The organism is uncultured Nocardioides sp., from assembly GCF_947488025.1.
GTDB lineage: Bacteria > Actinomycetota > Actinomycetes > Propionibacteriales > Nocardioidaceae > Nocardioides.
Map to the genome: position 1 here is coordinate 1 of NZ_CANKYS010000010.1, position 54,809 is coordinate 54,809.

The following is a 54,809-nucleotide window of genomic DNA, read 5'->3' on the forward strand; positions in this document are numbered from 1 at the left end:
CGCCACGCCCGCACCGCGTAGTGTCACCGATGTCCTGAGACATATGTGTCACCGATGTCCTGAGACATCACACGCACGCATCGATGTCGGTTCGTATGACGCAGACCAGTCGGGCGCAGGGGGAAATGCAGCGACCCGCAGGCCTGCTGCCCCTCCTGGGAGGGGCCCCGGCGGATGACACCGGGAGCCTGCGGGTCGGGTGGCTGCAGTGGATTCGCCGGCAGCTGTCGGCGGACCGGGCTGCCTTAGCGGGCAGCCACCTCACTCATCCGAAAAAAACTCATTCCTCGGATCACCTCCCTTCTGTGTGTGACCACCGTACGTCGGGGGGTGGAGTCGCTCAACGGGTTAAGCCACGACGTCCTCGACCGCCGCCTCGAACTGCGAGCGGTAGAGCCGGGCGTATGCGCCGTCCGCCGCGAGCAGCTGCTCGTGCGACCCCTGCTCGACGATCGAGCCGTCCTCCATGACGAGGATCAAGTCGGCGTCGCGGATCGTGGAGAGCCGGTGCGCGATCACGAACGACGTACGGTCCGAGCGCAGCGCCGCCATCGCGTGCTGCAGCAGCAGCTCGGTGCGGGTGTCGACCGAGGAGGTGGCCTCGTCGAGGATCAGCAGCGCCGGGTCGGACAGGAAGGCCCGCGCGATGGTCACCAGCTGGCGCTCGCCGGCGGACAGGTTGGAGCCGTCCTCGTCGATGACGGTGTCGTAGCCGTCGGGCAGGGAGTGCACGAACCGGTCGACGAACGTCGCGCGGGCGGCCTCGAGGATCTGCTCCTCGGTGGCGTCGGGCCGGCCGTAGGCGATGTTGTCGCGGATGGTGCCGGCGAAGAGCCAGGTGTCCTGCAGCACCATCCCGATCCGCCCGCGGAGCACCCCGCGCGGGATCGAGGTGATGTCGACCCCGTCGATGAGGATCCGGCCGGACTGCGGGTCGTAGAAGCGCATCACCAGGTTGACCATCGTCGTCTTGCCGGCGCCCGTGGGCCCGACGATCGCGACGGTGTGGCCGGGCTCGGCGACGAGCGACAGGTGCTCGATGAGCGGCCGCTCGGGGTCGTAGGAGAACGACACGTCCTCGAAGCGCACCTCGCCGTGCGCATCGTCGGCACCAGCCGGCCGCCCGGTCGCGTCGATCGACTCCTCCTCGGCGTCGAGCAGCTCGAAGACCCGCTCCGCCGACGCGACGCCCGACTGCAGCAGGTTGAGCATCGAGGCGACCTGGGTGAGCGGCTGGGTGAACTGGCGCGAGTACTGGATGAACGCCTGCACGTCACCGAGCGACATCGTGCCGCTCGCGACCCGCAGGCCGCCGAGCACGGCGATGACGACGTAGTTCAGGTTCCCGACGAACATCATGATCGGCATGATCAGTCCGCTGACGAACTGGGCGCCGTACGACGCCTCGTAGAGCTCCTCGTTCTGCTCGGCGAACACCCGCTCGGCCTCGTGCTGGCGGCCGAAGACCTTGACGATCGCGTGGCCGGAGAAGGTCTCCTCGATGTGGGAGTTCAGCGTCCCGGTGCGGCGCCACTGCTGGATGAACATGCCCTGCGAGCGCTTCATCACCGCGCCCGTGATGCCCATCGCGATCGGCACCGACACCAGCGCGACGAGCGCCAGCAGCGGCGAGATCCAGAACATCATGGCCAGCACCGCGAAGACGGTGAGCAGCGAGTTGAGCATCTGGCTCATCGTCTGCTGGAGCGTCTGGCTGACGTTGTCGATGTCGTTGGTGACCCGGCTCAGCAGCTCGCCGCGCGGCTGCTTGTCGAAGTAGCCCAGCGGCAGCCGGTGCACCTTGTCCTCCACCTCGGAGCGCATCCGCAGCACGGTGCCCTGCACGACGTCGTTGAGGAGGTAGCCGCCGAGCCAGGCCAGCACCGACGCGGCGACGTAGACGGCCAGCACGACGAGCAGCACGTCGGCGACCGCCGAGAAGTCCACCCCGTCGGTGAGGTCCATCGAGGCGAGCATGTCGGCCCGGTCGTCCTCGCCCTGCGCGCGCAGCGACTCGACCGCCTGCTCCTGCGTCGCCCCGGTGGCGAGCACGTCCTTGCCGATGAGTCCGGCGAAGACGAGGTCGGTCGCCCGGCCCAGGATCCACGGCCCGATCGCCATGGCGATCACGCTGAGGACCGTCAGCACCAGGACGGCGTACGCCTTGTGGCGCTCGGGGTGCAGCCGGGCGAGCAGCCGCTTGAGCGAGGGCCAGAACGTGTCGGCCTTCTGGCCGATCATGCCGCCGCCCATCGGGCCGCGGCCGGGTCCGCCCGGTCCGGTCTGGACCCGCTCGGTCTCCTTGAGCTGCCCGTCCTTGGCAGGCGCCTCCTTCGTACTCATCAGGCCACCTCCTCGGCAGTCAGCTGGGACTCGACGATCTCCCGGTAGGTCGTGCAGGTGTCGAGCAGCTCGTCGTGGGTGCCGCTGCCGACGACGGCGCCGTCCTCCATCACCACGATCCGGTCGGCGTGGCGGATGGTCGCGACGCGTTGCGCGACGATCACGACCGTCGCCTCCCGCGTCACCGGCCTGAGCGCCGCGCGCAGGCGGGCGTCGGTCGTGAGGTCGAGCGCGGAGAACGAGTCGTCGAACAGGTAGATCTCCGGGCGGCGGATCACCGCCCGGGCGATGGCCATCCGCTGCCGCTGGCCGCCGCTGAGGCTGCTGCCGCCCTGGGCCACCTCGGACTGCAGGCCGTCGGGCATCGCCTCGACGAACTCCTTCGCCTGGGCGATCTCGAGCGCCGCCCACATCTCGTCCTCGGTGGCGTCGGGCTTGCCGTAGCGCAGGTTGTCGGCGATCGTCCCGCGGAAGAGGAACGCCTTCTGCTGCACCAGCCCGAGCCGGGACCACAGCGCCTCGGGATCGAGGTGGCGTACGTCGATCCCGCCGACGCGCACCGCTCCCCCGGTCGCGTCGAACAGGCGCGGCACGAGGTTGACCAGGGTCGACTTGCCGGCGCCGGTCGAGCCGACGATCGCCACCGTCTCCCCGGGACGCGCGGTCATCGTGACCTCGCGCAGCACGGGCTCGTCGGCGCCGGGGTAGGCGAAGGTCACCGCGTCGAGCTCGAGGGTGAGCGACGGGGGCAGCTCGGTGACGGGGTCGCTCGGGGGGACGACCGACGACTCGGTGTCGAGGACCTCGGTGATCCGGTCGGCGCACACAGCGGCGCGCGGCACCATCATCAGCATGAACATCGCCATCATCACCGACATCACGATCTGCATCAGGTAGGAGATGTAGGCGGTGAGGGCGCCGACCTCCATGTAGCCCGCCTCGACGCGGTGCCCGCCGAACCACAGCACGCCGACGGTCGCGACGTTGGCCACGATCATCACGGTCGGGAACATCGCGGCCTGCCAGCGCCCGGCGCGGATCGCGACCTCGGTGAGCTGGACGTTGGCGTCGGCGAAGCGGGTGGTCTCGTGCTCCTCGCGCACGAACGCCCGCACGACGCGCACGCCGGTGATCTGCTCGCGCAGCAGCCGGTTGACCTCGTCGATGCGCTCCTGCATCAATCGGAAGCTCGGCACCATCTGGCGGATGATCAGGCCGATGGAGACGCCGAGGACGGGCACGACCGCGAGGACCAGCCAGGACAGGCCGACGTCCTCGCGGGCGGCCATGATGATGCCGCCGACCATCATGATCGGCGCCGCCACCATCAGCGTGCCGCCCATCAGCACGAGCATCTGCACCTGCTGCACGTCGTTGGTCTCACGGGTGATCAGCGACGGCGCCCCGAAGTGCTGCACCTCGCGTGCCGAGAACGACCCGACCCGACGGAAGATCGCGGCCCGCAGGTCGCGACCGAAGCCCATCGCGTTGCGCGCGGAGAACCAGACGGCCGCGATCGCGCAGACCACCTGCACCAACGAGACGGCGAGCATCAGCCCGCCGTGGCGCACGATGTAGCCGGTGTCACCGGTGACCACGCCGTTGTCGATGATGTCGGCGTTGAGGCTCGGCAGGTAGAGCGCGGCCATCGTGCCGACGAACTGCAGCGCGACCACGGCGGCCAGCGGGGCGGCGTACGGCCGGAGGTAGGTGCGGACCAGTCGGAGGAGCATCAGGAGTCCTTCCGGTGCAGACCGTCGAGGACGGTGGTGACGATCTCCTCGGCCGTGAGGGTGCGGCCGGCGCAGACATGGGGATGACTGCCGGAGAACGTCAGCAGCCGGGTGATGTGGACGAACTCCTCGACGGGTACGGCGAGCTCTGCCGCATGCGGCGCGATGAGGTCCGTCATGATCCGGACGGCCTCCTCGAGACCGGGCCTCAGGTTCTGGCGATCACGGGGAGGCGCGGCCATGCCGACGGCCGTCATCAGGCCGAAGATCCCGCGATAGCGGTCCTGGAAGAGCTCGACGATCGCGCGGACGATGTCGCGCAGCGACTGGTCGGGGTCGATGTCGCGCAGGCCGGCGAGGAAGGGGGTGTCGTCGAACGCGTGGTCCAGTGCCGCGTCGACGAGCTCGTCCTTGGACTCGAAGACCCGGAAGATCGTGCCCTCCGCGACCCCGGCGGCGTCGGCGATGAGCTTGGTGGTGACGCCGCGCCCGTGCTGGTGCAGCAGCGGGATCGTCGCGTCGACCAACGCCTCGCGCCGGTCCTCGGGGGTCATCGGGCGGGCACGTGGGGTCACCCGGCGATGGTAGGTGAGTGAGCACTCACTCACAACGGCTTTGCCGGGGTCAGGGGGCGAGCCGCTCCGTCGTCCACCCGTCGTCGCCGCGCCGGTAGACCAGCCGGTCGTGCATCCGGCTCGGGCGCCCCTGCCAGAACTCGACGACCTCCGGGCTCACCCGGTAGCCGCCCCACTCCGGCGGCACCGGGAGCGGGCTGTCGTCTCCGAAGCGTTCCTGCACCCGGGCGTACGACGCCGCCAGCGCGGACCGCGACGCCACCGGCCGCGACTGGTCGGAGGCCCAGGCCCCGAGCTGGGCGCCGCGCGGGCGGGAGCGGAAGTAGGCCTCGACCTCGTCGTCGGGCAGCACCGACGCCACGCCCTCGACGCGCACCTGCCGCTCGAGCGGGTGCCAGGGGAACAGCAGCGCGCACCGCGCGTCGACGGCGAGGTCGGCGCCCTTGCGCGAGGCGTGGTTGGTGTAGAAGACGAAGCCGTCCGGCCCGACGCCCTTGAGCAGCACCATCCGGCTCGACGGCCCACCCTCCACGGTCGCCGTGGAGAGCACCATCGCGTTGGGCTCGTGCACCCCGGCGTCGGCGGCCTGGCGCAGCCAGCGCCCGAACATCTCGATCGGGTCGGCGGCCAGGTCGGGCAGGTCCAGCCCGCCGCGGCCGTACTCCTCGCGCAGTCCGGACAGGTCCATGTCCCGACCCTAGTCGGGCGGCGGTGCACAATGAGCCGTCCCTACGAAGGAGTGGCATGACCGAGATCCAGCACGGCCTCGAAGGTGTCGTCGCGTTCGAGACGCAGATCGCCGAGCCCGACAAGGAAGGGTCCGCGCTGCGCTACCGCGGCGTCGACATCGAGGAGCTGGTCGGCCGCGTCCCGTTCGAGAACGTCTGGGGCCTCCTCGTCGACGGCTCCTACACGCCCGGCCTGCCCCCGGCCGAGCCCTACAACATCTCGATCCACACCGGCGACGTCCGCGCCGACGTGCAGGCCGCGGTGGCGATGCTCGCGCCGATGCTCGGCATGGGCCAGACCTACGACATCTCCGACGAGCAGGCCCGCCTCGACCTCTCCCGCGTTGCCGTGATGGTGCTGTCGTACGCCGCCCAGTCGGCGCGCGGCCTCGGCAAGCCGGTCGTCACCCAGGCCGACGTCGACCAGGGCCGGACCCTCGCCGAGCGGTTCCTCATCCGGTGGCGCGGCGAGGCGGACCCCCGGCACGCGCACGCGATCGACGCCTACTGGTCGTCCGCGGCCGAGCACGGGATGAACGCCTCGACCTTCACCGCACGCGTCATCACCTCCACCGGCGCCGACGTGGCCGCCGCCTTCTCCGGGGCCATCGGCGCGATGTCGGGCCCGCTGCACGGTGGTGCGCCCTCGCGCGTGCTCGGGATGATCGAGGAGGTCGAGAAGCGCGACGGCGACGCGACGTCGTACGTCAAGGAGCTGCTCGACGACGGCGAGCGGCTGATGGGCTTCGGGCACCGCGTCTACCGCGCCGAGGACCCGCGGGCCCGGGTGCTGCGGCGCACGGCCCGCGAGCTCGACGCGCCCCGCTACGAGGTCGCCGAGGCGCTCGAGAAGGCCGCGCTCGCCGAGCTGCGCGAGCGACGACCCGACCGCGTGCTGGAGACCAACGTGGAGTTCTGGGCGGCCATCGTCCTCGACTTCGCCGAGGTCCCGGCCCACATGTTCACCTCGATGTTCACCTGCGCCCGCACGGGCGGGTGGTCGGCGCACATCCTCGAGCAGAAGACCACCGGCCGGCTGATCCGGCCGTCCGCGGTCTACGCCGGGCCGGCCACGCGTCCCGCCGACGAGGTCGAGGGCTGGGACGCCGGCTGGGCGTAGTACCAGGACGTCCTGCCCCTCGCGCCCTGGCGCGTCAGCGAGACGTGCAGGTGGTCGCGGTGGCGCAGCGTGGGCGAGCAGGCGCGCCGGGTGCGGCAGCCCGAGCTGAGGTAGCGCTTGGCCACGAAGCCGTCGTAGGAGGCGTACATCGTGTCGTTCCAGATGATGTACATGACCCCCATCCGACGGGCGAGCGCGTGCGGCTGCCCCGTGTCGTCGGGAGCGAGGAGCTCGTCGAGCAGGGCTGCGGCGAGGGCGGCCTCCGCGGGGTCGGTCGCGTCGAGGAGCCAGTCGAACGCACGCGACTCCTTGTGCTCGCTGCGGCTCGACCCGGCGCACGAGCGACTGATCGGGCCGTAGCCGCCGCCGCGGGCCACGAGCCAGTCGGCGAGCATCAGCACGCCCGGCTTGGGCGTGCGCTTGCAGGTGGTCTGCGGCTGGTAGCCGGCGTAGGGCTCCATCGGCATGAGGAACGGGGCCGAGGCCGTCACGGTCCCCCGCCTGCTGGTCTCCCCGGCCGAGGCCGCGGTGGGGCCGCCCGCAAGCATGCCGAGCAGCAGGACGCAGGTCGCCGCGACCACCCCTGCAGCACGAGATGACACGTGCATCGATGTCCCCACCTTCCCCTGAGATCACACCTGGCACAGGGACCGTAAGCGGCCCCACGCGCAGGCGTCCGGGGATCGTCAGAACATCAACGCTGTAGTTCGCAGGCGGCCGTCCCGCCCGGCAGGCGGTGCCGGTTCGCGGCCACCCAGGCGTAGGTCCGTCGGGCGATCGGGTCGACCGGACGGGACTCGATCACCCGCCCGACCAGGCGCCAGGGCCGCGGCCCCGTGCGCAGGATCGAGGCGAAGGCCCGGTGGCCGTAGTCGACCCGGCCGTCGGGGTGGACGTAGGGCATCTCGACGACCGCCCGTACCGGGTCGACGCCGAGCGCCTCGAGGTCGGCGTCCTGGACGGTCGAGCTGTCGACGTCGACGCCGAGCCTCGGCACGAGGCGCGCCGTGCGCATGCAGAAGCCGCAGTCGGCGTCGTTCAGCATCAGTCCGCGTTCCACGACTGAAGGCTACGTCGGGAGCTGGTCGACCGGCTGTCAGTTCCCGACGCCGGGCCCTACCCGTTGCGACACACGACGTGTCACGACGCGTGGGTCACTGCCTCGGGTGACGGCAGCACGTGTGTCAGATCCGGCGGGCGAAGCAGCGGCTGAGGTCGGAGCCGCAGTAGTAGCCGAAGCCGGGGATCGGCTCGTAGCCCGACGACTGGTAGAGCTCGATCGCCTCCGGCTGCTTCATCCCGGTCTCGAGCACGAGGGCCTGGATCCCGGCCTCCGCCGCGGTGGTCTCGAGGTGAGCGAGCATCCGCCGGGCCAGGCCACGACGCTGCGCAGCGGGGACGACGTACATCCGCTTCACCTCGGCGGTGACCTCCGCGCCGAGCGCCGTGACCGACGACCGCCGCCACGCGCCCGTCGCGACCGGCGCGCCGTCGAGGTAGCCGACGAAGAACTGGCCGAGGGGGTCCTCGAAGTCGCGCGGGTCGACCGGCGACTCGTCGCGCCCGCCGTAGCGGGCGACGTACTCCTCCTGCACGGCCTCGACCAGCAACCGGGAGTCGGGATGCGTGATGGGGAGGCGCTCGATGCGCAGGTCGGTGTTCATCGTTCGTCCCCCGTCTCGGACCCTGGCCAGGCGGATGTCAGACTAGGCGGCGCTGACAGCGTCGTCAGGACCACCCTTCCGCTTCCACGTGAGGTTCCTCCATGACCGACGCCCTCAAGATCCCCGCCGAGCTCCTGCCGGCCGACGGCCGCTTCGGCGCGGGCCCGTCCAAGATCCAGACCAGCCACCTCGACGCGCTCGCCGCGACGGGCTCGTCGTTGATGGGCACCTCCCACCGGCAGGCCCCGGTCAAGAAGACCGTCGGCCGGGTCCGCGAGGGGCTGGCCGCGCTGTTCGACCTGCCCGAGGGCTACGAGGTCGTGCTCGGCAACGGCGGCGCGACCGCGTTCTGGGACATCGCCTGCTTCGGCCTCATCCGGGAGAAGAGCCAGCACCTGTCGTTCGGCGAGTTCTCGTCGAAGTTCGCCACCTCGGCCAAGAAGGCGCCGTGGCTCGCGGACCCGTCGGTCATCACCAGCGAGCCGGGATCGAGGCCCGACGCGGTCGCCGAGGACGGCGTCGACGTCTACGCCTGGGCGCACAACGAGACCTCGACCGCCGTGATGGCGCCCGTGCTCCGCCCCACGGGCGTGGCCGACGACGCGATCGTGCTGGTCGACGCCACCTCCGGCGCCGGCGGCCTGCCCGTCGACCTCGACCAGGTCGACACCTACTACTTCGCCCCCCAGAAGTGCTTCGCCTCCGACGGCGGCCTCTGGATCGCCCTCATGTCGCCGCGGGCGCTGGCGCGCGCCGAGGAGATCGCGGCGAGCGACCGCTACGTCCCGCCCTTCTTCGACCTGCCGACCGCGATCGACAACTCCTCGAAGAACCAGACCTACAACACCCCGTCGGTGGCCACGCTCTTCCTGATGGCCGAGCAGCTCGACTGGATGAACAGCCAGGGCGGGCTCTCGGGCATGGTCGAGCGCACGACGGCGTCCTCGGACGCGCTCTACGGCTGGGCGGAGCGCACCTCCTACACCACGCCGTACGTCGCCGAGCCGGGCGACCGGTCGCTCGTCATCGGCACCATCGACTTCGACGACTCGATCGACGCCGCCGCCATCGCCGCCACCCTGCGGGCCAACGGCATCGTCGACACCGAGCCCTACCGCAAGCTCGGCCGCAACCAGCTCCGCATCGCGATGTACCCCGCGATCGACCCGTCCGACGTCGAGAAGCTCACCGCCGCGATCGACCACGTCGTCGCCCACAGCTGACCGGTCGGGGTCAGGCAGACAGCAGCTTGAGCACGGCGCGCTCGAGAGCCGCCTGCCGGGCGTCGTCGGTGTCGTAGGAGCCGCGGACCTTGATCGTCCGGCCCCGCTCGTAGGCCTCGACGACGCGCGGGTCGACGTACGACGTGCGCGCCAGGGTCGGCGTGTTGCCGAGGAAGTCCGAGACCTCCTTCATCGCCGAGGAGACCGCCCGCTTGCGCGAGGCCTTCGTCTTCCCCGGCTCGTCGGTCTCGGCGAGCGCGGACGCGGCGATCACGGTGGCGTGCCAGGTGCGGAAGTCCTTCGCGGTCGCCTCGATGCCGAAGCAGCCACGGATGTAGTCGTTGACGTCGGAGGACGACAGGTCGCGCCACGTGCGGCCGTCCTTCCAGGCCAGCAGCCGGTCGCCGCCGCCACGACGGCGACGCATCCCGTCGAGGGCACCCACGGCCGCCGGGTCGTCGATGTCGATGCAGTGCTCGACGCCCGACTTGCCGGTGAAGCAGAACCGCAGACCACCCTGGTACTTCGACACGTGCTCCCGGAGCATCGTGGTGAGGCCGAAGGAGCCGTTGGTGTCGGTGTAGACGTCGTTGCCGATGCGGAAGTAGCCGAGGTCGAGCAGGCGAACGGCGACGGCGCACGCGCGCTCCTGCGACATGCCCTCCGCGCCGATGTCGGCCAGCACCCGCTCACGCGCCTTCGACAGCGCCTTGCCGAAGCCGAGGATCCGGTCGAACTTGGCGGCGTCTCGGCTGGTGCGCCAGTGCGGGTGGTAGAGGTACTGGCGGCGGCCGGCGTCGTCGGTGCCGACGGCCTGCAGGTGCCCGTTGGCGTAGGGCGTGATCCACACGTCCTTCCACGCCGGCGGGATGACGAGGTCCTTGCAGCGCTGGACCTGGTCGGGGTCGAGGCGGTTGCCGTGCTCGTCGAGGTAGGTGAAGCCCTTGCCGGAACGGCGACGGGTCCAGCCCGGCTGGTCGGGGAAGGTGCGCCTCAGTCGCGGCATGCGGTGAACCTAGCGAACGGCCCCCCGGCATGCCGTCACCCTGAGGGAGGTCTGCGGGAGCTCAGGACTCCGTGCCAGGGCGCAGGATCCGCCGCGCCAGCTCGGCCTGGCTGGCCGTCAACAGGTGCTCGGGCACGCGCACCGGATCATGGTCGTCGACGGTGAACGTGTAGACGAACATGTCCGGGCGGGGCGGCCCGTCGGTGGTCGCGGACGCGAGCACGGCCTCCGACACCAGCTGCCCGAGGTCGGGGTCGTCGGACCGGTCGATCTCGACCTCGGCGGTCTCGGTGCGGCCGGTAAACCCGCCGCTGCGCTCGACGCGCAGGCGGCCGCCCGCCGGTGACTGGGGTGGCGCCGACTGGGGGCCGGGGTCGACCATCGGTCCGGCGCCGACCTCGACGTCCACGCCGACCTGCGCCCACGCCTGCCGTACGGCGTCGGCGTGCGCGCCGGCAGCCGCGACGGTCGCCGCGGCGAAGGTGGTGAAGGTCGCGCCCGAGGGCACGTCGCCGCCGACGAGGGCGTCGTACCAGATCCGGCCGGCGCCAGCGATCGACGTGCCGCCGATGGCGACCGCCGCCAGCTGGAACGCCTTGTTGGGGATGCCGGAGTTGAGGTGGACGCCGCCGTTGTCGGCGGTCGTGTCGATGTAGTCGTCCATGTGGCCGACCTGGGGATCCGCGCCGATGTCGGGGTCGTCGTAGGCGGTGCCGGGGGCTGCCATGTCACGCAGGGCGCGGGCCTGGACGGACGGCATGAAGATGCCCTGCCCGATCAGCCAGTCGCCCGCGCCGGCGTCCTGGCCCAGGAGGCGCTGCTTGAGGCACGAGGCGAACGCGTCGGCGACCGACTCGTTGAGCGCGCCCGACTGACCGCGGTAGGTGAGGTCGGCGGTGTGCTCGATGACGGCGTGGGAGAACTCGTGGGCCAGGACGTCGACGGGCTTGGTGAACCGCTCGAACACCCGGCCGTCGCCGTCGCCGAAGACCAGCTGGGTGCCGTCCCAGAACGCGTTGTTGTAGCGGGAGCCGTAGTGGACGGTCAGGCTGACCGGGGCGCCCGCGCCGTCGTGGGAGTCGCGCGAGAGGTCCTCGAGGAACATCCGCAGGGTCGCCTCGATGCCGGTGGCGGCCTCGTCCACGGCGACGTCACCGGTCTCCGGCTCCCCCGCGCTCCGCGCGGGCGTGCCGGGCAACGACGTGCTCGACCCTGCGTCGTGCACCGTCCACGCCGGCCCCGCGACCACACCCTCGGCAGTCGTGTCGCCCGCCGGACGCGGCTCGCGCGCCCGGGCCGCGCGCTCGCGACGCAGCTCGTCGTCCTGCGACGCCTGCTCCGGCCCGTCCACCCGCTCCACGAGCCACGGTGGGATGAAGGTGCAGCGGGGTCCCCGAGATGTCGTCATGCCACCTGTCTACTCCCCACCGCCGACAGCGGGAAGAGGACAGCTCAGGCGCAGGACGATGCGGTGAACGAGAAGTCCGTCAGGTTGATCAGCTGAGTGCCGCCGGTGACGGTGGTCCAGAACTTCAGCACGATGTTGGAGACGGGCTCGGTGTACGTGACCCTGACGTTTCCCGCACCGCTCGTGGCGCCGACAGCACTGTCGTCCCTTCTCTGGCGCCAGGGGTCGTCATCGGTGCCCGAGCCGCGGACTCCGGAGGCGCGCTGGCCGCGTCGTGCGCCCGACAACGACACCTGGTCCCACCAACCGCGCTCCTGGCTGTCGATGTCGGTGATCGTGAACGACAGGCCACTCACCTGTCGAGCAAAGTTGATGGTGACGACCTGTCCGGCGTTGCGCCCCGTCGTCAGGGCAGCGGCGTGGTGGAGCTGCAGCGCCCGGGCGCTGGCGCCGAGACCACCGACGTTGGTCTGCGCCGGCACGGTGAGATTGGCGTCGGCGAGCTTCAGGCTCTGCGGTCCGCTGCTGACGAAGGTGACCGGAACGGCCGCAGCCCCCGCAGTGAGTGAGGCGACGGTCGCCACACCAGTCCTGCTGGACGTCTGGCTCCACGGGGTCACGCCCCAGTCGAGCAGGTAGGAGGCCGTCACGGCTTGGGCCGGCGAGCACGCGGCGTACGCCGGGACTGCGACGGCGACGGAGACCGCGGGCGCGGTCCAGGCGGCGGCGCGGAGCACGGTGCGCCGGCTCGGGACGTACGACGTGGGTGTGGCGGGCTCGACAGAGGTGGTCGACATGGCAGCTCATCCCTCCCGGATGACGGTTCTCGCACCGGGCGCAGCGCATCCCCACGCGCTTCCCCCGGCCTGTGGCAACGACAGTAGGGAGGGGTGGTTGAAGACCGGACCGCTTTTACCGCCCCGTGGAGCAACCGTGCGCGACCCGGTCACCGCGCGTCACCGATTGAGGTCGACACGCTCAGCGCCGGTAACCTAGTCAGGCGATCAACGCGTCATGCGTGCGGCCCGCGGCCGCCTGTCGCCACCCGATCTCCGCCCGGAAGGCCCTTGCATGCCCACCCAGTCCCGCTCCGACCTGCGCAACGTCGCGATCGTCGCCCACGTCGACCACGGCAAGACCACGCTGGTCGACGCGATGCTCCGCCAGGCAGGCGCCTTCACCGCGCACCAGGCCGAGAGCGTCGCCGACCGTGTCATGGACTCCGGCGACCTCGAGCGCGAGAAGGGCATCACGATCCTCGCGAAGAACACCGCCGTCCACTACGCCGGTCCGGCCGGCGGCGGCCAGCCGATGGTCATCAACATCATCGACACCCCGGGTCACGCCGACTTCGGTGGCGAGGTCGAGCGCGGCCTGTCCATGGTCGACGGCATCGTGCTCCTGGTCGACGCCTCCGAGGGCCCGCTCCCCCAGACGCGCTTCGTGCTGCGCAAGGCGCTCAACGCCGACATGCCGGTGATCCTGGTCGTCAACAAGACCGACCGCAGCGACGCCCGCATCAGCGAGGTCGTCGACGAGTCGTACGAGCTCTTCATGGACCTCCTCGACGACACCCACAGCCAGGACGCCCTCGACTTCCCGGTCGTCTACGCCTCCGGCAAGGCCGGCATCGCGTCGCTGGAGAAGCCCGAGGACGGCACGATGCCCGAGGGCACCGACCTCGAGCCGCTCTTCAAGACGATCCTCGAGACGATCCCCGCCCCGCAGTACGACGAGGGCGCGCCGCTCCAGGCCCACGTGACCAACCTCGACTCGTCGCCGTTCCTCGGCCGGCTCGCGCTGCTGCGCATCCACCAGGGCACGCTCAAGAAGGGCCAGACCGTGGCCTGGATGCGCCGCGACGGCGAGGTCAAGAACGTCCGCATCACCGAGCTCCTCGTCACCGAGGGCCTCGAGCGCAAGCCGGGCGAGTCCGCCGGCCCCGGCGACATCGTCGCCATCGCCGGCATCCCGGAGATCACGATCGGCGAGACCCTCGCCGACGCCGACAACCCGGTCGCGCTGCCGCTCATCCACGTCGACGACCCGGCCATCTCGATGACCATCGGCACCAACACCTCGCCCATGGTCGGCAAGGTCAAGGGCGCCAAGGTCACCGCCCGCCTCGTCAAGGACCGCCTCGACTCCGAGCTCATCGGCAACGTGTCGCTGCGCGTCCTGCCGACCGAGCGCCCCGACGCGTGGGAGGTCCAGGGCCGCGGCGAGCTCGCGCTGGCGATCCTCGTCGAGCAGATGCGCCGCGAGGGCTTCGAGCTCACCGTCGGCAAGCCCCAGGTCGTCACCCGGGAGGTCGACGGCAAGGTGCACGAGCCGTTCGAGCGGCTCACCATCGACGCCCCGGAGGAGTACCTCGGCACCATCACCGAGCTCCTCGCGACCCGCAAGGGCCGCATGGAGGGCATGACCAACCACGGCACCGGCTGGGTCCGCATGGACTTCGTCGTCCCCTCGCGCGGCCTGATCGGCTTCCGCACCGAGTTCCTCACCGAGACCCGCGGCACGGGCATCGCCCACCACATCTCCGAGGGCTACCACCCGTGGGCAGGCGAGATCCGCTCGCGCAACAACGGCTCGCTGGTGGCCGACCGCTCCGGTGCGGCGACGGCGTACGCCATGACGTCGCTGCAGGAGCGCGGCGTGCTCTTCGTCGAGCCCACCACCGAGGTCTACGAGGGCATGATCGTCGGCGAGAACTCCCGCGCCGACGACATGGACGTCAACATCACCAAGGAGAAGCAGCAGACCAACATCCGGTCCGCCACCTCCGACAACTTCGAGAAGCTGATCCCGCCGAAGCGGCTCTCGCTCGAGCAGTGCCTGGAGTTCTGCCGCGAGGACGAGTGCGTCGAGGTCACGCCCGAGATGGTGCGCATCCGCAAGGTCGTGCTCGACGCCAACGCGCGCGCCAAGACCGCCTCGCGGGCGCGCAAGGCCAACAAGTAGGTCGCGCGTGACCGGCGGCGTGCCCGGCCTCGCCGAGGAGCTGGCGGACTGGTTGGAGGGCCTCGGGCTCGCCGACCAGCTCGCCGCGGCCGGCTTGCCGACGTACGCCCGCGACGGTGACGCGGTGCGCTGGACCGAGCCCGCGACCGGCGAACCGCTCGACGACGAGCGGCTGGTCGAGCTCGACCGGCTGCTGCGCTCCCAGGGCGAGGACCCCGCGTACGCCGTGCCCCTCGCGCTCGTCCGGCTCCGCCGGGAGTCCCGGGTGCGGCAGGAGCTGCTCGACGGCGGGTGGCTCGACTACGCCGGCGTCGCGCAGCTGCGCGGCGTCTCGACCAACGCGGCCCGCTTCGCCGTCCACAAGGCAGCCGAGCGCCGCACCCTCCTGGTCGTCGGGCACGAGGGCGCGGTGCTGGTGCCGTCGTTCCAGCTCGACGAGGCGGGCGAGGTGCGCACCGAGCTGCTGACCGTCCTCGAGCCCCTGCTCGTCTCGGTCGACCCGTGGCGGGCCTGGATCTGGCTCACCACGCCGGCCGCGCTGCTCGGCGGCGCGGTGCCCCACGAGGCCGCGCGCGACCCCGAGGAGCTCCCGGTCGTGCAGCGCGCCGCGGTCGCCCTGGCCGAGCGGTCTCGCTCGGCGCAGGGCTGACCCGGCGGCTGCCCGGAGGCGCTGCGGTCAGTCGGTCGGCGTCTCGGTGACGACCGCGACGCCCTCGATCCGGACCGGCTTGTTCTTCGCCACCACGACGCGCAGCTTGCCCTTGCGCGCCTTCGGCAGGTTGAACGTGCGGAGCTTGCTGAAGGACTGCTTGCCCTTGAACTTCACGACGCCCAGCTTGCGCTTGCCGAGGAAGACGCGCGCCTTGCCGCCCTTCTTGACCTTGCCGATGACGAGCACGATCCGCTCGGTGGCCGGCACGCGGGTGACGAGCTCGGAGCCCTTGCGGCGCGAGGTGATGTAGTCGCCGAACATGGCCCGCTTGTCCTTCTTGCGGTTCCACTTCCCCTTGCGGGAGAAGGTGCTGTCGTCACGCGGCACCGTGAAGGTCACCGTGGCCGGCGTCGGGTCGACGACGCCCGCGGCGTTGACCGCGGCGACGGTGACGATGTGCGTGCCGGAGCGGAAACGGTCCTCCAACCCGGTGGCGTCGCACGGAACCGTCTCCGCGTCGACCGTGCACACGAAGGTCGCCGGCGCGACGCTCGAGGAATAGCTGAGCTCCTGCTTGCGCTCGAGCACGATCGAGCCGTTGGCAGGACCGGAGGTGATCGTGGTCTCCGGAGCGGGCGTCGCCTTCAGCACGAAGGAGGCGTCGTTGACGTCGAAGAAGTAGTTGCCCACCGCCTCGATCTTGATGCGTACGTCGCTCGCGTCGACGTTGGGCATCGCCAGGGTCTCCGAGCCGTCGTTGGGCGTGCTCGCCGCGAGCACCGTGCCGAAGGTCGCGCCGCCGTCGGTGGACAGCGAGATCTTGACGTTCTCGGCCAGGGGTCGCGTGCCGTTGACGGCCCAGGTGACCGGGACGGACGAGCCGCCGGCCACGGTGGCACCCGCGGTGGTCTGCGAGGTCACGAGGAACGGTCCGGCGCCCGGGTCGACCGTGAGTGCGACGTCGTCGAAGGCGAGACCGCCGCCGCGCACAGCGAGGTCACGAGCCGTGATGCGGAAGCTCATCGTGCGGTCGTCCGCGCCCAGGCTGCCGAGGTAGTCGGCCGTCGGCAGGAACTCCGAGTAGCAGTCGAGCAGTGTGTCGGGCAGCTGCCGGTTCGTGGGCGTGGTCGGCGTCGGGCAGGTGCCGGAAGCGGCGTTGGTGTTGCCCTTCAGGACCTGGGCCATGTCCGGGAAGACCCGGGTGGTGCTGCCGTCGGCGAGGTTGATGCCCGGCGAGGGGCTCTTGAGCGTGTCCTCGTCGCTGACGACGGCGTCGTCACCGAAGACCCGGAAGAGCGGGCCGTAGGCCTTGGTGTTGTCGGACAGTCGGGTTCCCTCGCCGAAGTTGGTCTGCTCCCAGAGGAAGACGAGCGGGTCGCCGTCGGCGTCACTGGAGGACATGGCGGTCAGGGCGAACGGCGTGCGGATCGGCAGCGTCTTGGCGGCAGGAGCCTCGACGGCCGGGTTGGTGTTGTCGCTGTCCAGCGGGAAGCCCTCCGTCTGCGACGGCCCGCCGCGAGCGGTCTCACCGGCGAAGCCGGAGACCCCGGCCGACCCGTTGGTCACGGTCAGCACGTCGGCGACCTCGTAGCCGTCGGCCTCGATGCTCGGCTGCGCGTTGAAGATCACCTGGAAGCCGGTCTCGTCGGGCTCGACCGGCGGCACGTAGTTGACCTCGTAGGAGTTGTACTGGTCGTAGCCCCACTGGGCGATGGACACCGGCTGGTCAACGATCTCCTCGATGGCCGCCTTGATGCCGGCCGCGGTGTAGTTGGTGCCGGCCACGATCGGGTCGGTCGTCTCGCCGTTGAGCTCCAGGGTGAACGAGTCACCCGCGTCGCCGAAGCCGCGAAGCGACACGGTCTGCACCTCGACGTTGCCGTAGGGCTCCTGGTCCATCGTCGCGTAGGCCTCGTCCACGGTGAGGAACGAGAAGTAGGGGTCGGTGTGCGGCTGCAGGTTGTCCTGGCCGCAGATGCCGGCGTACGCCATCACCGAGGAGCCCGAGCCGGGCTCGACCGAGGCATCGGAGATGTTGCCACCGCAGGCGCCGAGGGCGCCGTTGAAGGTGTGGTTGCCGCCGAACTGGTGGCCGATCTCGTGGGCAACGTAGTCGATGGCGAAGAAGTCACCGGTGGGCTCGGGCAGGCCGGTGCAGCCGCCGCCCTTGTAGTCCCCGCCGATGACGCCGAGGTAGGCGATGCCGCCGCCGTTGACGCCGAGGGCGATGTGGCCGACGTCGTAGTTGGAGGCCCCGATCAGCTGACCCAGGACCGTGCGGTTCTTGCCGAGGGTCGAGACGTCGCAGTAGCTGATGTCACCGTAGGAGTCGTCGCTGTCGTCGTCGGGCGTCCCGTTGTCGTCGAAGGGCTCGAAGCACGGCGCGCTGCCGCACGGGCCGTCGGGGCCGGTGGCCTCGGCGTATGTGTCGAGGTTGAGCTTCTCGGTCTCGTTGACGAGGCGCAGCTCGACGCCGAGGTCGTCGTTGTAGACCTCGTTGACGCGGTTGATCAGGGTGACCTTCTCGGCCAGGACGTTGTCGGTGCCGAACGCCGCGGCGTAGGACGGGTCGGAGGTCAGCGCCAGGCGGTAGTAGCGCCGGTTGACCGCGGCGTTGGCGACGCGCGGGGCCTGCTTGGCCTCGGCGACGGTCTCGCGCAGGGCCTGGACCTCACCCTCGACGCGGCGCCGTTCCGGCGCCGGGAGGTCCGCGGAGCGGTAGCTGAGGTGGGCGGTGGTGCCGCGACGGTTGTAGGCCGGGTCGACGTACCAGTCAGCCTGGGCGCCGGGCTCACGCACGAAGGCGTGGAACCCCATCGGCGTGATGTCGAGCGCGATCGAGACCCGCGGGTCGTCCACGCTGCGGCCCGACCACGTCGCGATCTCGGGGTGGGCGGCGGCGAGGTCGGACTCCATGGCCTGGGTCCGCTCGACGCGGAAGGCCTGCAGGCGACCGTCGGGGTCGAGGACCTCGACGACCGAGGAGCCGCCGGCCTGCGGCAGCTCGCCGCGGAGCGCGCCGAGGTCGACGCGCGAGGCGGCGTACTGCTTGGGCTCGACGCGGACCTGCGAGCCGGACGGCTCGAAGCCGCGGAGGGGAGCGAACGCCTGGTCGTCGGGCGCGGCCGCGACCGGGGCGATGGAGCTCATCACCCCCGCTCCCAGGACCAGGGCCAGACCTGCGGCAAGACTGCGGGGGCGAGACAACGACACACGAGCTCCTTCGAAGACGGAACTCGCAGCCTAGGTAGGCCCACCGACACGCGCCATACCTCTTTGGTACCGGTTGGCCCCGGTCAGCGGCCGAGCCCGGCCGACCGGGCCAGCGAGATCGCGTCCTCGCGCGAGCCGACGTCGAGCTTGGTGAGCATCTCCGAGACCCGGTTGCGGATCGTCTTCGGTGCGAGGAACAGCCGACCCGAGATCTGCTGCGTGGTGAGGCCACGGGCGAGCAGGTCGAGGATCTCCCGGTCGCGGGCGTCGAGCCGACCGAGGACGTCGGTGTCGGGGACGGCCGACGCGGCGACCCGCACCGAGGCGCTGGCGCCGGCGCTGAGCACGACCGAGCCCGCTGCGGTCGCGCGGATGGCTCCGAGCAGCTCCTCCGGTGGCGCGTCCTTGAGCAGGTAGCTGTCCACGCCGTCGGCGAGGCTGCGCAGCACCGTGACCGGCTCGCGCGCCATCGTCAGGATGACCAGCCGGGTCGAGACCCAGCGCTCGCGGAGCCGCAGGCCTAGTGCGACGCCGTCGCCGTCGGGCAGGTGCAGGTCGAGCACGCACACGTCGGGCGGCTGGTCGCCGGGCAGGTCGTCCGCGAGGGCGAGGGCTGCCGCGACGGTCCCGGCCGCGCCCGCCACCTCCATGCCCGGGTCGGCACCGACGAGCGCGGACAGGCCGGCGAGCACCACGGGATGGTCGTCGACCAGCAGCACGCGGATCACGCGGTCGGCTCCGGCACCACGAGGCGTACGACAAGCCCGCCGCCGTCGCCCGGGGTGACGTCGAGCCGACCGCCGGCCTCCCGGGCGCGTGCGGCGAGGGAGGTGAGCCCGACACCGGGCACCACGGGTCCGCCGCGCCCGTCGTCGGTGACGGTCGCCTCCAGGACGCCGTCGAAATGCGTGACGCGTACGTCGACCCGGCGGGCGTCGGCGTGCCTCGTCGCGTTGGTCACCGCCTCGGCGACGAAGCGGTAGGCGACGATCGCACGCGGGCCATCCACGTCGCCGGCATCCTGGGCGTCGAGGGTCAGCGCGGGGCCGGCGGCGTCGAAGGACCCGACGAGGGTGGTGAGCGCCCCGGCGAGGTCGGCGCCGACCAGCGGCTCCGGCGTCAGCGCGGAGACGATGCGCCGCAGGTCGGCGCGGCAGGCAGCCAGGTCGCCGGCGAGCGCCGCGAGGTCGAGACCGGTGCCGGTCGCACGCGCCGCCTCGACCCGCATCCCCATGCCCGCCAGGGCCGGCCCGAGGTCGTCGTGGAGGTCGGACAGGATCCGGGCCCGCTCGACCTGGCGCTGCTGGACCACCTCGTTGCGGGCGTGCTGCGCCTCGACCGCGAGGTCGACGGCGCGGGCGGCCAGCGCCACGGTGGGGGCGAGCTGGCGCACGACCGCGTGCTGGCGGGCCTCGAGACCCTCGGGGTGCCGACCCCGGACCGACATCGTCCCGACGCGCTCCTCCCCCACGACCAGCGGCACGGTGGTCCAGCCGGGCCGGTCGTCGACCTCGTCCAGCACGATCTCGACGGCGTCGGTGCCGCTCGCCACCGCGACGAGGTCGCCCGCGGTGGCCAGCAGCAGCCGCGGGTCGCCCTCGCGGCGAAGGTCTCCGGAGAGGGTGACGAGGTCGTCGGGCGAGAGGATCCCGGTGCCGTAGCGGCGCGCCATCCACCCGCGGCGCAGGCTCACCGCGGCCGGCGTGGCCATCATGATCGTGACGGCCGCAGCGAGAGCGCCGACGACCTCGGCGCCGAAGATCCGCTCGTGCTCGGCGAAGGTCCACATCAGCCCGCCCGCCGCCACCCCGGCCGCGAGCACCCCCACCAGCAGCCCGACGTCGACCAGCGGCTCGACGACCGGACGCGGCTCCCGGGCCAGCGCCGCCCCGGCAACCGCCCCGGCGACAGCCAGCAGGCCGATCGTCGCGACGACCCCGAAGTCGGTCGCCGAGGCCCACGTCCACGCGACGGCGCCCGCAGCAACGGCCACGACCGCCCACAGCACGATCCACGTGCGCCAGCGGCGGGCGGCACGCCCGGTGGCGGGCAGCGCCGCGGCCGCCACGGCCAGGACCGGCAGCATCCAGAGCGGTCCGGCGGCGGCTCCGGGCGCGGCGCTCGGCAGGATCGCGAGCACCATCGCCGGCGGCGTCAGCGCGGCGACCACGACGGCCGCCCAGCCGACCGGCGATCGCGGCGAGCGGTCGAGCAGCACGACGCCGGCGATCCCGAGCGGCAGCCAGCCGAGCAGCGGCAGGCTCGCGTCCGCGACGAGCCGGTCGTGCGGCAGCACCAGGATCGGCGGCAGCACGCCGAGCGACAGCAGCGCGACGGCCGCGAGCACGTGGCCGGACACTCCGCCCGGCGCGGGCGCCGGGGCAGACAGGTCCGCGACCGGGGCCGACACTGTGGTCATGACGTCAGTATCCGCGCCGACGACCGGGCCCGGAAGGCTCCGGGAACGGCCCGGGACGACCGCGGGACGACGCGGGACGGCAGGGCCTCGCCCCCGGGCCACGCACCGCTCCACAGTTGCATCGACCGCCTGGTCCCGCAGCCCCGAGGAGACACCATGACCACCAGCCCCACCGCGGCCGTCGTCGACCGCCGCACCCGCGTCCCCGCCTACCCGGTGCTCGTCGGCGCGATCTACGCGATCTGCGTGCTGGGGATGTCGACCAGCATCCTCGCCGAGATGGCCTTCGGCTACACCGGCAGCGGCGACGCGCCGCGCTCGCTCGGCGAGCAGCTGGCCGGCGTGCTCGGCTTCGGCACGCTCGCCCTCGTCGTGTCCGTGCTGTCCGTGCGGCTGCTGCGCTCGGAGCGCCAGCGTCAGGTCGGCGCCATCGTGCTCGGCATCGCCGCGGTGCCGGCCCTCGCGTTCTTCTGGTGCGGCATGCCGGCCCTGCTCGGCGCCGCGGCGGCCGCGCTCGCCGGCCTGACGCGCGGTCGTACGCCGGTGGCCGGGGCCGCACGCGTGTTCGGCCTCATCGGGCTGGCCTTCGCCATCATCAACCCGATCGTCAACTTCCTCGGCGTGACGATCTCCTGGCTGACGACCTCCTGACGGAGGTCAGTCCGCGACGGGGTCCACGACGGGCCCGGCGACGGGCGCGGCGCGCAGCGTCGGGGCCAGCACGACGAGGCCCAGCAGCGGCAGCACGGCGAGGACGAGCAGCGCGACAGGCATGCCGAGCGGTCCGCTGATCCCGGCGACGATGGCCGAGCCGATGCTGCCACCGATGAGGAAGAGCAGCGTCGAGACCCCCATCGCCACACCGCGTACGTCGTCGTGCACCGCGTCGCCGACGACCGCGCTGAGGGCCGGCTGACCGAGGCCGAAGGCGAAGGTGACCAGGATGATGCCGACCACCAGCACGGTCGCGCTCGACCACAGGGCGCCCGCGGTGGCGACCAGCAGCGCGGCGGACGCGACGAGTCCGGCGACCGCCAGCGACCGCCCGGGGCCGATGCGGGTGAGCATCGGCCCGGTCACCTGCGGGACGAGCAGGGCGACCGCGGCGCTCGGCACCATCGCCAGGCCGACCTGCCACGCCTCCCAGCCCTCGGCGAGCAGCACGGCAGGCAGCGCGATCAGCATGGCGAACCACGCCGCCGGGACGGCCGAGGCGGCGACGGCGCTGCGCACGACGGTGGCGTTGCGGATGACCTCGACGGGCAGGAAGCCGTCGGGGCGACGACGTACGTTGGCGCGCACCGCCGGCACGCCGAGCACGAGCAGGGTCGCACCGATCGCGGCCACCAGCAGCCCGGCCGACGGGGACTGCACGAGGAGCACCATCCCCGCGGCGGTGAGGGCGACGACGATCGCGCCGACCACGTCGAGGCGCGCGCCGCTGCCACCGGTGGGCAGCGCGCGCCACAGCAGCGGCACGACGAGGGCGCCGAGGATGGGCAGCGCCATGACGGCGCGCCACCCCCATGCGGCCTCGACCAGTCCGCCGATCAGCGGGCCGAGGCAGCTCACCGCGGCCGCGACGCCGGCGAGGCGACCGAACGCGAGGCCGCGGACCTCGCCGGAGTACTTGGCGGACAGGATGGTGACGCCCAGGGTCGGTACGGCCGCTGCACCCGCGCCCTGCAGCATGCGGGCGCCGAGCAGCACCTCGAACGTCGGCGCGAGAGCCGCGACCAGCGCGCCGACCGACATCAGCACGAGGCCGGCGAGCAGCGGGGCGCGCACACCGATGAGGTCGGAGATCCGGCCGTAGAGCGCGGTGGTGACGGCCAGCATCAGGACGTAGAGGCTGATCGCCCACGCGGCCAGGCCGGCGCTCACCCCGAGGTCCTCGCCGAGCAGGGCCAGCGCGACGGCGGCGCTCGAGGAGCCCATGCCGGCCAGGCCGAAGAGGAGGCCGAGCAGCATCGAGACCCGTCGCGAGTCGTCCGGGGCGTCGGTGCGGCCGGTGGCCGGGCTCGGTGTGGTCATCGACGTGCGACAACAGCGCCCGCCCGTGCTGCATTCCCCCACAGATGCGCCGAAGACGGCCGCGCGGCCCCGGACTCCGCCGTACGCTGGGGCCCATGAGCACGCCGTACGACGGGCCCTCGGGACCGGGCGACCCGGGACCGAGCGAGGCCTACCTGCGGTGGCGGCACCTGCAGGAGCGGGCCGACGCCCAGCACGACGCGCTGCTCGTCTCCGACGCCGAGCGCGACCAGGTCTGCCGGCGTCTGTCCGCGGCCTTCAGCGAGGGGCGGATCACCTCCCCCGAGCTCGACGAACGCACCTCACGCGCCCTCGCCGCTCGCACCTACGGCGACCTGGAGGACGTGATGGTCGGGCTGGAGCCGCCCGCCGCGGCGTCGTACCGACCCGTGGTGCCGGGCCACCCGCTGCCCCAGCGGAGCGTCCTTCCGCGGCTCGTCTTCTGGCTGGTCGGGCTCCTCACCGCTCCCTTCATCCTCGTCGGCAGCGTGCTGGTGCTCTCCGGCGAGTCGATCTTCGGCCTGGTCCTGGTCCTGCTGTTCCTGCCCGGGCTGATCGCCCTCTACCGCTGGTCCCATCCCCGCACCTGACCGATCGGTCGGTCACCGCCCTCCGCGGGTAGCCTGCGCAACATGACCGCTCGCCGCCAGCTGCCCACCGACGAGGCCCGCGACCTGCTCGCCCTCACCCGCGAGATCTGCACCAAGGAGCTCGCGCCGCGGTCGGCGGAGGCGGAGGCCACCGAGACGTTCCCGCGCGACGTCTTCCGGATGCTCGGCCAGGCCGGCCTGCTGTCGCTGCCCTACCCGGAGGAGCACGGCGGCGGCGAGCAGCCCTACGAGGTCTACCTCCAGGTGCTCGAGGAGATCGGCGCCGTCTGGTCCTCCGTCGGCGTGGGCGTCTCCGTGCACGCGCTGTCGTGCTTCGGGCTGGCCTACTTCGGCACCGACGAGCAGCGCGCCGAGTGGCTGCCCGACATGCTCAGCGGTGACCTTCTCGGGGCCTACTGCCTCTCCGAGCCGCACGCCGGCTCCGACCCCGCCGCGATGCGTACGACGGCCCGCCGCGACGGCGACTCCTACGTCCTCAACGGCGCCAAGGCCTGGACCACCCACGGCGGCCACGCCGACTTCTACAAGGTGATGGCCCGCACCTCCGACGACCGCAATGGCATCTCCTGCTTCCTGGTCCCGGCCTCTGCTGAGGGGCTCTCCGCCGACCCGCCGGAGCGCAAGATGGGCCTCACCGGCTCGGCGACGGCGACCATGCGCTTCGACGACGTCCGCGTCGACGCCTCGCGCCGGCTGGGCGCTGAGGGCGAGGGCCTGAAGATCGCGCTCGCCGGGCTCGACTCCGGCCGTCTCGGCATCGCCGCCGTCGCCGTCGGCCTCGCCCAGGGCGCCCTCGACTCCGCCGTGGCCTACGCCCGCGAGCGCGAGACCTTCGGCTCGAAGATCATCGACCACCAGGGCCTGGCCTTCGTCCTCGCCGACATGGAGGCCGCGATCGTCTCGGCCCGCGCGACGATGCTGCACGCCGCGCGCCTGCGCGACGCCGGGCTGCCGTTCTCCCGCGAGGCGTCGGTCGCCAAGCTCGTCGCCACCGACAACGCCATGAAAGTCACCACCGACGCCGTCCAGGTCCTCGGCGGATACGGCTACACCCGCGACTTCCCCGTCGAGCGCTACATGCGCGAGGCCAAGGTCATGCAGATCTTCGAGGGCACCAACCAGATCCAGCGCATGGTCATCTCCCGCTCGCTCGCCAAGGACAACGCCGGCGTCATCGGCTGAGGAACGCTCCCACCCCTGCGTGTGTTGTCCACCCCCGGAGCGCGAGCAACCGTGGGAAGCATGTCCAAGCGCATCGCATTCCTGACCGCATCCGAAGGCGTCGAGGAGGTCGAGCTCACCAAGCCGTGGCAGGCAGCGCTCGACGCCGGCCACACCGCCGAGCTCCTGTCCGCCGACGAGGGCGAGGTGCAGCTCTTCCAGCACCTCGACAAGTCCTCCACCCAGCGCGTCGACCGTCGCGTCTCCGACGTGTCCGTGGCCGACTACGACGCCCTGGTCCTGCCCGGCGGCGTCGCCAACCCCGACGCCCTCCGCATGGACGAGGAGGCCGTCGCCTTCATCCGCGACTTCATCGACACCGGCAAGCCCGTCGCCGCCATCTGCCACGCCCCCTGGACCCTCGTCGAGGCCGACCGCGTGAAGGGCAAGCGCCTCGCGAGCTGGCCGAGCCTGCAGACCGACATCCGCAACGGCGGCGGCGAGTGGGTCGACGAGGAGGTCGTCGTCGACGGCAACCTCATCACCAGCCGCAACCCCGACGACATCCCGGCCTTCAACAAGGCCCTGCTCGACGCGCTGGGCTGAGCCCGGACTTCCCGGGGTGTGGCGCCCGTCACGGCGATGGTGCACAGTGGATTGGAAGCGCTCTCACACCCCGGGAAGGTCCCCCATGCCCCCACGCCTGCCACCCCGTCGTACGCCGCTGCGCGCGGCGCTCACCGCCCTCGCACTCGCCCTCGCCGGCCTGTCCCCGCTCGCCCTCGCCCCCAGCACCGGTGCCACCCCACCGCCACCGGCACCGACCTCGCAATCGCCTGACCTCGGCGAGCGGGTCGTCGTCTTCGACCCGTCGATGCCCGTCGCGGAGATCCGCGACCGGGCCGACGCCATCTGGGAGCAGCAGGTCGACGCCGAGATGTCGGAGGAGCGGTGGAGCCTGCTGTTCCGACCCGGCACCTACGGCACCGCCGCCGAGCCGCTGCAGATCAAGGTCGGCTACTACACCGAGGTCGCCGGCCTCGGCGCCTCACCGTCCGACACCGTCATCAACGGCAAGGTCGAGGTCTACAACCGCTGCCTGACCGACGGGCCGACCCAGCCCTACTGCGTGGCGCTCAACAACTTCTGGCGCTCGATGTCCAACCTGACGATCGACGTCAACGGCACCGGCCAGGACGGCTGCCGCGCGAGCGCCAACTTCTGGGCCACCTCGCAGGCCTCCTCGCTGCGCCGCGTCGACATCCGGGGCGGCAACCTCTCCCTGATGGACTACTGCACCGCCGGACCGCAGTTCGCCAGCGGCGGCTACCTCGCCGACTCCCGTGCCGGCACGGTGATCAACGGCTCGCAGCAGCAGTGGCTCACGCGCAACAGCGAGGTCGGCGAGTGGTCCAACGGTGTGTGGAACCAGGTCTTCGCCGGCACCATCGGCGCCCCCTCCGAGGCCGGCTTCCCCACCCCGCCCTACACCACCCTCGACACCACCCCGGTCAGCCGCGAGAAGCCGTTCCTGCACATCGGTGACGACGGCTCCTGGCGGGTCCGGGTGCCCGACGCGCAGACCGACTCGCGCGGCACCACCTGGGCCGACGGCCCGACCGCGGGTCGCGACCTGCCGCTGTCGTCGTTCCACGTGGCGACCCCCGCACAGCCCGCGAGCGTGCTGGCCAAGGCCCTCGACCGCGGCAAGAACCTGCTGCTCACACCCGGCGTGTACGACGTCGACCGCAGCCTGGTGATCCGCCGTGACGACACCGTCGTGCTCGGCCTGGGCCAGGCGACGCTGACGGCCGTCGGCGGCGCCACCCCGGTCGTCGTACGCCACCAGGCCGAGGGCGTCGTCCTCGCCGGCCTCACCGTCGACGCCGGCACCGAGCTCTCGCGCAACCTGGTCCACATCCAGGGCCAGCCCGGCAACAAGCAGAAGCCGCGCACCAGCACGCCCAGCACGACCCTCAACGACGTCTACATCCGCGTCGGCGGTCCCCATGTCGGCCGCGCCGACACCTCGTTGCGCATCGACGCCGACGACGTGCTGATCGACCACGCGTGGGTGTGGCGCGCCGACCACGGGATCGAGGGCTTCACGGCCGGCGCGAGCGGAGACACCGACCGGTGGAACACCAACATCGGCCGCCAGGGCGTGGTCGTCGACGGCGACCGCGTCAGCGCGACCGGCCTGTTCGTCGAGCACTACCAGGAGTTCAACACCGTCTGGAACGGCGAGGACGGGCACGTCGTGCTCTATCAGAACGAGCTGCCCTACGACCCGCCGAGCCAGGCCGACTGGACCCGTCCCGACGGCACCCTCGGCTGGGCCGGCTACAAGGTGTCCGACCAGGTGCGGCGCCACCAGCTCTTCGGAGGCGGGGTGTACGTCTTCAACCGCAACGACCCCACCATCACGACCGAGAGCGGCTTCGAGGTGCCCGAACGCGCCGGCGTACGCCTGCACCACGTGCTGACCGTCAACCTCGAGGCGGGCAGCATCGAGCACGTCGTCAATGACGTCGGTGCCCGCGTCGACAGCTCGGCGCCGGGCGTGCCCAGCTACGTCGTGGACTACCCGGCCGGCTGAGCCTCCACCAGCCAGCGCCCCAGCAGCGTCCCGTCCTGCTCGAGCAGCAGGGCGGGACGCAGCGCGACGTCCACCTCGGCGCCGGTGGCGATGCGTACGGCGTCACCGCCCGTCAGGGTCGGCACGATCGTCCAGCAGAGCTCGTCGACGACGCCCGCGGCCAGCATGTCGGCGAAGAGCGACGGGCCGCCCTCGCACAACATCTCCGTCCAGCCCCGCTCGGCCAGCGCGGCCTTGAGCGCGACGAGGTCGATCTCCTCATCGCCGAGCACCAGGACGTGGTCCTCGCCCAGCGCATCGCGAGCGGCCGCCAGCCCGTCGGAGCTCCCGACGGTCGCCATCAGCACCCGGCCGGGCGGTGCCTCGGCCAGCGTCGGCGGGACGTCGGCGGAGCGGCTGACCACGACGATCGGCACCCGCGGGACGTCGTACTCCTCCTCGCGGATCGTGCCCGCGCCGACCACCAGGCAGTGCGCGCGCCGCCTCAGCGCGTCGAACACCCGCTTGTCGGCGTCGTTGTTGATGGTGCCGCTCAGCCCGTCCGACCCGGTCGCCGCACCGTCGATGGTGCTGACGAAGTTGACCCGCAGCCACGGCTCGCGCTCCGGGGTGTAGGCCGCCGCGAGGTCGTCGTCGGAGAGGTCGGCGAGGTGCTGCAGCACGAGGGGTTCGCTCACGGCCTTCATCCTGCCGCCTACGCTTTCGAGCGTGATCACCCTTGCGGATCTGACGACCCTGCACGCCGAGCACGGCGAGTCGTGGGGCCGCCCCGTCACCCCGGTCGTCCTCGACGGACCCCGCGGGCCGGTGTCGATCGGCGACGGCTCGGTGACCCTGATGGGCTGCATCAACCTCTCCCGCGACTCGACCTACCGCGAGAGCGTCGCCACCAGCCCCGCCGACGCCGTCCGGATGGGCCGCATCCAGGCCGCCCAGGGGGCCGCGCTCATCGACCTCGGCGCCGAGTCGAGCAACGCCCGGGCGGCGCGCGTGACGGTCGCCGACCAGGTCGCCACCCTCGTGCCCGCCGTGAAGGAGCTCGCCGCCGAGGCCGTCGTCTCGGTCGAGACCTACGAGCCGGAGGTCGTGCGCGCCTGCCTCGACGCCGGCGCCCGCGTGCTCAACATGACCGGGCGACAGCACGAGGACGAGATGCTCACGCTCGCCGCCGAGTACGACGCCGCTGTCGTGATGTGCTTCGGCACCACCGCCAACGTCCGCGAGATCGCCGACGTACCTCCCGACGCCGACCCGATGCCGGTGCTGCTCGACCACTTCTCGCCGCGGCTCGAGCACGCCCGCTCGCTCGGCGTCGACAAGGTGGTCGTCGACCCCGGGATGGGCTTCTACTACGGCAACCTCGTCGACCCGATGACCCGCGCCCGCCACCAGTCCCGCGTGCTGGCCCAGGCCTTCCGCCTGCGGCCGCTCGGCGCGCCGGTGTGCAACGCGCTGCCGCACACCTACGACCTCTTCGGCGACGAGTTCCGCAAGGCCGAGGGCTTCTACGGCGTCCTCGCCGCCCTCGGTGGCTCCCACCTCCTCCGGATCCACGAGGTCGCCCACCTCCGCGTCGTGCTCCGGGCGATGGGTGAGCTCGACGTCCGCTGACGCCGACACCTTGAAGGCAGTTCGCGGCTCAGGCGGCATCAGCCACGCACAGCCGGGCGCTGCCGCGGCCGAACTGCCTGCATGGTGTCAGCCCAGGAAGCGGCGCACCCCGGAGACGAGCCCCGCGGGCATAGCGGGCGCGCCCGGCGGGCGAGGTCATCACCCGCGCCTCAGCGGCGCTGCGCATGTTGCCGAGCTCGACCATCACGGTGGGTACGTCGGAGAGGTTGAGGGTGGCGAGGTCGGAGCGTACGTCGATCCCGTCCCCGCCGGCGGTGTAGGTCGCGACGCCGAAGCGCTGCGCCAGGAGGCCGGCCTTCACCGAGGTGGCCAGCCGGCGCGAGGGCCGGTGGATGTCGGCGGTCCACGGTGCCCGGTCGGGCGGGGTGATGACGTGGAAGCCGCGCGCGCCGGCGGCGTACGACCCGTCGGCGTGGACCGACAGCTTGAGATCGGCGCCAAGGGCATTGCCCGCCCGGCCGCGTGCGTCGACGCACGGACCCCAGCGGTCCTGGCGGTTGCCGTGCCGGGTCAGGCGCACCGTCGCGCGCAGCTCGCGCAGCCGGGCCGCGACCAGGCGGGCGACCTGCCAGACGAAGGTGGCCTCCGGGTAGCCGCCGTTCGTCGCGGTGCCGGTGGTGTTGCACGGCTTCGTGAAGCCACCGGCGGGCACCGGGCGGTTGATGCGGCGCGGGAAGTGGCGGTTGCCGAGCTGGTGGCCGGGGTCGATGACGATGACCCGCCCGGCCAGCGGAGACGCCGCGCGCCGGGGTAGTTCGGGACGATCTGGTTGGCCCAGGGCCGGCTTGCCGACCAGATCGTCCCTAGATACCGCGGTGGCGGCCGAGGCGCCGAGGAGGGCGACGACGAGGGCGACGACCGTGGCAACCGCGCCCCGGTGGAGCATCAGCCCACGAAGCCGTGCGGGTTCTGCGACTGCCAGCGCCAGGTGTCGGCGGCCATCTCGTCGATCGACTTGGTGGTGCTCCAGCCGAGCTCGCGGTTGGCCTTGGACGGGTCGGCGTAGGACGTGGCGATGTCACCGGGTCGCCGGGCCACCACCTCGTAGGGCAGCTCGCGGCCGACGGCCTTCTCGAACGCGCGGAGCATCTCCAGGACGCTGGTGCCGTGGCCGGAGCCGAGGTTCCAGGTGTGGACCGCCTCGTCGGTGTCCTCGAGCGCCTTCAGCGCAGCGATGTGACCGGCGGCGAGGTCCTCGACGTGGATGTAGTCACGGACGCCGGTGCCGTCGACCGTGTCGTAGTCGTCGCCGAAGACCATCAGCTTGTCGCGCTTGCCGACGGCGACCTGGGCGATGTAGGGCACCAGGTTGTTGGGGATGCCGGAGGGGTCCTCGCCGATCGTGCCGGAGGGGTGCGCGCCGACCGGGTTGAAGTAGCGCAACAGCGCGAAGCGCATCTCGGGCGCGGCCACGGCGACGTCGCGCAGGATCTGCTCCTGCATCACCTTGGTCCAGCCGTAGGGGTTGGTCGCATAGGTGCGGCGGTCCTCGGTCGCGGCGGCCTGGTCCTCGCCGTAGACCGTGGCGCTCGAGGAGAAGACGAGCTTGTCGACGTCGTACTTCTGCATCGCCCGCACGAGCGAGAAGGTGGAGACGAGGTTGTTCTCGTAGTACGTCAGCGGCTTCTCGACGCTCTCGCCGACCGCCTTGTGGCCGGCGAAGTGGATGACGCCGTCGAAGTGCTCGGCCGCGAAGAGGTGCTCGGTCTTGTCGTAGTCGCACAGGTCGAAGGAGTGCAGCGTGATCTGCTCCCCGGTCAGCGCCTCGAGCCGGCCCATCACGGTCGGGTTGGAGTTGCTGAAGTTGTCGACGATGACGACGTCGTAGCCTGCGGCGACGAGCTGGATGACGGTGTGCGAGCCGATGTAGCCGGCACCGCCGCTGACGAGGATCTTCATGCGGCCCACCCTAACGAGGATCCTGCTGACAGAATGCCCCGCATGCCGAGCGCCCTCATCACCGGGATCACGGGGCAGGACGGCCTCTACCTCGCCGAGCTGCTCCTCGAGAAGGGGTACGACGTCCACGGCCTGCTGCGCGGCCAGAACAACCCGCGCCGCGCCCTGGTCGAGGACCTCGTGCCCGACGTCCGCCTCCACAACGGCGACCTGACGGACCTGTCGAGCCTGATGCGGGCGATGCGCGACTCGCAGCCCGACGAGGTCTACAACCTCGGCGCCATCTCGTTCGTGGCCTACTCCTGGGAGAACGCCTTCGTCACCAGCGACGTGACCGGCATGGGTGTGCTCAACATGCTCGAGGCCGTACGCCTCCACGCCGGGGACGACCCGTCGTCGATCCGCTTTTACCAGGCCTCGAGCTCGGAGATGTTCGGCAAGGTGCAGGAGGTGCCGCAGTCGGAGAGCACCCTGCTCTGGCCCCGCTCGCCCTACGGCGTGAGCAAGGTCTACGGCCACTACATGACGATCAACTACCGCGAGTCCTACGGCATGCACGCCTCCTCGGGCATCCTGTTCAACCACGAGTCGCCGCGCCGCGGGCCGGAGTTCGTGACCCGCAAGATCAGCCAGGCCGTCGCCAAGATCCACCTCGGCCAGCAGGACTCGATGGCGCTCGGCAACCTCGACGCCCGCCGCGACTGGGGCTACGCCGGCGACTACGTCGAGGCGATGTGGCGGATGCTGCAGCAGGACGAGGCCGACGACTACGTCATCGCCACCGGCGAGACCTGGTCGATCCGCGACTTCCTCGACCTCGCCTTCGCTCACGTCGGCATCGACGACTGGAGCAAGCACGTCACCCAGGACCCACGCTTCATGCGCCCGGCCGAGGTGGAACTGCTCATCGGCGACGCGTCCAAGGCCAAGGACAAGCTCGGCTGGACGCCCACCGTCTCCTTCGCCGAGCTCGTCGCGATGATGGTCGACGCGGACATCGCAGCCGCCAAGGCGGGCTGGTGACCGCAGCCGCCTTCATCACCGGCATCGGCGGCCAGGACGGCACCTACCTCGCCGAGCGGCTGGTCGCCGACGGCATGGAGGTCCACGCGCTGGTCCTCGAGGCCGACGGCCACCCGGCCCACTGCCCGGCGGAGGTCGTGCTCCACACCGGCGACCTCGGCGACGTCGAGGCCACCCGCCGGCTGGTGCGCGAGATCGCACCCCGCGAGGTCTACAACCTCGCCGCGATCAGCTCGGTCGCCCAGTCGTGGGACGAGCCCGACCGCACCGCCCACGTCAACGGCCTGGCCGCGGTCGCGCTGATGGAGTCCGCGCGCGCGGTCGACGGCGTACGCCTCGTGCAGGCCTCGAGCGCCGAGATCTTCGGCGAGGCGTCGGAGTCGCCACAGGACGAGGAGACCCCGATCGCGCCGGTCAACCCGTACGGCGCCGCGAAGGCCTTCGCGCACCTGTCCGCCCGCGTCTTCCGCCAGCGCGACCTGCACGTGTCGAGCGCGATCCTCTACAACCACGAGTCGCCGCGCCGGCACCCGCGCTTCGTCACCCGCAAGATCACCTCGACGGTCGCCGCCATCGCGCGCGGCGAGGCCGACGAGCTGGTCCTCGGCAACATCGACGTACGCCGCGACTGGGGCTGGGCCCCCGACTACGTCGACGCGATGGTGCGGGCCGCCCGCGCCGACGAGCCGGGCGACTACGTCGTCGCCACCGGCACCGCCCACTCCGTGCGCGACTTCGTGGCCGCCGCCTTCGCGGCCGCCGGGATCCACGAGTGGGAGCACCTGGTGCGGCAGGACGCGGCGTTCTTCCGCCCGGCCGACCCGACCGAGCTCGTCGGTGACGCGACCCGCGCGCGCGAGGAGCTGGGCTGGGCGCCGACCGTCGACTTCGCCGAGATCGTGCGGCGGATGGTCGCCGCCGACCTGGCCTGACCCCGCTGGTCAGTCGAGCGGGATGTCCTCGGAGTTGTCCCGCTCGACCGGCTCGGTGTCGGTGGGCACCTCGACCTCGCCCTCCTGGTCGAGGGTGAGCACCAGCTCGCGCTCGCCGACCTTGGTCCAGCCGATGGTGGTGCGGAAGTCGTCGCGCTCGAGCTGCGCCCAGGGCTCGGAGGCGTCGAGGCCGTCGGACGTCCGCGTCCAGCCGGCCTCCTCGAGCGCCGCGGCGGCCTGGTCGACCTGCTCGCCCTCGGCACCCTCGCCGACCACGACCGCGGAGGCCTTGTAGTCCTCGGCGCGGTAGGTCGACATGCCCTCGCTCTCGACGCGCCCCTTCGCGCGCTCGACGGCGAGCCCGCCGCCGGTCAGGGCGGCGGCCATGTCGCGGAGCTCGGCGTTGACCGCCTGCTTCATCGACGCCAGGTCGTCGGCGGCCTGCTCGGGGTCGGGGTCGCCGCACGACCCGAGTCCCATGGCCAGCCCGAGGGCGAGCGCGATCGCCAGCAGCATCCGCAGCGGGAGCAGTCTCATGCCACCCATCCTCACCGGTCGGGGCTCGTGTCGGAGCGCCCGGGCTGGTTCGCCGTCGGGTCGCGGTCCCACTCGGGGTCGCGCGGGGCGTCGTACCAGGGGTCGTAGCTCTGCTCCGCGGTGTTGATGTCGTCGCCGTGGCCGTCGACGATGCGGCCGATGTTGTAGAGCGACTCGGTGTCCTGGTCGAGGTAGGAGCTGTGCGCGTCGCCGGTGTTGCGGTGCCAGCTGCGGTCGACGTCCTCGGCCTCGAAACGGTTCGCGTCGAAGTCCTCCGACGACGGGTCGGTGCCCAGCCCGATGCCGAACTTCCCGACCCACCCCTCGTCACCCAGCACGGCCACGAAGTCGCGGCTGTCGCGGCCGACGTAGACGTGGTCGGCGCCGGGCCCGAGGTCGCTGGCGTGGTCGGCCGGACCCGCGCCGGGGCTGCCGATGAGGACCACCTCGTCGACGTCCGACGCGTCCCCGTGTGTGGCGTACGACGTCGTGGTGGAGCCGTAGCTGTGGCCGACCGCCGTGAGGTGCGCGGGGTCGTCGGGCCGGGAGGCGCGCAGCCCGTCGATGGCGTCGGCGAGGTTGCGCCCGCCCTCCTCCGCACGCCCCTCGCTGAGGGTGGCGAGGTCGGTCGGGCCGTGGGGCGCGTCGTAGCCGAGCCAGAACATGGAGGCCACGCTGGAGCCGTCGCCGTTGTAGCGCGTCGACTCGTAGAGGTTCATCATCCGGTCGGTGTAGTAGGTCGTGTCGCCCATGTCCGTGTTGATGCCCGGCGTGAAGACCGCGACGTCGGTGGCGTGGTCGAGGTCGCCGACCGCGACGGCCACCCGCCCGTCGCCGTCGTACGCGGCAGGGTCGTAGAGCCACAGCGTGCCGCCGGGGCGCAGCGTCGGGTCGAGCGGGTCGGTGTAGGCGTCGGCGTTGGCGAGCGCGTCGCGCGCCTGCCCGGCGTTCTCGAGCACCCGCCGCTCGAGCGGGGAGATGGTGCCGTCCTCCTCCTTGGCCGCGAGCCGGGCGAGGTCGTCGTCGAGCAGCACCCGGTTGGCCTGGTCGCGGGCCCCGGCGGGCAGTCCGTCGCCCTGGCCGACGCGCTCGGGGTAGGCGGCGATGACCGCCTCGCGCTCGGCCTCGGAGAGGCCCTCCCACCACTGCTGCACCTCCTCGGGCGTCGCGCCGCTGCCGGGCGCGCCGGGGCGGTTCATCGCGGACTCCGCCATCGGCGGGATGCCGCCGTCGCCGGACAGCGACTCCGGCAGGGTGTCGGCGGCCTGGAAGACCTGGCGCAGCAGCGTCTCGTTGTCGCGCACCCGCCGCTGCAGGTCGTCGTCGGCGGTGACCAGCTCGGAGTAGTCGGCGCGCAGGTCGACCGACCGCTCACGGAAGGCGGCGATCTCGTCGTCGGTGACGTCGGTCGCGGCGTTGATGTCCGCGATCAGGGCGGTGCGCCGGTCGTCGAGGCCGCGCTTGCGCTCGACGAGGTCCTCGTGGTCGCGCAGCAGGTCGCGCAGGGTGTCGGCGAAGGCGGTCACGCCCCGGCCCACCCGGCGTACGGTCGTGGCCATCGCCGAGTGCTCGGTCGAGGCCGTGCCGGAGGCCTCCTTGTAGGAGGCGTAGGCGATGCCCGTCCAGCTGCCGAGCTCCTGCAGCTCGCGGGACCGGTCGGCGAACTCCTCGTAGCGTCCGGCCGCGGCGTAGATCGTCGTCGCGAGCGTGTCCGCCCCGCCCGCGTCGCCCTCGGGCTTCCTCAGCTGCGCCGGGACCGACGCCGGCACCTCGATCGTGACGGTCACCGCGCCGGCCCCAATCGCCCGTCGAGGTCGCTGAACTGCCGGTCGGTCGCGTCGTCGGTGGTCGAGTAGTCGTCGGACGTCGCGTGCAGCGCGCCGACGAAGCCCTGCGCGATCGCGGCGCTCTCAGCGGCGTATCCGGCCCACCGGGTCAGGAAGGTCGTCGCCGCGCCCTGCACGCTCGGCGGCAGCGCCGAGGCGGACGCGCTGCGCAGCTCGCGGGCCGAGGTGTCCATCAGCGTCTCCTGCGACTCCCACCCCTGGGTGCCGCGGCGCAGGGTCTCCATCTGCCAGACCAGCGGGTCGCTCATCGCTGCCCCCCGATCGCCTCGGCCGCCGCAGCCTCGCCGACGACGACCAGGGCGGAGCGGATCCGCAGCACCACGCGGCCGGCAGTCGGCGCCAGCACCTGCACGTCCTCACGGCCCACGCGGCCGGGTCTCCCGGCGAGGACACGGGGTACGCCGTCGGGCGGGGCCAGCACGTGCCAGCCGTCGGCCTCGGTCAGGAGGTCGCGAGCGCGCTGGAGGGCGTCGGAGGCGACGACCGGGTCCAGGTCGTCGAAGGTCGCCGTGCCCTGCCAGCGCAGGGTGCCGGGCGCGGCACCGGCGAACCACACGTCGTCGGGGTGGGTCGGCTCACCCTCCAGACCGAGGGCCGCCCAGAGCGCAGCCATCCGCGCACGCAGCTCCACCCGGGCCGCGTCGGGCTCGACCGTCGGCTCGTCGGCCGGGACCTCGGCGCGGTCGGGTGCCTCGGGTGGCAGCACCACGAGGTCGACGTCGTCGTGGCGACGCAGCACCGTCGCCCAGAACGGGTCCTGCAGCACCTGCCGCGCCGCGGGCGCACCCGTGACGAGGTCGAGCGAGTTCGGGTCGGGCAACGGGTCCTCCTCCAGGATGCGACTGAGCTGCGCTTCGCTACCCCAGTCCTCCCCCGTCGGGGGCCCGCCCAAACGCGGTCAGCCGTGCTGGAGGAGGCTCCGCAGGTACTCGCCGTAGCCGCTCTTGCGCAGCGGCTCGGCGCGCGCGACGAGCTCGTCGTCGGAGAGCCAGCCCATCCGCCAGGCGACCTCCTCCGGAGCACCGACCTTGAAGCCCTGCCGGCCCTCGATGGTGCGCACGAAGTTCGACGCGTCGTTGAGCGAGTCGAAGGTGCCGGTGTCGAGCCACGCAGTGCCGCGGGGCAGCACCTCGACGTGGAGGCGGCCCTCCTCGAGGTAGCGGCGGTTGAGGTCGGTGATCTCGAGCTCACCGCGCGCCGACGGCTCCAGCTCGGCGGCGTACTGCACCACGTCGTTGTCGTAGAAGTAGAGCCCCGGCACGGCGAAGTCGCTCTTGGGGTTCTCCGGCTTCTCCTCCAGCGACAGCGCGCGGCCCTGGTCGTCGAACTCGACGACGCCGTAGGCCCGCGGGTCGGCGACGTGGTAGCCGAAGACCGCCGCACCGTCGAGCTCGGAGAAGCGCAGCAGCTGGTGGCCGAGGCCGGAGCCGTAGAAGATGTTGTCGCCCAGGACGAGCGCGGACCGCTGGTCGCCGATGTGGTCGGCGCCGATGATGAAGGCCTGCGCCAGCCCGTCCGGCGAGGGCTGCACCGCGAAGGTCAGGTTGATGCCGAACTGCGAGCCGTCGCCCAGCAGCCGGTGGAAGCCGTCGGCCTCGTGGGGCGTGGTGATGATCAGGACGTCCCGGATCCCCGCGAGCATGAGCGTGGAGAGCGGGTAGTAGATCATCGGCTTGTCGTAGACCGGCACCAGCTGCTTGCTGATCCCCTGGGTGATCGGGTGCAGTCGCGAGCCGGTGCCACCGGCCAGGATGATTCCGCGCATGGCTGCACCCTAGGGTGCAGCCGCGATTCTCGTGGCCTCCCGCCCCTTTGGCACCATGGCCGCATGTCGTCCTCCCGTCGCGCCACGCCGCGACGGCTGGTCCGGCCGGCGACGGTGGTCGGCGGCCTGTTCCTGCTGCTGGTGGTCCTGGCCCTGCTGGCGATCCCCTTCCTCTCGGCCCCCGGGCACGCCGAGGCCGCGCGCACCGAGCTGACCGCCGCGAAGGACGCCCTGGACGCCGGTGACACCGACGAAGCGGTCGCGGCCGTCGAGCGGGCGCGCGAGGAGACCGACGACCTGCAGGGGTCCGTCCAGGGCATCGGCGGCGACGTGTGGAGCTGGGTGCCGGTCGCCGGCGGCCCGGTGCGCGACGTACGCCGCCTCGGCAACGCGCTCGACGAGCTGGTCGCCGTGGCGGAGACCGGCGTACGCATCCTCCCGCAGGTGCGCGGCGAGGAGTCGACGCTCGTGAACGACGGCAACGTCGACATCGAGGTGCTGGAGTCGGTGATCGACGACCTGCGCGAGGTGTCGACGCGGCTCGACGACGCCCAGGCCGAGCTCGCGGACGTCGCCGACTCGCGCCCCGTCGTGGGCGAGCGTCTCGCCGAGGCGCGCGACCAGGCGCAGGGGGAGGTGGGCCCGCTGGCCGACGGGTTGGCGTCGATCGACCCGCTGCTCGACCACCTGCCGAAGATCCTGGGCCGCGACGCGAGCCGGCAGTACCTCGTCGCGCTGCTCAACCCCGCCGAGATGCTCTTCTCCGGCGGCACACCGCAGACCTTCGTCACCGTCGACCTCGACCGCGGCCGGCTGTCGATGGGCGAGACGGTCGACCTGTCGACCGCGCCCGGTGCGGCGCAGCCGCGCTACTGGCGCAAGGTCAGCGGCAACCCGCTCCACCGCGGCAAGATGAAGCCGGCGCTGGCCACGATGGCCCCCGACTGGCGGGTCTCGGGCAACGAGCTGGCCAACGCCTGGCGCAGCCTGCGCGGGCGCCGGCTCGCGGGCGTGGTCGTCATCGACGTGGTCGCCATCTCGCGGCTGCTGGACGTGTCCGGCCCCCTCGAGGTGCCGACCCTCGGCACGCTGACCGGTGACAACCTCGTCGAGAAGCTCATCGGCAGCTACGACGACTACCCCGAGCCCGCGCAGCGCAAGGCCGTGAACCGGGCCCTCGCTCCCGTCTTCGTCGACCGACTCCTCTCCGGCAACGACCCCGTCGGCACCGGCCGCTCGCTCGCACAGGCGGCCGACGAGCGCCGCTTCGCCCTCTTCTTCCGCAGCCCCGAGGAGCAGGCCGTCTTCGACGACCTCGGGCTCACCGGCCGCCTGTCCGACACCGAGCACGACTACATCGGCGTCTTCACGCAGAACAAGGTGCCCAGCAAGTCCGACTACTGGCAGCGCCGGACCGTCAGCACCGACGTCGCCGTGCGCGAGGACGGCAGCGCCCGCGTCCGGATGGAGGTGGAGGTCCACAACGACTCCCCGCCCTACGTCCAGCCGGTCCCCGACCCGGGCGAGGGCTACTTCACCCGCTGGAACACCCTCAGCATCGCGCCGTTCCTGCCCACCGGCGCCACCTTCGACTCGGTCGCGGTCGACGGCGAGCCGCTGCAGACCTCGCCGCGCAACTTCTTCGGCCGCTACTTCATCCGCCCCGAGGTGGTGTTCGCGCCGCAGGCCCGCCACACCCTCGCGGTGACGTACGACGTCCCTGCCGCCGCGGTGCGCGACGGCGACGGGCTCGCCTACCGGCTGGCGATCGACCCGCAGGGCATGGTCGACCCGCAGGGCGTCCGGGTCCGGGTCAGCTTCCCGCGCGGTTACGCCGTCGACGAGGGCGTGCCCGACGGGTGGTCGACACGCGGCGGCCGGGTGGCGACGTACACGACCGACGCGCTCGAGACCGTCGAGTCGTTCGAGGTCCTCGCCCACCCCTAGACTCCGCGCCATGGAACGCCTTCTCGTGACCGGGGGCGCGGGGTTCATCGGGTCGAACTTCGTGCACCACCTCGTCGACCACACCGACCTGAGGATCACCGTCCTCGACAAGCTGACCTACGCCGCATCGAAGGAGTCGCTGGCGGGGCTGCCCGAGGACCGGGTGCAGCTGGTGGTCGGCGACATCGCCGACGAGGACGTCGTCGACCCGCTGGTGGCGGCGCACGACGCGGTCGTGCACTACGCGGCCGAGTCGCACAACGACAACTCGCTCCACGACCCGAGCCCGTTCATCAGGACCAACATCCTCGGGACCTACACGATCCTCGAGGCGGTGCGGAAGCACGACAAGCGCCTGCACCACGTCTCGACCGACGAGGTCTACGGCGACCTCGAGCTCGACGACCCCAAGCGCTTCACCGAGGACACGCCCTACAACCCGTCCTCCCCCTACTCCGCGTCCAAGGCCGGCTCCGACCACCTGGTCCGTGCCTGGGTGCGCAGCTTCGGCGTCCGCGCGACGGTCTCGAACTGCTCGAACAACTACGGGCCCTGGCAGCACATCGAGAAGTTCATCCCGCGCCAGATCACCAACGTCATCGACGGCGTGCGCCCCAAGCTCTACGGCTCCGGCGAGAACGTCCGCGACTGGATCCACGCCGACGACCACTCCTCGGCCGTGCTGACGATCCTGGAGAAGGGCGAGATCGGCGAGACCTACCTGATCGGCGCCGACGGCGAGAAGAACAACCTCGAGGTCGTCCGGCTGATCCTCACGCTCATGGGCAAGAGCGCCGACGACTTCGACCACGTCAACGACCGCGCCGGCCACGACATGCGCTACGCCATCGAGTCGGGCAAGCTGCGCCAGGAGCTCGGCTGGCAGCCGCAGTTCCAGGACTTCGAGGCCGGCCTGGCCAACACCATCGAGTGGTACCAGGCGCACGAGGACTGGTGGCGCCCCCACAAGGACGCGACCGAGGCGAAGTACGCCGAGAAGGGCCAGTAGCCTCCGCTGGTTGAGCAGCGAGCGCAGCGAGCGTGTCGAGACCAAGGAACCCCATGACCCAGCTTTCAGTCGAGACCACCCCGATCCCCGGTCTCCTCGTCGTCCGCATGCCCGTCCACGGCGACGCCCGCGGGTGGTTCAAGGAGAACTGGCAGCGGGAGAAGATGGTCGCCCTCGGGCTGCCCGACTTCGGCCCGGTCCAGAACAACATCTCCTTCAACGCCTCGCGCGGCGCCACCCGCGGCATCCACACCGAGCCGTGGGACAAGTTCGTCTCCCTCGCGACCGGCCGCATCTTCGGTGCGTGGGTCGACATGCGCGAGGGCGACTCGTTCGGGACGACCTTCTCGATCGAGCTCGACCCCTCGGTCGCGGTCTTCGTGCCGCGGGGCGTCGGCAACTCCTACCAGGCGCTCGAGGACGGCACGGCCTACACCTACCTCGTCAACGACCACTGGCGCCCGGGCGTGAGCTACCCCGCCCTCCACCTCGGCGACGAGTCCGCCGCCATCCCGTGGCCGATCCCGCTCGACGAGGCCGAGATCTCCGAGAAGGACCACAACAACCCGCGCCTGGCCGACGTCGTGCCGATGGCGCCCAAGAAGACGCTCGTGGTCGGCGCCCTCGGCCAGCTCGGCCGCGCGCTCCACGCGGCATACCCCGATGCCGACCGCGTGGACCTGTTCGCCGGCGAGGGTGTCACCGCCCTCGACCTGACCGACGCCGACGCGGTCGCCGCCTGGCCGTGGCACGAGTACGCCGTGGTGCTCAACGCCGCCGCCTACACCGCCGTCGACGCGGCCGAGACTCCCGAGGGCCGCGTCGCCGCCTGGGGCGCCAACGCCTCCGGCCCGGCGACCCTGGCCCGGCTGGCCCGCGAGCACGGCTTCACCCTCGTGCACGTCTCGTCCGAGTACGTCTTCGACGGCACCGCGCCCCTCGATCCCGGGCACACCGAGGACGAGCCGCTCTCCCCGCTCGGCGTCTACGCCCAGAGCAAGGCAGCAGGCGACATCGCCGTCGGCCTCGCGCCGCGCCACTACCTGCTCCGCACCAGCTGGGTGATCGGCGAGGGCAAGAACTTCGTCCGCACCATGCGGACGCTGGCCGAGAAGGGCGTCTCCCCCAGCGTGGTCGACGACCAGGTCGGCCGGCTGACGTTCACCGACGAGCTGGTCCGGGCGATCCGCCACCTGCTCGACACCGGGGCCGAGTTCGGCACCTACAACATCTCCAACGGTGGCCCCGCGATGTCGTGGCGCGAGATCGCGCAGGCGGTCTTCGAGCGCTCCGGCCGCAGCGCGGACGACGTGTCGGGCACGACCACGGCGGCGTACGCCGAGGGGGTCCTGGCCCAGGGCAACCCGTTCGCCCCCCGCCCGCTCAACTCCGCGATGTCGCTCGACAAGCTGCGCGCCACCGGCTTCGAGCCCGAGGACGCGATGACCGCTCTCGACCGCTACCTCGCCTGACGTCCCGGGCGACCGCCCCGGCCCAATCCGCCCTCATGGCGAGAGTTGAATTGACGTCAATTCAACCTTCCCGGACGCCCGCCTCCCGGTGCCGGCGGAAGGTGAACAGGCGTCAGTCGGGTCGCGCGACTGCCCCTGTGGATGAGCACCGCGCGGGCGCCCGGCCTTCTGTTCTGCTGGGACCATGGACCTCGACGAGCGCTACATCCCCCGGTCCGGCCCGATGTTCAACGCGAGGAGCTTGGCGAAGGCGGAGATGGCCACCGACCTCGCCATCCCGCTGCTGGCTGACGGTGGCTGGTCGGCGGTCACGCTACGCACGGTCGCAGCGGCCGCCAACGTGACGCCGCAGGCCATCGCCGCCTGGTTCCCGTCCGTCACGGCGATGCGCAGGGCGATCGCCGAGCGTTACGGGAACAGGTGGGTCGATGAGCGTCGTGCGGTGGCGAGCCGAAGGCTGGTCCGCACCGCCAGACCTGCATCCGTCGACAGCGCGCGGTCCCAGGTCGCACTCGCGCTCCTGCCGGGAACCTGGCCGGAGGAGGTCTTCGACGGCATCTGGCTCACTGTGGCTGAAGCCGGCCGGTGGGACGAGGTGACCGGCTTGGTCGTGGCTGCGGTCCAGGAGCGCGAGCGAGATGTGGTCGCCGAGCTCCTCGAGGAGCAGCTGTGGGACTTCCCGTCCTTCCCGGAGGGCATGGGTGAGCAGCGGTTCGAGCAGCACGTCGACCTCGTGCTCGCGCTCGTGCGGGGCCTGCGGGTGGCTCGCACCGCGTCTCACGCCCGCATGGACGCCGATCGCGCCGCCGTCGTCCTGGACGGCGGACTCAGCGCCGCGACGTGACCTCGGCAAGCGCGGGGCGCACGTCAGCGATGTAGACGAGCGAGGCGATCGTGAAGATCAGGTGGATGATCCCGAGGGGCGAGGAGCCGATCAGGATCAGCTGGGCCGCGAAGCCGAGGCCGGTGATCGCGCACCACGCCTGCTTGGTGAGCTTGCCGGCCGCCTGGTAGGCCTCGGCCGAGTAGGTCAGCGAGTTGATGAACGCGAATCCCTTGATCGCGAGCAGCGCGACGAGCACGACCAGCATCAGCGTGCTCTGGAACGCATAGATGTCCACGGCACGAGGGTAGCCGGACGGAGCCAGACGTGACGATCACGTCATCTGGACGTAACAGCGGCTGCCTATGTTTCGTCAGGTGCACCTGACCCCGTCCGACACCGAGAAGCTGCTGCTCGCCGTGGCCGGCATGGTCGCCCGCGACCGGCTCGCCCGCGGCGTCCGCCTCAACTACCCGGAGTCCGTCGCGCTGCTGAGCACCTGGGTCATCGAGCGCGCCCGCGAGGGGGCGTCGGTCGCCGAGCTGATGTCCAGCGGCCGCGAGGTGCTCACCTCGGGCCAGGTGATGCCCGACGTGGTGCCGATGCTGACCGAGGTGCAGGTCGAGGCCACCTTCCCCGACGGCCGCAAGCTCGTCACCCTCCACGACCCGATCGGCTGAGAGGCGACCACATGGCCACCCAGAGCGAGCCCACCAGCGCGGGTCCCGGCGCCATCCGGTGCGCGCCCGGCACCCACGTCCTCAACGCGGACCGCACCCCCGACGAGCGGCGTACGGTCGTCATCACCAACACCGGCGACCGGCCGGTGCAGGTCGGGTCCCACGTCCACCTCCCGCTGGTCAACGCCGCCCTCGACTTCGACCGTGCTGCGGCCGAGGGGTTCCGGCTCGACGTGCCCTCGGGCACCTCGCAGCGCTTCGAGCCCGGAGCGTCGCGGTCGGTGGCGATCGTCGCGCTGCGGGGCCGGCGGACGGTGCCCGGCATCCAGGTGCGCGCCGATGGTTGAGATCAGCCGGGAGGCGTACGCCGCCATCTACGGGCCGACGACCGGCGACCAGGTCCGCCTCGGTGACACCGACCTCTGGATCGAGGTCGAGGACGACCTGACCTTCGGGGGCGAGGAGGCCGTCTTCGGCGGGGGCAAGTCGATCCGGGAGTCGATGGCGCAGTCGGCGGTCCCGCGCTCGGGCGGCGCGCTCGACACGGTCATCACCAACGCGGTCGTGCTCGACCACTGGGGCGTCGTGCGCGCCGACGTGGGCCTGCGCGACGGTCGCATCGTGGCGCTCGGGCGTGCCGGCAACCCCGACATCGCCGACGGCGTGCACCCGGACCTGGTGATCGGCCCGGGCACCGACGTCATCTCCGGCGAGGGCAGGATCCTCACCGCGGGCGCGATCGACGTCCACGTGCACCTGCTCTCGCGCTCCCAGGTCGTGGAGGCCCTGGCGACCGGGACCACCACGATCGGCGGCGGCGGCACCGGCCCCTCCGAGGGCTCGAAGGCGACGACGGTGACCCCGGGGGCCTGGCACCTCCAGGCCGTCCACCGGGCACTGGACGACCTCCCCGTCAACGTCCTGCTGATGGGCAAGGGCAACACCGTGTCGGCCGAGGGCCTGGCCGAGCAGGCGCTGGCCGGCGCGGCGGCCTACAAGGTGCACGAGGACTGGGGCGCGACGCCGGCGGCGATCGACGCCGCCCTGCGCGCGGCCGACGAGTTCGGCCTGCAGGTGGCGCTGCACTCCGACAGCCTCAACGAGGCCGGCTACCTGGAGTCGACGCTGGCGGCAATCGGCGGGCGCTCCATCCACGCCTTCCACGCCGAGGGCGCGGGCGGCGGGCACGCGCCCGACATCCTCGAGGTCGCCTCGCACCCCCACGTCATCCCCGGCTCCACCAACCCGACCCTCCCGCACACGGTGAACACCGTCGCCGAGCACCTCGACATGCTCATGGTCTGCCACCACCTCAGCCCCCGCGTGCCCGAGGACCTCGCGTTCGCCGAGTCGCGCATCCGGGCGACCACCATCGCCGCCGAGGACCTGCTGCACGACCTCGGTGCCCTCTCGATCACGTCGTCCGACGCGCAGGCGATGGGCCGCATCGGCGAGGTCATCTGCCGCACGTGGCAGGTCGCGCACGTGATGAAGGCCCGCCTCGGCTCGCTGGGCGGTCCCGCCGACAACGTCCGGGCCCGCCGCTACGTCGCGAAGTACACGATCAACCCGGCCATCGCGCACGGCATCGCCCACGAGGTCGGCTCCGTCGAGCCGGGCAAGCTGGCCGACCTCGTGCTCTGGGACCCGCGGTTCTTCGGGATCCGGCCCGAGGTGGTCATCAAGGCCGGGGCCCTGGTGTGGGGCGCGCTGGGCGACCCCAACGCGTCGATCCCCACGCCCCAGCCGGTGCTGATGCGGCCCACGCTGGTGGGCGCGGACGGCGCCGACCACGCCGTGACCTTCGTGGCGCCTGCAGCGCTCGACGCCGGCCTGGCGTCGTCGCTGGGGCTCCGCCGACGGTTGGCTGCGGTCACGCCGACCCGCGACGTCGGCAAGGCCGACATGGTCAACAACGACGCCCTGCCCGCGATCGACATCGACCCCGAGACGTTCGCCATCACCGTCGAGGGCGAGCTGGTCACGCCGTCGCCCGCCACCTCGCTGCCGCTGGCGCAGCTCTACTCGATGTTCTGATGAGCGCGCTCGCCCTGCTCCTCGCCGACGCCCGACTGCCCGTCGCGGGCCACACCCAGTCCGGCAGCCTCGAGCCCGCCCTGGCCGCCGGGCCGGTCGACGTACCGGTCTATCTGGCCCTCCGCCTCGCCACCGTGACGCGGACCGAGGCGGCCACCGCGGTCGTGACCCTGGCCCACCTGCGCCGCGGCGAGGGTCTCGACGCGGTGTACGACGCCTGGGCCGCCCGCACGGCCAGCGCCGCGATGCGCGACACCTCGCGCGAGCTGGGCCGCGGGCTGCTGCGCGTGGCCGGCACGCTGTGGGACCTGCCGCCGCTGCTGTCCGGGCTGCCCCGCCCGATGGTGCTCGGTGCCATCGCCCACGCCACCGGGCTCGCCCCCGCCGAGGTCGCTGAGGTGGTCGGGTACGACGACCTGCAGACCGTCGCGTCGGCGGCGCTCAAGCTGCAGCCGCTCGACCCCGCCGTCGCCACCGGCTGGGTGGTGGCCGCCCTGCCGCGGCTGGCGGTCATGGTCGAGGAGGTCGCGCACCTCGACTCCCCCGCCGACATCCCCGCCACCGCATCACCGTGGATCGAGCAGCTCGCCGAGGACCACGCCGTCACCACCAGGAGGTTGTTCCGTGCCTGACACTCCCCGCGAGCTCCGGCTGGGCGTCTGCGGCCCCGTCGGCACCGGCAAGTCCTCGCTCATCATGCTGCTCTGCGCCCACCTCGCTGACGAGCTGCGGATCGGGGTCGTCACCAACGACATCTACACCGACGAGGACGCCCGGATGATCCGGGCCGCAGGCGTGCTGGACCCCGCGCGGGTCGTCGCCGTCGAGACGGGTGCGTGCCCGCACACCGCCATCCGCGACGACATCACCGCCAACCTGCTGGCCGTCGAGGACCTGGTCGCCGACCACGGACCGCTCGACCTGGTGCTCGTGGAGTCGGGCGGCGACAACCTGACGGCGACGTTCTCACCCGCCCTCGTCGACGTGCAGGTCTTCGTGATCGACGTCGCCGGCGGCGGTGACGTGGCCCGCAAGGGCGGACCGGGCATCGAGCGCGCCGACCTGCTCGTGGTCAACAAGACCGACCTGGCCCCTCACGTCGGGGTGGACGTCGACCTGATGCGCACGGATGCCCTCCGGGCCCGCGGCGACCGCCCCGTGGTCGCCCTCTCGCGCCACGACCCCGACTCGGTCGCGCAGCTCCTGGGCTGGGTGCGCGCCCAGGTGGCTCGGCAGCGCACCGGTGACCTGGTCCCGGCCGACCCGGGCCCGATGGCGCCGCACGCCCACGCCGGGGGGAGCCGTCACGGCCATGGCGACCACGCCCACGCGCACTGACACCTGCGTCCTCGCCGTCACCGGCACGGCCGACGCCCGGGTGCGGGTGACCTCGCGCGGCGGCCCCTTCCGTGTCGTCACGCTGGCGACCGGCGGAGGCGTGGCCAGGGTGGCGCTGGTCCCGACCCGCGCGCTGCTGCTGGCCGGGGACGCGGTGGAGGTGGACTGCGAGGTCGGGGACGGCCTCACGCTGCAGGTGCAGGAGACGAGCGGCACCGTGGCGTACGACATGCGCGGGGGGTCGGCGTCCTGGTCGTTCGCCGCGCGGGTCGGGGTCGGGTCCCGGTTGGTGCTCGACTCGCTCCCGTGGGTCTCGTCGGCCGGTTCGGACGTCACCCGAACGACGTCGATCCACCTGGGCACGGACGCCACGCTGCTGGCCCGCGAGACCCTCGTGCTGGGCCGCTCGGGCGAGCGACCCGGCGCTCTCGAGTCACGCACGACGATCACCCGGGGAGGCCGTCCGCTGCTCGTCGAGGAGCTGCGCTCCGACCACCTGGCGCCCCAGCGGGTTCTGGACAGCGTCCTGGCCGTCGGCACCTGCCGCGAGCCAGGCGTGGGCAGCCCGTCCCCGCTGCGGCTGGAGACCGGCGACCGGCTGTGGCGGAGGCTGGGTCGCGAGGCCCACGAGACCGCGGCTGCGCTCGACCCGGTGTGGACTGCCCTGCACCGCACGCCACAGTCGTCGGACCGGTAGTCCACGAAAGGCCCCCGCCCTGACGGACGGGGGCCTTCGTGTGGCTCAGAACAGCGTCAGCTGCTGTTCATCGGCTGGTGCTCTTCAGTCGCCGACCTTCTCGGCGGCGTCGGCGACGGCCTTCGCCGCGTTGGTGGCGGTGGCGGTCGCGGCGCTGGCGGTGGCCTTGGCGCTGCTCTGGGCGGTGGCGGTCTTCTTCGCCGCGGTCTTGCGGGCGGTGGTCGCGGCGGCCTTCTTGCCCGCGGCCTTCTGGGTGGCCTTCTTGGCCGTCGGCTTCGGCTTGGGGGCGACCTTGGTCGCGGCGGTCTTGTCCGCGGCGGCGGTGGTGGCCTCGGCGGCCTTCTTGGCCTGAGTGGTGGTGGTCTTCGCCTTGGCGACGGTGGTCTTCGCCGACGACACGGTGGCCTTGGTGGACTCCTGGCGGCGGATGCGGCCCACGAGGGACTCGCCGCGCTTGACGAGGTCGGCGTAGGTGGCGTTGACGGCGGAGACGTTGTCGTCGACCAGGGTCGAGACCTGCGTGGTGACCTTGGCGGGGTACGCCCGGGCCTCGGCCTGCAGCTCGACGACGCGGGCCTCGATGGCGGCGCGGCGGGCCTGGGCCTGCTTGCGCAGCGCCTTCGGGTCGGTCGCGGTCTTCTGGACGTCGTTCACGCGGGTGGTGACGTCCTTCTGCACGGCGGAGACGCGCTTCTGCACGTCGGCGACGGCCTCACGGACGGCCTCGACGGCCAGGTCGGTCGCGCCGACGTAGGCGAGGACGGGCTTGAGGGCTTCGGTCTTGAGGTCGCGCTTGGTGGTGGCCATGGTGGAGCTCCTTCGGGTGGGGCGGGTGGGTGGTGCCGGGGTGGTGCTGACGTTCAGGACTGGTCGCGCTCGTTGAGCGCGAGGAACGAGGCGTAGACGTCGAGCAGCGAGTGCTTCTGCCGCTCGGTCAACGCGGTGTCGGCGAGGATCGCCAGCTCCACGGAGCCGGGCTGGCCCGGGTCGGGGTGGACGATCCCGGCGCGGACGTAGAGCTGCTCGGCGCTGACGCGCAGGGCGCGGGCGAGCTGCTGGAGCACCTCGGCCGACGGCTTGCGCAGGCCGCGCTCGATCTGGCTGAGGTAGGGGTTGCTCACCCCGACCTGGTCGGCGAGCTGCCGCAGCGAGAGGTGCGCGCCGAGACGCTGCTCCCTGAGGTAGTCACCCAGCGTGCCGAGCGAGCCGACGACCGCCTTGCTGGTCTTGCTGGTGGTCTTCGCGCTCACCGTGGCCGGGCTGTTCTTGTCCTTGGCCATACCCCCATTGTGCTAACACGAGTTAGCAAAACTCAAACTGAGGGCAGGTGACACCCCTCACAACTCCGCTTTCCATGCGTATTCCAGCGCTAGCAGACCGGTTCGCACCACTGATCGAACGCGTGGTCGACCTAGGATCCACCCGTGCCTGCCCACCGCCTGAGCCCCCGCGTGCGTACGACGCTGCGCGCCGCGTTGGCGGCCTGGGTCGTCATCCTCGCGGTGACCCTTCTCGCGCCATCTGCGACGGGCCCGTCGTGGCTCGTCGAGACGGTCGCAGGCGCCCTCTCGCGCCTGGGCGTGCCTGATGCACTGGCCGCTCCTGCCCGCGTCGAGTTCGGGCTGAACGTCGCTGCGTTCGTGCCGTTGAGCCTTCTCGGAGCCGTGTTGTGGCCTCGGCTCATCTGGCGCGACTGGACCGCACTCGGCTTCGCTTCGTCGTTCCTCGTCGAGGTGGTGCAGGCCGTCGCGTTCGACGCACGGTCGGCGACCCACGCGGACGTGGTCGCCAACACCCTCGGCACCCTCATCGGTGCGCTGCTCGGGCACCTGGTCGCAAGGATCCTCGGGGCGAAGGCCCGCAAGGCAGGTGCCTCAGAAGGCGGCGCGGATCTCCCCGACCGGCACTCCCCCACCGAGGAGCTCGAACCGCCCCGTTGACGCGACCGCCGCGGCGTCGACACCCGCTTCGTCGAGCACACCCGAGCGGCGCAGCGCCTCGGCCATCAGCACCGGGCGGACCCGCGCGGCGCCGTCGTCGGTCTTGAGCGCCCAGGCGCGGCCGTCGGGCAGGGCGATGGCGTAGCAGGACTCCGCGCCGGCCTTGCCGATGAGCCCGGGGACAGCCCGGTGCAGGGCGAGCTCGTCGCGCGTGGTGCCGCTGACGTACTCGGGGTGGCGTCGGATCGCGTCGGCGACGCGGCGCTGCGGGCCGTCGGTCGCCGTGGCCAGCGTCGAGAACGCCCGCGCCAGCCCGGTGAGCGAGGTGGACAGGAGCGGCGCCCCGCAGCCGTCGACGGCGACGGTGTCGATCGGCTCCCCGGTGAGCCGGGCGAACGTGTCGGCAATGGCGACCTGGAGCGGGTGCGCGGGGTCGAGGTAGGTGGTGGTGTCCCAACCGCGCAGGACGCAGGTCGCGATCATCGCCGCGTGCTTGCCCGAGCAGTTCATCAGGACCGGCGCCTTCGATCCCCCGGCTCGTACGACGGCCTCGCGGGCGTCGTCGTCGAGCGGGTAGTCGGCCGGTGTCCGGAGCGCCGACTCGTCGAGACCGGCCGACGCCAGGGTGCGGCGTACGCCCTCGACGTGGAACGACTCCCCCGAGTGCGACGCACAGGCCAGCGCGAGCAGGTCGTCGGGCAGGTCGAGCCCGAGCTCCACCATCGCGAGCGCCTGGAGCGGCTTGTTGCTCGACCGCGGGAGCACCTGCGCGGCGACCTCACCGACGGACCAGTCGACGGTTCCGTCGGCGGCCAGCGCCACGATCGAGCCGTAGTGGTGGCCCTCCACGAACCCGGAGCGGACGATCTCGGCGACGACGGGCAGACCAGCGACAGGCACGGGGGCAGGCATGGGCGCAGGCTACTTCCCGCTCCTCTGACAGGATGCGCGGGTGATCCAGCACTGCCCGACGCCGACCGAGCTCGACGACCTGGAGCTCCTCCTCTCCGGCGCCTACGCCCCGCTCACCCGATTCAACGAGCCCGGGAGCGTGGTCACCCTCGACCTCCCCGAGGGCACCGACGAGGCCGAGCTGGTCGATCCCGAGGGCCTGCCGCTGGCCCGAATCGCCGCCGACGGGTCGCTGGAGGCGCTGACCCACGCGCAGTACGGTCCCTTCCGCCGGCTGCACCTCACCCCGGCGCAGGCGCGCGAGCAGCACGCCGGCGCGACGTTCGTCCCGGTCGTGGACGCGCTCACCGAGGCCGACCTCGAGGAGCTGCGCGGCCTGGGTCGCGTCGTGCTCGTCGCCCTGATGGGCACCGGCACCGCGTCGCTCTCCCCTGTCGCGCTGGTGCGCGCCACCCTCGCCGCCGCCGACCTGCTCGGTGACGCGTCGGTCGTGGCGGTCCCGCTCCCCTCCCACGGCGACGCCGGCGCCGACCACGCCCTCGGGGCGCAGGTCGTGCAGACCTACGCCGGCGACGACCCCGTCCACGCCCTGGTCGACCCACCGCTGGTCGAGGAGGGCGCCCCGCGCCCGTCACGAGACCTCCCCGCCCCCATCGCCGCGATCGTCGACGCGGACCAGCCCGAGCCCGAGGAGCAGGGCCTGGTGCTGTTCTTCACCGGCCTGTCCGGGAGCGGCAAGTCCACGCTCGCCCGCGCGCTGATGGACCTGCTGCTCGAGCAGGGCGGCCGCTCCGTGACCAGCCTCGACGGCGACGTCGTACGCCGGCACCTGTCCGCGGGCCTCACCTTCAGCAAGGCCGACCGCGAGACCAACATCCGCCGCATCGGCTGGGTCGCCGCCGAGATCGCCCGCCACGGCGGGGTCGCGGTCTGCTCGCCGATCGCGCCGTTCGCCGAGACGCGCGAGCAGGTGCAGGAGATGGTCGAGGCGGCCGGGGGCGCGTTCTTCCTCGTCCACGTCGCCACCCCGCTCGAGGAGTGCGAGCGCCGCGACCGCAAGGGCCTGTACGCCAAGGCCCGCGCGGGCGAGATCCCCGAGTTCACCGGCATCTCCTCGCCCTACGAGGAGCCCGTCGACCCGGCCGTCCGCGTCGACACCACCGGCCGCACGATCGAGGACGCGCTCGACGACGTCCTGGTCGCGCTCGACGAGGCCGGCTACCTCCACCTGCGGGGCACGGATGCCTGAGCCGCTGAAGGTGCTCTTCGTCTGCACCGCCAACATCTGCCGCTCGCCCTACCTCGAGCTCACCGCGCGGGCGCTGTCCGGGGAGGACTCCGGGGTGCAGTTCTCCAGCGCGGGCACCCACGGCTTCGACAGCCACGCGATGGACGACGCCATGGTCGCCACGCTCGCCGAGGACACCTCGTCCGGCTTCGCGAGCCGTCGCCTGACCGGCGCGATCCTCGCCGAGGCCGACCTGGTGCTGACCGCGGAGGCCACGCACCGCAGCTTCATCCTGGAGGAGTACCCCCAGCATCTGCGCAAGGTCTTCACGGTCGGCCAGTTCGCCGCCGCGGTCGAGGAGCACCCCGACCTGCGCGGGCGGGAGCTGGTCGCGGCGGTCGGAGCACGGCGTACGGCCGCGCGGCCCGAGCACGACATCGCCGACCCCTACCGGCGCGGGGAGGCCGCAGCGACCACGGCAGCCGACACAATGTCGAGTATGTTGGGTGTGATCGTTCCGCGGCTCGCGACAGGAGGCTCGGGTGGCTGACCTCCTCACCACCGCCGCTCTCTCGATCCTGGTGGCGGGCTTCGTCGTCGGCATCGTGGTCGGCCTGACCGGCATGGGCGGCGGCGCCCTGATGACCCCGGCGCTGCTGTTCCTCGGTGTCGGGTCACCCGCCGTGGTCGTCACCGCCGACCTCACCGCGGCCGCGATCTACAAGACCGGCGGCGCGATCGTGCACAAGCGCGAGGGCTCGCCCAACATGCGCCTGGCGATGTGGCTGATGATCGGCTCGATCCCGATGGCGCTGCTCGGGCCACACCTCGTCGCGTGGTTCACCGACGACACCGACCAGCTCAACCACGTCCTCGTGATCAGCATCGGCTTCGCGCTGCTGCTCGCGGCCGCGACGTACGCGCTGCGGCTCTACGTCAACCTGCGCCGCGTGCGCTCGGGCACCCACGTCCACGACGACGACCCCAAGATCCGGGTGGTCCCGACGCTGCTCGTCGGCATGCTCGGCGGCCTGCTCGTCGGCGTCACCAGCGTCGGCTCGGGCTCGGTCATCATGATCGCCCTGCTGATGCTCTACCCCGGCCTGTCGGCGGTGAAGCTCGTCGGCACCGACCTGGTGCAGGCCGTGCCGCTGGTCCTCGCCGCCGCGATCTCCAACATCGCCCTCCACGGCATCGACTGGGAGATCCTGGTCCCGCTCGTGCTCGGCTCGGTGCCCGGCACCATCATCGGCTCGCTGCTCGCCCCGCGCGTGCCGCAGTCCTTCATCCGCCGCGGCATCGTCGTCGTGCTGACGATGAGCGGCGTCGCGCTGCTCGACAAGTCGGGCTGGGCTCCCCTCGGCGAGGACGAGACCCACCCGATGCTCATCGCCGGCATCGGCCTCGCCGTGCTCGTGGTCCTGCCGATCGTCTGGGGCTTCCTGCGCAAGCAGCAGGGGCTGCCGATGTTCGGCTCCCCCACCATCGCCGAGATGGAGGACCCCGACTACCGTCCCGGTCTCGTGGGGATGAAGAGGGTCCGCGACTAGTCCTTTAGGCTTGTCAAACTTTTGTTGACAAGAAGAGGATCAAGCGTGGAGCTGCAGGACTACTGGCGCACCGTCCGACGACGGTGGCGGCTGGTTCTCGGAAGTATTCTGGTGGTCTCGGCGCTCGCCGCGATCTGGACGTGGACGACGACCCCGCTCTACTCCTCGAGCACACGCCTCTTCGTGTCGACGAGCCAGACCGACGAGAACAGCGCCTACACCGGCAACCTGTTCGCCACCCAGCGCGTGGCGTCGTACGCCGACCTGGTGACCAGCAACCAGCTCGCCGAGCGGGTCGCCGGCGAGCTCGACGACGCCGACCCCGCAACGATTCGCGGCCAGGTCACGGCCTCGGCCGTGCCCGAGACGGTCCTGCTCGAGATCTCAGCCACCGACGCCGACCCCGAGCGCGCCCGCGACATCGCGCAGGCCTACGCCGAGCAGCTGCAGATCCTCGTCGAGGAGCTGGAGACCCCGCGCGGGAAGACCGCCGCCGTCGTCAAGGCCACCCTCATCGACGACGCCCAGGTCTCGACCTCGCCCGTCTCGCCGCAGCCGCTGCGCAACCTCGCGCTCGCCGGCGTGCTCGGCCTGCTGCTGGGCATCGGCCTGGCCGTGGCGCGCGAGCTGCTCGACACCAGCGTCAAGGGCGCCGACGACATCGCCGAGATCACCACGGCCCCGGTCCTCGGCAACATCTTCCAGGACCCCGACGCCAAGCGCGCCCCGAGCGAGGTGCTCTTCACCGCGACTCCGTGGGCCGAGGCGTTCCGCGTCCTGCGCACCAACATGCAGTACGTCGACATCGACAACGCCCAGAAGGTCATCGTGGTCACCAGCTCGCTGCCCGGTGAGGGCAAGAGCACGACCGCGGTCAACCTCGCGGTGACCCTCACCCAGGCCGGCCAGAGGGTCGCCCTGGTCGAGTGCGACCTCCGCCGCCCCCTCATCGCCGACCGCCTCGAGCTCGACGGCGCGATCGGCACCACGAGCGTGCTGATCGGCAAGGTCAGCGCCGAGGACGTCATGCAGCAGTACGGCGAGACGTCCCTCGACGTCATGGTCTGCGGCCAGATCCCGCCCAACCCCTCGGAGCTCCTGCAGTCGCAGGCGATGGAGCTGCTGCTCCTCGACCTGCGCCAGCGCTACGACATCGTCATCCTCGACGCGCCGCCGCTCCTGCCGGTCACCGACGCGGCCCTGCTCGCCACCCGCGCCGACGGTGCGGTCGTCGTGGTCAGCCACGGGCGTACGACGCGGGACCAGCTGTCGACGGCCATCGAGCGGCTCGAGTCCGTGGACGCCACGACACTGGGCGTCGTGGTCAACCAGACCCCGGCCAAGAAGTCCGCGAGCGGCTACGGCTACGGCTACGGCTACGCCCCGCTCGACGCGGAGCCCGTCGTGGCCGGCAACGGCGGCAAGCGCCGCCGACGCTGATCAGCCGCCCGCGACGAGGGGGTTGCGGGTCACCAGCTCGGGGAACCAGCTGAAGTCCCGGTCGGCCGTCAGGAGCTCGTCGACGCCGTGCCCGAGGCAGATCGCTGCGACCCGCGCGTCGTGGACCTTCGGCCCCGTGACGCCGCCGCGGTCCAGCAGGCCACCCAGCCGGCCCCAGTGGTCGGGCGTCTCACCGAGCAACGTGACCCTCGGCCACGCCATGAGGTCGTCGACCGCCTGGCGGGCGACGCCGGGACGGGTGGGCGGGACGTAGATGCGCGGGTGGGTGACGACGGCGAGGAACTCGTGGACGCACGGCCACGGCACACCCCACGACCGACCCGCCGACCCGAGGTGCTCGAGGGTCGCCCTGGCCTCCTGGTGGAACGGCGAGTCGGCGCGGTGCGCGTAGACCAGGATGTTGGTGTCGACAGCGATCATCGGGGCGTCTCGTAGGACGCAGCGATGGCTTCTCCGGCCGCCACGTCGTCGGCGAGGCCCCGCCCGTCGACCGCCGTGAAGACGAAGTCGACCTTCGGGGTCGGCGTCGCGCGACGAGCCAGCTCGCTGCGCAGGCCCTCCACGACCAGCTCCCGCATGGTCACCCCGCTCTCGCGCGCGACGTCGCGCACCTGACGTACGAGGTCG

Annotated in this window: 55 protein-coding genes (1 of these 55 running past the window's edge); 27 read left to right on the top strand and 28 right to left on the bottom strand. The window is 72.0% G+C overall.

Annotated elements, in window-relative coordinates; translation table 11 throughout:
* Positions 1–348 precede the first annotated feature (348 nt).
* From Q1B24_RS15890 to pdxH, 4 genes are read right to left on the bottom strand one after another with little or no spacing between them, the layout of a single operon-like run.
* The gene (locus Q1B24_RS15890; protein ID WP_299930855.1) at positions 349–2,343 is read right to left on the bottom strand and encodes an ABC transporter ATP-binding protein; all 1,995 of its coding nucleotides are present in this window, start codon (positions 2,341–2,343) and stop codon (positions 349–351) included.
* A complete protein-coding gene (locus Q1B24_RS15895; RefSeq protein WP_299930857.1) occupies positions 2,343–4,076 on the bottom strand; it encodes an ABC transporter ATP-binding protein in 1,734 nt (577 codons plus the stop codon). Before Q1B24_RS15895 ends, Q1B24_RS15890 begins: the two co-directional genes overlap by 1 nt.
* Entirely contained in the window at positions 4,076–4,651 is a 576-nt protein-coding gene (locus tag Q1B24_RS15900; protein WP_299930859.1) for a TetR/AcrR family transcriptional regulator, read from the bottom strand. The genes Q1B24_RS15895 and Q1B24_RS15900 overlap by 1 nt, the downstream gene beginning before the upstream one ends.
* A gap of 49 nt (positions 4,652–4,700) precedes the next feature.
* Entirely contained in the window at positions 4,701–5,339 is a 639-nt protein-coding gene (gene pdxH, locus Q1B24_RS15905) for a pyridoxamine 5'-phosphate oxidase (RefSeq protein ID WP_299930861.1), read from the bottom strand.
* Between the two features lie 56 nt (positions 5,340–5,395).
* On the opposite strand from pdxH, the gene Q1B24_RS15910 reads away from it, so the two are divergent.
* On the top strand, positions 5,396–6,499 hold the full coding sequence (locus tag Q1B24_RS15910; RefSeq protein WP_299930863.1) for a citrate synthase 2: 1,104 nt from the start codon (positions 5,396–5,398) through the stop codon (positions 6,497–6,499).
* Here the strand turns inward: Q1B24_RS15910 and Q1B24_RS15915 are convergent.
* The 3 genes from Q1B24_RS15915 to Q1B24_RS15925 all read right to left on the bottom strand — a co-directional run bounded on the left by Q1B24_RS15915 (position 6,436) and on the right by Q1B24_RS15925 (position 8,163).
* A complete protein-coding gene (locus Q1B24_RS15915) occupies positions 6,436–7,101 on the bottom strand; it encodes a hypothetical protein (RefSeq protein WP_299930865.1) in 666 nt (221 codons plus the stop codon). The genes Q1B24_RS15910 and Q1B24_RS15915 overlap by 64 nt on opposite strands.
* Positions 7,102–7,193: 92 nt before the next feature.
* Entirely contained in the window at positions 7,194–7,559 is a 366-nt protein-coding gene (locus tag Q1B24_RS15920; RefSeq protein ID WP_299930867.1) for a DCC1-like thiol-disulfide oxidoreductase family protein, read from the bottom strand.
* A gap of 124 nt (positions 7,560–7,683) precedes the next feature.
* Entirely contained in the window at positions 7,684–8,163 is a 480-nt protein-coding gene (locus Q1B24_RS15925; protein ID WP_299930869.1) for a GNAT family N-acetyltransferase, read from the bottom strand.
* Between the two features lie 101 nt (positions 8,164–8,264).
* Here Q1B24_RS15925 and serC point away from each other — a divergent pair, with 101 nt between their 5' ends.
* A complete protein-coding gene (gene serC / locus Q1B24_RS15930) occupies positions 8,265–9,386 on the top strand; it encodes a phosphoserine transaminase (RefSeq protein WP_299930871.1) in 1,122 nt (373 codons plus the stop codon).
* A 10-nt stretch (positions 9,387–9,396) separates the two neighbouring features.
* On the opposite strand, the gene Q1B24_RS15935 is transcribed toward serC, so the two are convergent.
* From Q1B24_RS15935 to Q1B24_RS15945, 3 genes are all read right to left on the bottom strand, one after another.
* Positions 9,397–10,392 (bottom strand): DNA topoisomerase IB, encoded by a 996-nt coding sequence (locus Q1B24_RS15935; RefSeq protein ID WP_299930873.1) that lies wholly within the window; start codon positions 10,390–10,392, stop codon positions 9,397–9,399.
* A gap of 61 nt (positions 10,393–10,453) precedes the next feature.
* Positions 10,454–11,800 carry a protealysin inhibitor emfourin gene (locus Q1B24_RS15940; RefSeq protein ID WP_299930875.1) on the bottom strand — a complete coding sequence of 449 codons (1,347 nt, stop codon included), beginning with the start codon at positions 11,798–11,800 and terminating at the stop codon, positions 10,454–10,456.
* Positions 11,801–11,844: 44 nt separating this feature from the next.
* Positions 11,845–12,597 carry a hypothetical protein gene (locus tag Q1B24_RS15945; protein ID WP_299930877.1) on the bottom strand — a complete coding sequence of 251 codons (753 nt, stop codon included), beginning with the start codon at positions 12,595–12,597 and terminating at the stop codon, positions 11,845–11,847.
* A gap of 274 nt (positions 12,598–12,871) precedes the next feature.
* On the opposite strand from Q1B24_RS15945, the gene typA reads away from it, so the two are divergent.
* Together typA and Q1B24_RS15955 are read left to right on the top strand one after the other, a co-directional pair.
* Entirely contained in the window at positions 12,872–14,764 is a 1,893-nt protein-coding gene (gene typA / locus Q1B24_RS15950) for a translational GTPase TypA (protein WP_299930879.1), read from the top strand.
* Positions 14,765–14,771: 7 nt separating this feature from the next.
* Complete coding sequence (locus tag Q1B24_RS15955) at positions 14,772–15,413, top strand: hypothetical protein (protein ID WP_299930881.1); 642 nt, start codon at positions 14,772–14,774, stop codon at positions 15,411–15,413.
* A gap of 27 nt (positions 15,414–15,440) precedes the next feature.
* Here Q1B24_RS15955 and Q1B24_RS15960 read toward each other — a convergent pair whose 3' ends face one another.
* The 3 genes from Q1B24_RS15960 to Q1B24_RS15970 all read right to left on the bottom strand — a co-directional run bounded on the left by Q1B24_RS15960 (position 15,441) and on the right by Q1B24_RS15970 (position 21,048).
* The gene (locus Q1B24_RS15960) at positions 15,441–18,566 is read right to left on the bottom strand and encodes a reprolysin-like metallopeptidase (RefSeq protein ID WP_299930883.1); all 3,126 of its coding nucleotides are present in this window, start codon (positions 18,564–18,566) and stop codon (positions 15,441–15,443) included.
* A gap of 146 nt (positions 18,567–18,712) precedes the next feature.
* Complete coding sequence (locus Q1B24_RS15965) at positions 18,713–19,357, bottom strand: response regulator transcription factor (protein ID WP_299930885.1); 645 nt, start codon at positions 19,355–19,357, stop codon at positions 18,713–18,715.
* Positions 19,354–21,048 carry an ATP-binding protein gene (locus Q1B24_RS15970; RefSeq protein ID WP_299930887.1) on the bottom strand — a complete coding sequence of 565 codons (1,695 nt, stop codon included), beginning with the start codon at positions 21,046–21,048 and terminating at the stop codon, positions 19,354–19,356. The genes Q1B24_RS15965 and Q1B24_RS15970 overlap by 4 nt, the downstream gene beginning before the upstream one ends.
* Positions 21,049–21,204: 156 nt before the next feature.
* Here Q1B24_RS15970 and Q1B24_RS15975 point away from each other — a divergent pair, with 156 nt between their 5' ends.
* Positions 21,205–21,699, top strand: coding sequence for a hypothetical protein (locus Q1B24_RS15975; RefSeq protein ID WP_299930889.1), 495 nt, complete (start codon positions 21,205–21,207; stop codon positions 21,697–21,699).
* Between the two features lie 6 nt (positions 21,700–21,705).
* Here the strand turns inward: Q1B24_RS15975 and Q1B24_RS15980 are convergent, their stop codons facing one another.
* On the bottom strand, positions 21,706–23,082 hold the full coding sequence (locus tag Q1B24_RS15980) for an MFS transporter (RefSeq protein WP_299930891.1): 1,377 nt from the start codon (positions 23,080–23,082) through the stop codon (positions 21,706–21,708).
* A 95-nt stretch (positions 23,083–23,177) separates the two neighbouring features.
* Here Q1B24_RS15980 and Q1B24_RS15985 point away from each other — a divergent pair, with 95 nt between their 5' ends.
* The 4 genes from Q1B24_RS15985 (at position 23,178) to Q1B24_RS16000 (ending at position 27,453) form a co-directional block, all read left to right on the top strand.
* Entirely contained in the window at positions 23,178–23,672 is a 495-nt protein-coding gene (locus Q1B24_RS15985; protein WP_299930893.1) for a DUF1707 domain-containing protein, read from the top strand.
* Between the two features lie 42 nt (positions 23,673–23,714).
* Positions 23,715–24,875 (top strand): acyl-CoA dehydrogenase family protein, encoded by a 1,161-nt coding sequence (locus Q1B24_RS15990; protein ID WP_299930895.1) that lies wholly within the window; start codon positions 23,715–23,717, stop codon positions 24,873–24,875.
* Between the two features lie 60 nt (positions 24,876–24,935).
* A complete protein-coding gene (locus Q1B24_RS15995; RefSeq protein ID WP_299930897.1) occupies positions 24,936–25,460 on the top strand; it encodes a type 1 glutamine amidotransferase domain-containing protein in 525 nt (174 codons plus the stop codon).
* A gap of 85 nt (positions 25,461–25,545) precedes the next feature.
* On the top strand, positions 25,546–27,453 hold the full coding sequence (locus Q1B24_RS16000) for a hypothetical protein (RefSeq protein ID WP_299930899.1): 1,908 nt from the start codon (positions 25,546–25,548) through the stop codon (positions 27,451–27,453).
* On the opposite strand, the gene Q1B24_RS16005 is transcribed toward Q1B24_RS16000, so the two are convergent.
* Positions 27,438–28,130, bottom strand: coding sequence for a dihydrofolate reductase family protein (locus tag Q1B24_RS16005; RefSeq protein WP_299930901.1), 693 nt, complete (start codon positions 28,128–28,130; stop codon positions 27,438–27,440). The two genes, Q1B24_RS16000 and Q1B24_RS16005, sit on opposite strands and share 16 nt — an antisense overlap.
* A 31-nt stretch (positions 28,131–28,161) precedes the next feature.
* Between Q1B24_RS16005 and Q1B24_RS16010 the strand changes: the two genes are divergently transcribed.
* Entirely contained in the window at positions 28,162–29,064 is a 903-nt protein-coding gene (locus tag Q1B24_RS16010; RefSeq protein ID WP_299930903.1) for a dihydropteroate synthase, read from the top strand.
* A 28-nt stretch (positions 29,065–29,092) separates the two neighbouring features.
* Here the strand turns inward: Q1B24_RS16010 and Q1B24_RS16015 are convergent, their stop codons facing one another.
* Both Q1B24_RS16015 and galE read right to left on the bottom strand, forming a co-directional pair.
* Complete coding sequence (locus tag Q1B24_RS16015; RefSeq protein WP_299930907.1) at positions 29,093–29,971, bottom strand: N-acetylmuramoyl-L-alanine amidase; 879 nt, start codon at positions 29,969–29,971, stop codon at positions 29,093–29,095.
* A complete protein-coding gene (gene galE, locus Q1B24_RS16020; protein ID WP_299930909.1) occupies positions 29,971–30,984 on the bottom strand; it encodes a UDP-glucose 4-epimerase GalE in 1,014 nt (337 codons plus the stop codon). The genes Q1B24_RS16015 and galE overlap by 1 nt, the downstream gene beginning before the upstream one ends.
* A gap of 42 nt (positions 30,985–31,026) precedes the next feature.
* Here galE and gmd point away from each other — a divergent pair, with 42 nt between their 5' ends.
* Both gmd and Q1B24_RS16030 read left to right on the top strand, forming a co-directional pair.
* Positions 31,027–32,007: a GDP-mannose 4,6-dehydratase gene (gene gmd, locus Q1B24_RS16025; RefSeq protein ID WP_299930911.1), complete on the top strand. Its 981-nt coding sequence runs from the start codon at positions 31,027–31,029 to the stop codon at positions 32,005–32,007.
* On the top strand, positions 32,004–32,939 hold the full coding sequence (locus tag Q1B24_RS16030; RefSeq protein ID WP_299930913.1) for a GDP-mannose 4,6-dehydratase: 936 nt from the start codon (positions 32,004–32,006) through the stop codon (positions 32,937–32,939). The genes gmd and Q1B24_RS16030 overlap by 4 nt, the downstream gene beginning before the upstream one ends.
* A 9-nt stretch (positions 32,940–32,948) precedes the next feature.
* On the opposite strand, the gene Q1B24_RS16035 is transcribed toward Q1B24_RS16030, so the two are convergent.
* The 5 genes from Q1B24_RS16035 to rfbA form a co-directional block, all read right to left on the bottom strand.
* Positions 32,949–33,476, bottom strand: coding sequence for a hypothetical protein (locus tag Q1B24_RS16035; protein ID WP_299930916.1), 528 nt, complete (start codon positions 33,474–33,476; stop codon positions 32,949–32,951).
* A gap of 11 nt (positions 33,477–33,487) precedes the next feature.
* Positions 33,488–35,263, bottom strand: coding sequence for an alpha/beta hydrolase (locus Q1B24_RS16040; protein WP_299930918.1), 1,776 nt, complete (start codon positions 35,261–35,263; stop codon positions 33,488–33,490).
* Positions 35,260–35,571, bottom strand: a complete 312-nt coding sequence (locus tag Q1B24_RS16045; RefSeq protein WP_299930920.1) for a hypothetical protein — start codon at positions 35,569–35,571, stop codon at positions 35,260–35,262. The genes Q1B24_RS16040 and Q1B24_RS16045 overlap by 4 nt, the downstream gene beginning before the upstream one ends.
* Positions 35,568–36,143, bottom strand: coding sequence for a hypothetical protein (locus Q1B24_RS16050; protein ID WP_299930922.1), 576 nt, complete (start codon positions 36,141–36,143; stop codon positions 35,568–35,570). The genes Q1B24_RS16045 and Q1B24_RS16050 overlap by 4 nt, the downstream gene beginning before the upstream one ends.
* A gap of 78 nt (positions 36,144–36,221) precedes the next feature.
* Complete coding sequence (gene rfbA, locus Q1B24_RS16055; RefSeq protein ID WP_299930924.1) at positions 36,222–37,088, bottom strand: glucose-1-phosphate thymidylyltransferase RfbA; 867 nt, start codon at positions 37,086–37,088, stop codon at positions 36,222–36,224.
* A 63-nt stretch (positions 37,089–37,151) separates the two neighbouring features.
* Here rfbA and Q1B24_RS16060 point away from each other — a divergent pair, with 63 nt between their 5' ends.
* The 4 genes from Q1B24_RS16060 to Q1B24_RS16075 all read left to right on the top strand — a co-directional run bounded on the left by Q1B24_RS16060 (position 37,152) and on the right by Q1B24_RS16075 (position 42,360).
* Positions 37,152–39,035 carry a DUF4012 domain-containing protein gene (locus Q1B24_RS16060; RefSeq protein WP_299930926.1) on the top strand — a complete coding sequence of 628 codons (1,884 nt, stop codon included), beginning with the start codon at positions 37,152–37,154 and terminating at the stop codon, positions 39,033–39,035.
* Positions 39,036–39,045: 10 nt separating this feature from the next.
* Positions 39,046–40,044: a dTDP-glucose 4,6-dehydratase gene (rfbB, locus tag Q1B24_RS16065; protein WP_299930928.1), complete on the top strand. Its 999-nt coding sequence runs from the start codon at positions 39,046–39,048 to the stop codon at positions 40,042–40,044.
* 53 nt (positions 40,045–40,097) lie between these two features.
* Positions 40,098–41,516 carry a bifunctional dTDP-4-dehydrorhamnose 3,5-epimerase family protein/NAD(P)-dependent oxidoreductase gene (locus Q1B24_RS16070; RefSeq protein WP_299930930.1) on the top strand — a complete coding sequence of 473 codons (1,419 nt, stop codon included), beginning with the start codon at positions 40,098–40,100 and terminating at the stop codon, positions 41,514–41,516.
* Between the two features lie 184 nt (positions 41,517–41,700).
* Complete coding sequence (locus Q1B24_RS16075; protein ID WP_299930932.1) at positions 41,701–42,360, top strand: TetR family transcriptional regulator; 660 nt, start codon at positions 41,701–41,703, stop codon at positions 42,358–42,360.
* Here the strand turns inward: Q1B24_RS16075 and Q1B24_RS16080 are convergent.
* On the bottom strand, positions 42,344–42,637 hold the full coding sequence (locus tag Q1B24_RS16080; protein ID WP_299930934.1) for a DUF2516 family protein: 294 nt from the start codon (positions 42,635–42,637) through the stop codon (positions 42,344–42,346). The genes Q1B24_RS16075 and Q1B24_RS16080 overlap by 17 nt on opposite strands.
* 79 nt (positions 42,638–42,716) lie before the next feature.
* Here Q1B24_RS16080 and Q1B24_RS16085 point away from each other — a divergent pair, with 79 nt between their 5' ends.
* Genes Q1B24_RS16085 through Q1B24_RS16110 form a run of 6 tightly spaced genes read left to right on the top strand, consistent with a single transcriptional unit; the run spans position 42,717 to position 47,091 of the window.
* Positions 42,717–43,019, top strand: a complete 303-nt coding sequence (locus Q1B24_RS16085; protein WP_299930936.1) for an urease subunit gamma — start codon at positions 42,717–42,719, stop codon at positions 43,017–43,019.
* Positions 43,020–43,030: 11 nt separating this feature from the next.
* Complete coding sequence (gene ureB / locus Q1B24_RS16090) at positions 43,031–43,366, top strand: urease subunit beta (protein ID WP_299930938.1); 336 nt, start codon at positions 43,031–43,033, stop codon at positions 43,364–43,366.
* A complete protein-coding gene (locus tag Q1B24_RS16095; RefSeq protein ID WP_299930940.1) occupies positions 43,359–45,056 on the top strand; it encodes an urease subunit alpha in 1,698 nt (565 codons plus the stop codon). Before ureB ends, Q1B24_RS16095 begins: the two co-directional genes overlap by 8 nt.
* Positions 45,056–45,688, top strand: a complete 633-nt coding sequence (locus Q1B24_RS16100; protein ID WP_299930942.1) for an urease accessory UreF family protein — start codon at positions 45,056–45,058, stop codon at positions 45,686–45,688. The genes Q1B24_RS16095 and Q1B24_RS16100 overlap by 1 nt, the downstream gene beginning before the upstream one ends.
* Positions 45,681–46,394: an urease accessory protein UreG gene (gene ureG / locus Q1B24_RS16105; protein ID WP_299930946.1), complete on the top strand. Its 714-nt coding sequence runs from the start codon at positions 45,681–45,683 to the stop codon at positions 46,392–46,394. Before Q1B24_RS16100 ends, ureG begins: the two co-directional genes overlap by 8 nt.
* On the top strand, positions 46,369–47,091 hold the full coding sequence (locus Q1B24_RS16110) for an urease accessory protein UreD (RefSeq protein WP_299930948.1): 723 nt from the start codon (positions 46,369–46,371) through the stop codon (positions 47,089–47,091). The genes ureG and Q1B24_RS16110 overlap by 26 nt, the downstream gene beginning before the upstream one ends.
* 84 nt (positions 47,092–47,175) lie before the next feature.
* On the opposite strand, the gene Q1B24_RS16115 is transcribed toward Q1B24_RS16110, so the two are convergent.
* Both Q1B24_RS16115 and Q1B24_RS16120 read right to left on the bottom strand, forming a co-directional pair.
* Entirely contained in the window at positions 47,176–47,898 is a 723-nt protein-coding gene (locus Q1B24_RS16115; RefSeq protein WP_299930950.1) for a hypothetical protein, read from the bottom strand.
* A gap of 53 nt (positions 47,899–47,951) precedes the next feature.
* Positions 47,952–48,371 (bottom strand): helix-turn-helix transcriptional regulator, encoded by a 420-nt coding sequence (locus Q1B24_RS16120; RefSeq protein WP_299930952.1) that lies wholly within the window; start codon positions 48,369–48,371, stop codon positions 47,952–47,954.
* A 144-nt stretch (positions 48,372–48,515) separates the two neighbouring features.
* Between Q1B24_RS16120 and Q1B24_RS16125 the strand changes: the two genes are divergently transcribed.
* Entirely contained in the window at positions 48,516–49,031 is a 516-nt protein-coding gene (locus tag Q1B24_RS16125; RefSeq protein ID WP_299930954.1) for a VanZ family protein, read from the top strand.
* On the opposite strand, the gene Q1B24_RS16130 is transcribed toward Q1B24_RS16125, so the two are convergent.
* Positions 48,966–49,943, bottom strand: coding sequence for an asparaginase (locus Q1B24_RS16130; RefSeq protein ID WP_299930956.1), 978 nt, complete (start codon positions 49,941–49,943; stop codon positions 48,966–48,968). The genes Q1B24_RS16125 and Q1B24_RS16130 overlap by 66 nt on opposite strands.
* A gap of 40 nt (positions 49,944–49,983) precedes the next feature.
* On the opposite strand from Q1B24_RS16130, the gene cysC reads away from it, so the two are divergent.
* The 4 genes from cysC to Q1B24_RS16150 are packed head-to-tail and all read left to right on the top strand — an operon-like array spanning position 49,984 to position 54,161.
* On the top strand, positions 49,984–51,192 hold the full coding sequence (cysC, locus tag Q1B24_RS16135; protein ID WP_299930958.1) for an adenylyl-sulfate kinase: 1,209 nt from the start codon (positions 49,984–49,986) through the stop codon (positions 51,190–51,192).
* Positions 51,185–51,721, top strand: coding sequence for a hypothetical protein (locus tag Q1B24_RS16140; protein ID WP_299930960.1), 537 nt, complete (start codon positions 51,185–51,187; stop codon positions 51,719–51,721). The genes cysC and Q1B24_RS16140 overlap by 8 nt, the downstream gene beginning before the upstream one ends.
* Entirely contained in the window at positions 51,714–52,721 is a 1,008-nt protein-coding gene (locus Q1B24_RS16145; RefSeq protein ID WP_299930962.1) for a sulfite exporter TauE/SafE family protein, read from the top strand. Before Q1B24_RS16140 ends, Q1B24_RS16145 begins: the two co-directional genes overlap by 8 nt.
* A gap of 45 nt (positions 52,722–52,766) precedes the next feature.
* Entirely contained in the window at positions 52,767–54,161 is a 1,395-nt protein-coding gene (locus Q1B24_RS16150; RefSeq protein ID WP_299930964.1) for a polysaccharide biosynthesis tyrosine autokinase, read from the top strand.
* On the opposite strand, the gene Q1B24_RS16155 is transcribed toward Q1B24_RS16150, so the two are convergent.
* On the bottom strand, positions 54,162–54,602 hold the full coding sequence (locus Q1B24_RS16155; RefSeq protein WP_299930966.1) for a TA system VapC family ribonuclease toxin: 441 nt from the start codon (positions 54,600–54,602) through the stop codon (positions 54,162–54,164). It abuts the gene before it with no gap.
* A protein-coding gene (locus Q1B24_RS16160; protein ID WP_299930968.1) for a hypothetical protein crosses the window boundary here: on the bottom strand, positions 54,599–54,809 show its 3' portion. Its footprint extends 26 nt past the window's final position; the window shows 211 of its 237 coding nt (coding positions 27–237); the start codon falls outside the window, past its right edge — the gene reads right to left on this strand; the stop codon is at positions 54,599–54,601. The genes Q1B24_RS16155 and Q1B24_RS16160 overlap by 4 nt, the downstream gene beginning before the upstream one ends.

What these genes read in the sequence shown, in the direction of transcription:
- Q1B24_RS15890 (WP_299930855.1), bottom strand. Translation starts at nt 2,343, where the DNA reads ATGAGTACGAAGGAGGCGCCTGCCAAGGACGGGCAGCTCAAGGAGACC.
- Q1B24_RS15895 (WP_299930857.1), bottom strand. Translation starts at nt 4,076, where the DNA reads ATGCTCCTCCGACTGGTCCGCACCTACCTCCGGCCGTACGCCGCCCCG.
- pdxH (WP_299930861.1), bottom strand. Translation starts at nt 5,339, where the DNA reads ATGGACCTGTCCGGACTGCGCGAGGAGTACGGCCGCGGCGGGCTGGAC.
- Q1B24_RS15910 (WP_299930863.1), top strand. Translation starts at nt 5,396, where the DNA reads ATGACCGAGATCCAGCACGGCCTCGAAGGTGTCGTCGCGTTCGAGACG.
- Q1B24_RS15925 (WP_299930869.1), bottom strand. Translation starts at nt 8,163, where the DNA reads ATGAACACCGACCTGCGCATCGAGCGCCTCCCCATCACGCATCCCGAC.
- serC (WP_299930871.1), top strand. Translation starts at nt 8,265, where the DNA reads ATGACCGACGCCCTCAAGATCCCCGCCGAGCTCCTGCCGGCCGACGGC.
- Q1B24_RS15935 (WP_299930873.1), bottom strand. Translation starts at nt 10,392, where the DNA reads ATGCCGCGACTGAGGCGCACCTTCCCCGACCAGCCGGGCTGGACCCGT.
- Q1B24_RS15940 (WP_299930875.1), bottom strand. Translation starts at nt 11,800, where the DNA reads ATGACGACATCTCGGGGACCCCGCTGCACCTTCATCCCACCGTGGCTC.
- Q1B24_RS15945 (WP_299930877.1), bottom strand. Translation starts at nt 12,597, where the DNA reads ATGTCGACCACCTCTGTCGAGCCCGCCACACCCACGTCGTACGTCCCG.
- typA (WP_299930879.1), top strand. Translation starts at nt 12,872, where the DNA reads ATGCCCACCCAGTCCCGCTCCGACCTGCGCAACGTCGCGATCGTCGCC.
- Q1B24_RS15960 (WP_299930883.1), bottom strand. Translation starts at nt 18,566, where the DNA reads ATGAGCTCCATCGCCCCGGTCGCGGCCGCGCCCGACGACCAGGCGTTC.
- Q1B24_RS15970 (WP_299930887.1), bottom strand. Translation starts at nt 21,048, where the DNA reads ATGACCACAGTGTCGGCCCCGGTCGCGGACCTGTCTGCCCCGGCGCCC.
- Q1B24_RS15975 (WP_299930889.1), top strand. Translation starts at nt 21,205, where the DNA reads ATGACCACCAGCCCCACCGCGGCCGTCGTCGACCGCCGCACCCGCGTC.
- Q1B24_RS15980 (WP_299930891.1), bottom strand. Translation starts at nt 23,082, where the DNA reads ATGACCACACCGAGCCCGGCCACCGGCCGCACCGACGCCCCGGACGAC.
- Q1B24_RS15985 (WP_299930893.1), top strand. Translation starts at nt 23,178, where the DNA reads ATGAGCACGCCGTACGACGGGCCCTCGGGACCGGGCGACCCGGGACCG.
- Q1B24_RS15990 (WP_299930895.1), top strand. Translation starts at nt 23,715, where the DNA reads ATGACCGCTCGCCGCCAGCTGCCCACCGACGAGGCCCGCGACCTGCTC.
- Q1B24_RS15995 (WP_299930897.1), top strand. Translation starts at nt 24,936, where the DNA reads ATGTCCAAGCGCATCGCATTCCTGACCGCATCCGAAGGCGTCGAGGAG.
- Q1B24_RS16000 (WP_299930899.1), top strand. Translation starts at nt 25,546, where the DNA reads ATGCCCCCACGCCTGCCACCCCGTCGTACGCCGCTGCGCGCGGCGCTC.
- Q1B24_RS16015 (WP_299930907.1), bottom strand. Translation starts at nt 29,971, where the DNA reads ATGCTCCACCGGGGCGCGGTTGCCACGGTCGTCGCCCTCGTCGTCGCC.
- galE (WP_299930909.1), bottom strand. Translation starts at nt 30,984, where the DNA reads ATGAAGATCCTCGTCAGCGGCGGTGCCGGCTACATCGGCTCGCACACC.
- gmd (WP_299930911.1), top strand. Translation starts at nt 31,027, where the DNA reads ATGCCGAGCGCCCTCATCACCGGGATCACGGGGCAGGACGGCCTCTAC.
- Q1B24_RS16035 (WP_299930916.1), bottom strand. Translation starts at nt 33,476, where the DNA reads ATGAGACTGCTCCCGCTGCGGATGCTGCTGGCGATCGCGCTCGCCCTC.
- Q1B24_RS16045 (WP_299930920.1), bottom strand. Translation starts at nt 35,571, where the DNA reads ATGAGCGACCCGCTGGTCTGGCAGATGGAGACCCTGCGCCGCGGCACC.
- rfbA (WP_299930924.1), bottom strand. Translation starts at nt 37,088, where the DNA reads ATGCGCGGAATCATCCTGGCCGGTGGCACCGGCTCGCGACTGCACCCG.
- Q1B24_RS16060 (WP_299930926.1), top strand. Translation starts at nt 37,152, where the DNA reads ATGTCGTCCTCCCGTCGCGCCACGCCGCGACGGCTGGTCCGGCCGGCG.
- rfbB (WP_299930928.1), top strand. Translation starts at nt 39,046, where the DNA reads ATGGAACGCCTTCTCGTGACCGGGGGCGCGGGGTTCATCGGGTCGAAC.
- Q1B24_RS16070 (WP_299930930.1), top strand. Translation starts at nt 40,098, where the DNA reads ATGACCCAGCTTTCAGTCGAGACCACCCCGATCCCCGGTCTCCTCGTC.
- Q1B24_RS16075 (WP_299930932.1), top strand. Translation starts at nt 41,701, where the DNA reads ATGGACCTCGACGAGCGCTACATCCCCCGGTCCGGCCCGATGTTCAAC.
- ureB (WP_299930938.1), top strand. Translation starts at nt 43,031, where the DNA reads ATGGCCACCCAGAGCGAGCCCACCAGCGCGGGTCCCGGCGCCATCCGG.
- Q1B24_RS16095 (WP_299930940.1), top strand. Translation starts at nt 43,359, where the DNA reads ATGGTTGAGATCAGCCGGGAGGCGTACGCCGCCATCTACGGGCCGACG.
- Q1B24_RS16100 (WP_299930942.1), top strand. Translation starts at nt 45,056, where the DNA reads ATGAGCGCGCTCGCCCTGCTCCTCGCCGACGCCCGACTGCCCGTCGCG.
- Q1B24_RS16110 (WP_299930948.1), top strand. Translation starts at nt 46,369, where the DNA reads ATGGCGACCACGCCCACGCGCACTGACACCTGCGTCCTCGCCGTCACC.
- Q1B24_RS16115 (WP_299930950.1), bottom strand. Translation starts at nt 47,898, where the DNA reads ATGGCCACCACCAAGCGCGACCTCAAGACCGAAGCCCTCAAGCCCGTC.
- Q1B24_RS16120 (WP_299930952.1), bottom strand. Translation starts at nt 48,371, where the DNA reads ATGGCCAAGGACAAGAACAGCCCGGCCACGGTGAGCGCGAAGACCACC.
- Q1B24_RS16130 (WP_299930956.1), bottom strand. Translation starts at nt 49,943, where the DNA reads ATGCCTGCCCCCGTGCCTGTCGCTGGTCTGCCCGTCGTCGCCGAGATC.
- Q1B24_RS16140 (WP_299930960.1), top strand. Translation starts at nt 51,185, where the DNA reads ATGCCTGAGCCGCTGAAGGTGCTCTTCGTCTGCACCGCCAACATCTGC.
- Q1B24_RS16155 (WP_299930966.1), bottom strand. Translation starts at nt 54,602, where the DNA reads ATGATCGCTGTCGACACCAACATCCTGGTCTACGCGCACCGCGCCGAC.